The sequence below is a fragment of the Streptomyces sp. NPDC002734 genome (assembly GCF_040295685.1).
GTDB lineage: Bacteria > Actinomycetota > Actinomycetes > Streptomycetales > Streptomycetaceae > Streptomyces.
The window spans coordinates 1-56,303 of sequence record NZ_JBEOVU010000043.1; the positions used below are offsets into that span (position 1 = coordinate 1).

Here is a 56,303-nt window from a genome sequence, read left to right on the forward strand (position 1 = left end):
GGGACTCCTTCTGCGGGCTGCTGACGCGGATGAACGACGCGCTGTCGGAACGGATGGCGGGGCGGGCGGCCGGTGCGTGCGGGGAGCGGGAGGGACCTGCGGGACCTGGCGGCTCTCCCCACCGGGCGGGGGTGCACCGTAGGGCGGAAGGCGTCAGGTTTGGTGAAGGGACGCAGGGGCAACTGTGGCTTCCGGACCCGGGACCTCCTGTCCTCCCGGGTCCCCCGCGACGCCCTGCGCCGTGCGGCCGTCCCTGCATCACGGAGGTCCGTCGGTGAGCCCCGCCCCGATACCCCAGCCCCCTGCCGGAGCCGCTGACGTGGCCGACGACCCGGAGATCACGCGCCTGCGGCGTCGACTGGAACGACTGCTCGGCGTGGCGGCGACAGAGGGGAACGAACTGGTCGCCCTGCGCAACGGCGACGAGATCTTCCCCTCGATGCTCGAGGCCATCCGCACCGCCGAGCACACCATCGACATGATGACCTTCGTCTACTGGCGGGGGCAGATCGCCCGCGACTTCGCCGCCGCGCTCAGCGAGCGGGCCCGCGCGGGCCTGCGCGTGCGGCTGCTCCTGGACGGCTTCGGCGCCAACCGGATCGAGAAGGATCTGCTGGACACCATGGACGACGCGGGCGTCGAGGTGGCCTGGTTCCGCAAGCCGCTGTGGCTGTCGCCGTTCAAGCAGAACCACCGCTGTCACCGCAAGGTGCTGCTCGTCGACGAGACCGTCGCGTTCAGCGGCGGCGTCGGCATCGCCGAGGAGTGGGCCGGGAACGCGAGCGGTCCCGAGGAGTGGCGCGACACCCATGTCCGGCTCCGCGGGGCCGCGGTGGACGGACTGGCCGCCGCGTTCGCCCAGAACTGGGCCGAGGCGCACGACGAGCTCTTCGACGACCGGGACCGCTTCCCCGCCCACGCCCAGCACGGCACCGCGGTGGTGCAGGTGGTCCGGGGGTCGGCGTCCATCGGCTGGCAGGACATGCAGACCCTGCTGCGGGTGATGCTCACCTCCTCCCAGCGCCGCTTCCGGCTGGCCACCGCGTACTTCGCCCCGGACGCGTACTTCGTGGAGCTGCTCTGCGCGACCGCCCGGCGCGGCGTGCAGGTGGAGATACTGCTGCCCGGCCCATACACCGACCAGCGGGCCTGCCAGCTCGCCGGCCAGGGCTTCTACACGCGGCTGCTGGACTGTGGCGTCTCGATCCACCAGTACCAGCCGACCATGCTGCACACCAAGATCGTGACCGTGGACGGGGTGGCGTCCCTGGTGGGCTCCACCAACTTCAACCGCCGTTCGCTGGAGCACGACGAGGAGGTCATGCTCGCGGTCCTCGACCGGGACTTCACGGCGACCCTCGACGCGGACTACGACGCCGACCTCGAACGCAGCGTCGCCATCGACCGCAAGCGGTGGCGCCGCCGGGCCGCGGTGCAGCGGCTGAAGGAGGCCTCGGTCACCCCGATCCGCCGCTTCCTCTGACAGGTTCGCCTCTCGCAGGGCCTCCCGTCCGCGCGACGGCTTCCGCCGCGCGCCTCGCCCGCGCCCCGACGCCTGACTCGCCCCGCCGCCCGCCCGCCCGGCCTCGACGCCCGCGTCCGCTCCCGGACCACGCGGGCGCCGAGGGCCGGGCCCGCTCCGGACCCGGCGCCTCCCCGCGCGCGAGTGACCAGGGCCGGGGGGCCCGAAACCCGGTCGGGCATGGGACCGCGTTCTCGGGGGACCCGGATGCTCCGGCGCAGCGGAGAAGACGGCGAGGCCATGAACACTGTCGAACAGTCGATCGATGTCGAGGTCCCGGTCCACGTGGCGTACAACCAGTGGACCCAGTTCAAGACCTTTCCGCGCTTCATGGACGGAGTGAAGCGCGTCGAGCAGACGCAGGCGGCGCTGACCCACTGGGTGATGCGCTTCGGCGGGCGGACCGTCGAGTTCGACGCGGAGATCGTCGAGCAGGTGCCCGACCGGCTGTTGCGCTGGGAGGCCCTGGACCCGCCGCGGCACACCGGCACGGTGTCCTTCGAGTCGCTGGGCGACGACCGGTGCCGGGTGACGCTGCGGCTGGAGGCCGAGGGCACGCCCCGGCTGAGGGACCGGCTGGGCTCGGCGCTCGGCCTGGTGACCCGCTGGGCGGAGGGCTCGCTGCGCTGCTTCAAGGAGTTCGTCGAGGGGCAGGGCCGCGAGACCGGCCACTGGCGCGGCGAGATCAGCGGAAGCCATGTGCGCCCGGGCACCCACCACCACAAGCCCCAGGTGCCGACCTGGCCGATCGGCTGACACCACCCAACCGAGGAGAGAACACGTGCAGAAGCCGTCGAGCGAGGAGAACAGCGGCGACCGCCTCGAGGTGACGCCCCCCAAGACCTGGGCGGCGGGCGTCCCGGCGGTGGTCCACGCGATGGAGTACTCCCTCTCCCAGACGTCGCCCCGCCGGACCGGCCTCACCCTGCTCAATCTGAACCAGGAGCCGGGCTTCGACTGCCCCGGCTGCGCGTGGCCCGACCCCGCTCCGGGGAAGCGCCCGATGAACGAGTACTGCGAGAACGGCGCCAAGCACACCAACGACGAGGCCACCTCGGCGCGGGTGACGCCCGAGTTCTTCGCCCGGTACTCCGTCGACGAGCTGGCCGCGAAGTCGGACCGGTGGCTCAACCAGCAGGGCCGGCTGACCCAGCCGATGGTGAAGCGGCCCGGCGCGAGCCACTACGAGCCGATCAGCTGGAGTTCCGCCCTGGAACTGCTCGCCGACGAGCTGAAGGCCCTGGACTCCCCCGACGAGGCCGTCTTCTACACCTCGGGCCGGGCGAGCAACGAGGCCGCCTTCGTGCTTCAGCTCTTCGCCCGCGCCTTCGGCACCAACAACCTGCCCGACTGCTCCAACATGTGCCACGAGTCGAGCGGTTCGGCGCTGAGCGAGACCCTGGGCACCGGCAAGGGCACCGTCAGCCTGTCCGACATCCACCACGCGGACCTCATCCTCACCGTCGGCCAGAACCCGGGCACCAACCATCCCCGGATGCTCACGGCGCTGGAGGAGACCAAGCGGCGGGGCGGTCGCATCGTCGCCGTCAACCCGCTGCCGGAGGCCGGGCTGGCCCGCTTCAAGAACCCGCAGAAGCCGCGCGGCGTGGTGGGGCGCGGCACGCAGATCGCCGACCGCTTCCTGCACATCAAGGTCGGCGGCGACCTGGCGCTGTTCCAAGCGCTCAACGTGCTGCTGCTGGAGGCGGAGGAGGCCGCCCCCGGCACCGTGCTGGCGCACGAGTTCATCGAGTCCCACACCACCGGATTCGACGAGTTCGCCGAGCACCTGCGCTCCTCCTTCTCCTGGCCTCGTGTCGAGGAGGCCACCGGGCTGACCCGTGCGGAGATCGAGGAGGTCCGCGACATGGTGCTGGAGAGCCGGCGGGTCATCGTCTGCTGGGCGATGGGCATCACCCAGCAGAAGCACGGCGTTCCCACCATCCGCGAGCTGGTCAACTTCCTCCTCCTGCGCGGGAACGTCGGCCGTCCCGGCGCGGGCGCCTGCCCGGTGCGCGGCCACTCCAACGTGCAGGGCGACCGCACGATGGGCATCTGGGAGCGCATGCCGGACGCCTTCCTCGACGCACTGCGCGAGGAGTTCGGCTTCGAGCCGCCGCGCGAGCACGGCCTGGACTCGGTGAACTCCATCCGCGCGATGCGGGACGGGAAGGTCAAGGTGTTCCTCGGCCTGGCGGGCAACTTCGTGCGCGCCACCCCGGACAGCGAGGTCACCGAGGCCGCGATGCGGCGCTGCCGTCTGACGGCGCACATCTCCACGAAGCTGAACCGCTCGCACGCCGTCTGCGGGGAGACCGCGCTGATCCTTCCGACGCTGGGCCGTACCGAAAGCGACACGCAGGCCGGCGGGGAGCAGTTCGTCACCGTCGAGGACTCGATGAGCCAGGTCCACGCCTCGCGGGGCGTGCTGGAGCCGGCGTCGAAGCACCTGCTGAGCGAGGTCGCCATCCTGAGCCGGCTGGCCCGCAACACGCTGGGCGACAAGGTGCCGGGCGCGCGCTGGGAGCGGTTCGAGGCGGACTACGGCTGCGTCCGCGACCACATCTCGCGGGTGGTCCCCGGCTTCGCGGACTTCAACACCCGCGTCTCGCGCCCCGGCGGCTTCGGACTGCCCAACCCCGTCAACCACGGCCACTTCCCGACGACGAGCGGCAAGGCCGTGTTCAGCCGCAACGAGTTCGAGGCGCTGAGCGCCCCGGAGGGTCACCTGATCCTTCAGACGCTGCGCTCCCACGACCAGTGGAACACCATCCCGTACACGAACAACGACCGGTACCGCGGCATCCACGGCTCGCGGCGGGTGGTCTTCGTCAACCCCTCGGACGTGCGCGACCTGGGGCTGGAGGAGGGCGCTGCCGTCGACCTGGTCGGCGTCTGGCGCGACGGCGTCGAGCGGCGCGCCGAGAACTTCCGCGTCGTCCCCTACCCCACCTCGCGGGGGTGCGCCGCGGCCTACTACCCGGAGACCAACGTCCTGGTCCCGCTGGACAGCGTGGCCGACGTCAGCAACACCCCGACCTCCAAGGGCATCGTGGTGCGCCTGGAGGCACGCGAACGCGCCGGCGCCGAGGTCCTGACGGGCGCCGCGGCCGAGGGCGACGGCGCCGCCTGAGAAACCGGTTGCTCCCTGGCGACGCCCGCTGAAGCATGGCGCCATGGAGAGCCGACCGAGCAGCACCGCCACCGCACCTCCGCCCGCCGCGGGGGTGCGGTGCTCGTGGTGGGACGTTCCGCGGGCCGTGCGCGACCGGGTGGAGGCCGGGCTCGGCTCCCCGGTGGAGGGCGCGGAGACCCAGACGGGCGGCTTCTCCCCCGGCGTGGCCGCCCGGGTCCGCCTCGCGGACGGCAGGCGGTTCTTCGTCAAGGCCGTGGGCCCCGAGCCGAACCCCGACGCCCCCGGGCTGCACCGGGCGGAGGCCCGGATCACCGCCGCCCTCCCGGCCGGGGCTCCCGTGCCGCAGCTTTTCCTGAGCCTGGACGTCGCCGGATGGGCCGTCCTGGTCCTGGAGGACGTCGACGGCAGGACCCCCGCCCAGCCGTGGCGGCCGGACGAACTCGCCCGGGTCCTCTCGGCGGCGGATGCCCTGTCGGCGCTCCTCGACCCGTCTCCCCTGCCGGTGCCGACCCTGGAGCAGGCCTGCGACGGGCAGTTCCGGGGGTTCCGCGCACTCGCCGGGGCCGCCGGGGACGAGGGCGAGGCCCTGCGGGCGCGGCTCGATCCGTGGGTGCGCCTGCGCCTGGAGCGCCTCGCCGACCGTGAGGCCGGGTGGGCGGCGGCCGCGGCCGGCACCGCCCTGGTCCACGGTGACCTGCGGGCGGACAACATCCTGCTGACCGCCCGACGCGTGATCTTCGTCGACTGGCCCTGGGCCGCGATCGGCGCGCCGTGGTTCGACGTGGTGGCCACGGGGCCGAGCGTCGTCATGCAGTCGGAGGATCCGGACGCCGCCGTGGTCCGCCTCGACCGGCATCTGGCCCCCCGGGGCGCCGATCCTGAGGACGTCACCACGGTGCTGGTCGCGGTCGCCGGCTACTTCCTGCACGCCTGCCTGCAGGCACCGCCGCCCGGGCTGCCGACCCTGCGGGCCTTCCAGCGGGCGCAGGGCGAGGCGGCGCTGCGGTGGCTGCGACGGCGTCCGGGCGGCTGGTAGACCACGGTCCCGTCGGGCGGGCGGGCGTCAGAAGGGGCCGGAGCGCAGCGGGGGCAGGACCAGCTGCCGCCGCACCGGGGCGGCCCGGGCGTCGTCGCGGGACTCGGTCTCCAGGACCAGTTCGTTGGTGGGCAGGATGAACGCCCGGACGGTGAGCCGCTGGTCGCGGGCCAGCCGGGCCTCGCGGATGGTCCCTCGGACCAGGGCGTCCAGCGCCTGGCTCGCGGTTTCGACGTCGCCGAACCAGGACGCGGCGGTCAGCCGCGTCCGCAGGCGCAGCCGGGCGCCCGGTCCGGCGCACGCGTTGGCGTGGAACTCCTCGGCCCACCGCCACGGCACGTGCTCGGGTTCGGGCAGCGGCAGGGCCGCGGGGCGGTGGACGCGGGTCTCCCGCTCCCCCGCCGGGGCGGCGGGGCCGGGCGCCTCGTCCGGGCTGTCCATGGTGCCTCCTTGGTCGCGGCCCGCGCACCGGGCCTTCCCCCATGCTCGGCGCGCGCCGCCCCGACTGCCTGAGTACACCTACTCAAACCGGGCGACCTGGGACCACCCGCCCGTAACACCCCCACCGGCCGTACCTCCTTCCCCCGCACGGCGGCACGGCGCGTCGGTGACCGGACGGCTCACGCGCGGGGTGACGGGACGACACCGGGCAGCGGCAGCCGGGGGAGAATCGGCCCATGGCTCCACGCATCGCGCCCGTCCCCGTCTCCTGGGACCGCATCGACAGGTGGCTGGCGGTCCACTCTCCGGACGGCCTGGCCGTCCTCGCGCCGCCGGTGAAGGAGGAGGAACTGCGGGAGGCCGCCCGGGTCCTCGGGCGTGAACTCCCCGCCGAGCTGGCCGAGTCGTTGCGCTGTCACGACGGGGCGACCCGCTGGACGACCGTGCTCCCCGAGCAGTCGCCGCTGTCGGCCGCCGAGGTGGCGCGCCATTGGCACATGTACGGCGGCATCGCGGCCGAGAACGACGGGCTCAGGCCCCTGCACGGGGACGACGAGCCCTGGTGGCATCCGCGGTGGATTCCCTGGGCGGAGGGGGCCGGCGGCGACGCGCAGGTGATCGACACCCGGCCCGGCCCGGACGCGGGGAGGCTCGGGTGGGCCGGGCACGGCGGCGGCGGGGACTTCGTCGACTCCTGGCCCGGCCTGGGCGCGCTGCTGCACGCGGTGGCGGAGGCACTCCATCACGGCGGCGGTGTACGGGACCTGCACCCGTTCCTGGGCGCGGACGGCGTCCTGCTGTGGGAGGAGGCGGGGAGCCGGGACGTGCACGGTTCCCCGCTCGTCCCGGCTCCCGTCGGGCTGCCCTGAGGCGTCGGGCCGGTGCGGTACAGCCGGTCCGTCAGGAGGTGACCGCGCGCAGGCGGATGCGGGTCACCAGGTCCTCGCCGCGCGGGCCCGCCGCGGACTTGTCGAGGACGTAGGCGGTGCCGCCTTCGATGCGGACGTGGTTGGGCAGCGGTCCGGTCGGCACCGTGGCGACGACCTCGGTGGTGCACGGGTCGACGACCGAGACGTCGCCGGCCAGCCGGTTCACCACCACGACCTGGCCCGAACGCGGGGAGACGTCCACGGACTTGGCGCCCGCGCCGGTGGGAACCGTCGCGGTGACGGCGCCGGAGCGCAGCGAGACGACGGTGAGCGTGCCGGTGGTCTGGTCGGCGGTGTAGGCGGTCCGCCCGTCCGGGGACAGCGCGATGCCCAGCGGGCCCGCGCCGGCCGGGAGCAGGCGGGGGTTCGCCTTCCCGGGGCGGACCTCGATGATCCGGCTGCCCAGGTGGTCGGCCGCGTAGACCGCTCCGGTGCGCTCGTTCACCGCCAGCCCGGTGGGCCCGCTGCCCTCGACGGCGACGCGGCGGACCTCCCGGTAGGTGCGGCTGTCGTAGGCGACGAGTTCGCCCGAGCCGTAGGCGCTGACCCACGCCAGGTCGCGCCGCTCGTCGACCACGACCTCCCGCGAGTGCTTCGCGCCGGCGAGGGTGGCGAGGTGACGGCCGTCGCGCTGGCTGTAGACGGCCACCGAGTCGTTGCGGGTGTTGGTCACCCAGAGGGTGTTGTGCTCGTCGTCGACGTCGATGCCGTAGACGGCCTCGGGGGTTCCCGCCTCCGACACGGGCACCGGGTAGGTCGCCTCGACCTCGAGGGTGTCCGGGTCGACCTTGACCAGCTGCGAGCCGGTGACGGGGGCCGGGGGCATGCCGACGGCGGCGGTGGCCCACAGCGCGTCGTTCCGCTCGGAGTAGGCGGACTGGTACAGGCCCGCGGCGAGGGGGGCGGCCGCGACGCCGGCCGGGGCGCCGGCCCGGACGCTCGCCGCCGGGGCGCTCGGGGCGGCGACGGCCGCGGAGACGGGCAGCGCGCCGGTCACGGCGAGGGCCACGGCCACGGCGGTGAGGGTGCGTGCGCGGAGGGACAGGGTCCCGGAGGAAGGCCGTGCGGACATGGGCGTCGGATCTCCATGAGGGCTCGGGAAAGGCCGACGCGGCGTCTCTCGGCCCGTCGGCCTGTCGTCCGCCGCAGCCTAACCCGGGCCTCCGGCGGCCCCGGTCACCGGGGCCGCCCCGCCCGGGACGCCCGCGCGCCCCAGGTCAGCGCCGTGCCGGACGCGGGATTCCCTCCAGCAGCCAGTGGGGACCCACCGTCCAGCCGAGGAACCGGCGTCCCCCGTGCGCCTCGACCGCCTCCCCGACCGCCGCGTTCAGCAGGCCGCGGACCGCCGGAGCGAGCCGGGCGGTGACCCGGGCGGGTCGGCGGCCGGGGCCGTCCGCCTCACCGGCGAGCCAGGCGAGGACGCCCTCCCGCTGCGGCGGGGAGCACAGCGAGAGGAAGAACACCGCCTGCCGCCAGGCGTAGGCCGCGTCCTTGACGGTGCCGAGCGGCCGCGGGTTGTTCTCGAGCCGCTCGACCAGCCGCCACACCGTCAGGAACGCGTCGCGGGCAGGGCCTTCCCAGCCGTCGCGGGGCGCGACCCGCGCCCTGGCCACCAGGGTGGCGAGGTTGTGGGTGGTGAGGATCTGGGCCTGTTCGATCACCATCCCGTCGGCCGCCACCGACCCGGACCCGCGGACCGCCCCACCCGCGGCGTCCCGTGCCCGCCGGGAACACAGGGCGGCGAAGTCCGCCGCGTCCAGGGCGCCTTCGTCGAGGCCGTAGTACCGCTCGTACGGCGTGCCGGCCAGGAGTTCGCCCGCGATCCGGGCGACCGCGGCGAACTTGGGGCTGAAGGAGCCCATGAAGATGTCCGCCGCCAGCTCCTCCACCATCGGCGCGTCCAGCCCCGACTGCCGTGCCAGTGTGCCGAGTTCGCGGACCAGCGGGTTGGGCAGGAGGGTGCCCGGGAAGGCCGTGAGGGCCAGTTCCCCCAGTTCGCGCAGCACCGCGGCGGGCCCCTCGCCGCCGTCCTCGGGACGGCGCAGCGGGACGACGGCACGGATCCAGGGCAGCTCCTCCACCCTGACCTGGGAGGCCAGGTTCAGCAGGAGCAGCGAGCGCCGGCCGCGGAACGCCCGGTAGACGGCTGCCGTGAGGGTGCGCAGCGAGGCGTCCTGCCAGCCTCGCGCCCAGACGGCGCCCACCAGTTGGGGCGTGAGCTGGGCCAGCACCTCCGCCGAGGGGACGACGCCGCGCTCGACCAGGGTGGCGACCGGCGCGCTGAGCGCCGCCTCGACCGGCCTGCGCACCGCGGGCGGAACGATCGTGCCCGCGGGCGGCCCGCCGGCGGCGGCCTCCCGCGCGGTGACCGGTCCGGTCGGGCCGGCGACGTCGGTGAGGCCGGTGTCCTGGGGCAGCTCGGCGAGACGGTCCGCCACCAGCCGGGCCATCCGGTGGTGCGAGGGGAGCGCCGCCTGAACGGCCTGGACGCGGCGCAGTTCGGCGTGGCGCGGTGAGCCGGGCACGCCCCGCTTGCGCACCATGCCGGTGACGGCGGCCCGCAGCAGCCCGAGCAGGCGGGCGTCCGGGGTGCGGCCGGCCACCGCCTCCTCCAGGGCGGCGCGCAGGACGCCGAGGTTCTGCCGCGGGTCGCGGTGCCTGGTGCAGTAGGTGTGGCGGGCGGCGAGGTCCTGGTAGCGGCGCAGCAGCGCCGCGCCGCGCTCACGCCAGGCGTCGTCGGGGACGCGGGCGAGCACCACGCCGTCCTCGGCGGTCTCCAGCCAGTGGGTCAGCAGGGCGTCGCCGAACGGGTGCCAGACGGCGAGGGCCTCCCGCTGGGCCTCGACGCCACGGTGGGGACCGCGGGCGTTCAGGGCGGCGCGGGCGTGGCCGACGGTGACGCGGTGCACGGTGTCGGGCCCGGGTGCGGGCCGCTCGGCGGGGCGCGGGAGGAAGCGCAGCCGGTCGGCGAACGGCTCGAGTTCGCCGACCAGGTCGACGGCCGCGTCCGTCTCGCCCGCCCGGCCCAGCCAGGCCACGGTGAGCAGGGCGGCCTCCTCGGGCACGGCCACCTCGTAGGCGCCGCTGTCGAGCAGTTCGCCGAGCCGGGACAGCCCTTCCTCGGTGAGGAAGTGGTCGAAGAGCGCGCGGCGGTCCGCGGGCAGGCCGGCCCGTCGGGCCGTTTCTCTCTCGTAGGGCTGCAGCGGGCCGCCCGCGCTCGGGGCGCCGGTGGCGAAGCCGCCGTGGGCGACCTCGAGGGTCACCCATGCGGGCAGGCCGGCGACCGGCGTGCGGGAGCCGACGGTCAGCCGTCCGTCCGTCATGGCGCTCAGCACGGCGCGCCACCGCTCCCCCGTGCGGCCCGCTCGTGCGCGGACCTCGGGGTCGTGATGGGTGCGGGCCGTGGTGAGCGCCTTGGCAAGCTGCCCGAGCGGGTAGCCGGTGCCGACGGTCGTCGCGGATCCGGTCGTGGTGCGCTGCTGCTCAGCGTTCTCGTTCATGGCCGACGTGGCGGGTTCCGCCCCCGCGCCCTCCAGGTCTCAAGCCTGGCGCTCCGACTGACTGAGCTACACGTCGTGGTGCCGCCGATTCTGTCGGCGTGACCGCCCGGCGTTCAACCGACTTTCGGTCACGGGGCCGCCCGCGCCGACTCCGTACGGGTGAATGGGGAATGCATGCAGTGCCTCGGTCGCTGGACCTTGGCGACGATGGCGTGCAGCTGACCGGAAAGGATGTACCCCATGGTGGACGTCGGACGCTTCGGCATCTGGAGCGGCAAGCTCCGGGAGGGCGGGGACGAGGCGGTGGAGGCCGTCGCCGAGCTGGACCGGCTGGGTTTCGGAGCCGTGTGGTTCGGCATGGCCTCGGTGCCGGCGGCGGGCGAGTTGCTGGCGGCGTCCTCGCGTATCGCGGTGGCGACCGGCATCCTGAGCATCTGGCAGTACGACGCGGCGATGGTCGCCGAGCAGGCGGCGGCGGTGGAGGACCGGCACCCGGGGCGTCTGCTGCTGGGGCTCGGCGTCAGCCACGCGCCGCTGGCCAAGGACTACCGCAAGCCGTACTCGGCGATGGTCGACTACCTCGACGCGCTGGACTCGGCCTCCGCGCCGTTGCCGAAGGAGTCGCGGGCCCTGGCGGCGCTGGGTCCCCGGATGCTGCGGCTGGCCGCCGAGCGCACCGCGGGCGCCCACCCCTACCTGGTGGACGCGCAGTTCGTGGCGCGGGCCAGGGAGACGCTCGGCGCGGGTCCGCTGCTGGCGCCGGAGGTGAAGGTGGTGCTGAGCGCGGACGCGGCCGAGGCGCGCCGGATCGGGCGGGAGACGGTCGACATGTACACCCGGCTCCCCAACTACACCGACAACTGGCTCCGGATGGGCTTCGAGGAGAAGGACTTCGCGGACGGCGGCAGCGACCGGCTGATCGACTCGGTGGTGGTCTGGGGCGACGACGACACGATCCGCTCGCGTCTCGCGGAGTTCCACGACGCGGGCGCCGACCACGTCGCGGTCCAGGTCCTCGACGGCTCCCCCGACCGGCACCCCCGCGAGGGCTGGCGTCGCCTGGCCGACCTGCTCGAGCTGCGCTGACCGCGCGGGTGGCCCCGGGGGCGGTTCCCCGGGGCCACCCGTGGTGCGGTGCCGACGGGCCGGGTGCTCGCGCCCCGGCCCGCCCGCGGCTCAGGCCGTGACGAGGGTGAGTCCGTACCGGCCGAGGATCTCGTTCACCGGCTGGAACCAGGTCTGGCCGCCGCTCGAGCAGTTGCCCCAGCCGCCGGAGGTGACGCCCTGCGCCTGGTCGCCGCTGATGAACGAGCCGCCGGAGTCGCCGCCTTCGGCGCACACGCTGGTCCTGGTCATCTGACGCACCGCGCCCTGGCTGTAGTTGACCGTCTCGTTCTTGGCCTGCACGGTGCCGCAGTGCCAGTGGGTGGTGGAGCCGGAGCGGCAGATCGACGCCCCGACCGGCGCCTCGTTGGAGCCGCGCACCAGTTGGTCGGAGACGGTGCCCCAGCCGAGCACCACCGGCACGGTCCACCAGCCGCTGCCGACGTTCACCCAGGCGTAGTCGTTCTCGGGGAACGACGAGCCCTGGATGTTGCCGATGTAGGTGCGGTCCCAGCCGCTGACCGACTGGCCGGCCCCGCCGCAGTGCCCGGCGGTGACGAAGCCTCCGACCACGGAGAAGCCTATGGAGCAGCGGACGTTGCCCGTGTAGAAGGGGTCACCGCCGACGGTGCCGGCCGCCAGGGTGCGCGGCGCGCCCGGAACGCTCTCGACGGTCACCGGACCGGCCGCGCGGGCCCGGTCCAGGAACCGCTCGACGGCGTCGTCGGAGCGGCTGCCGTCGGCGACGTTCACGACGACGGTGTTGGCCTGCGGGTCGACGTGCCAGCCGGTGACGCCTTCCGGGGCGTCGAGCCGGTCGACGCGTCGCTGCACGGCGGCCAGTTCCCGCGCGTCGTGCCGGACCGTGCGGACCTCCGCGCCGGTGGCCTTCACCGCGCGGCGGGTGCGGTCGGGGGCGTCCGCGGTGACGGCGACGGTGAGGCGGCCGGTCTTCGCGTCGAACCAGGAGCCGCCGTAGGAGTCGCCCGCGGCGCGGCGCGCCGTGGGCTCGAGCGCGGTCGCGCTCTTCTCGGCGGCGAGGCGTTCCTCGGCCTGTGCGGCGGTGAGGCCGAGGTCCTGCCGCATGGCCCGCAGCAGCCCGTCGGAGGCGGGCGCCTGCGAGGCGGCGGAGGACCGGCCGTCGTCGGCCGAGGCGGTGGGGGCGGCCGCGGTGGCCCATGTTCCGACGACGAACAGGGCGGCGAGTGCGCCGCGGGTGAGGGCGTTGCGTCTCATGGGGGGGTGCCTTTCGGTTCGTTCCGGCAGGGGGTCGGTGGAACCAGGGATCTCTGAGAGCGCTCTCCCGGCCGGCCGACGGGCGCGCGGCAGACAGGGAGACGGGAGGGGCGGAAAGGGAGGGAGAGGGGGTGGGGCGGAAAGGCGCGGCGGGGTCAGGCGCCCGCGCCGACCTCGATCGTCCAGGACGTCGGAGCACCGTCCTGGAGGTGACCGTCGACCGCGGGCGCACCCGTGGGGCCGACGTCGTCGTAGGGGAAGGCGTAGCCGATGGTGGCGTGCTCGTGGACCAGCCGGGCGTAGTGGTTGGTGATCGCGTGCCGGTAGTAGCGGTCGGCCGGCACGCCGTCGGGCTGGTTGTCGCCGCCGGACACCAGCAGCGAGCTGCGGTTGAGCGCCGCCGCCAGCCGGGCGGCCACCGCGCCGCGGGCGTCGCCGCCGGAGTTGTGGAGCGGGCCGCTGGCGCAGCCGAAGATGTCCACGGCGCTGGGCCTGGTGAACGGCACGCCGTTGTCGTTCAGCCCGGCGAAGGTCAGCACCCCGCCGGACACCCGTCCGGTGTACTTCCCGACGGAGCCCTGCCCGTTCACGGTCAGGTCGGTGGTCTCGTAGCGGCGCCAGACCTCGTCCAGGTAGGGCTGCCAGTAGTCGCCGAACCCGGTCGGTGAGTGGGCCGGCGCCATCACCCGGACGACCTTGCCCGCGTCGTCCGTGGCGACCAGCCGGCCCCAGGGGGCGCCGTCGGCGGCGTGCTGGGCCCGCAGGCCCTCCGCGATCCTGCCGAGCGCTCCGGCGGGCAGGGGCGGGACCGACTGCGAACCGGCCGCACCGGTGCTGGACATCGCGACGGGGAGCGCCACCATGTCCACGTAGCTGATGTTGGCGTACAGGTTGGCGCTGTTGTAGGTGAACTCGCAGAAGGTCCAGTTGGTGCGCCAGTTGGGGTCGCTCGCGGTGAGCGCGGGCTGGACCATGCCCGGTGCTCCCCCGCCGTTCGCGGGGTTCACGAAGAACTGGAGCTTCGCGCCCACCGAGAACCAGACCCGGCCGCTGATGACGTACTGGTTCAGCGGCACCCGCACCCCGGACGAGCCCGAGGGTCCCAGGGGTATGGAGTGGTCGGCCACGGGCGTGAGCACCGAGGACGGGCTCGGCAGCCGCCGGAAGACGCCGTCGGCGCCGACGAAGCCGGGCCATCCGGACTCGTCTGCGCCGCTGATGTAGGCGTACACGGTGTCGCTGCCGGAGGTGTTGCGCAGGGTGATCGGCAGCGACGCCGCCGCGGTCGAGGACTCGCCGGCCTTGGCGCGCTCCGGCCTGGCGAGCAGCCAGGCGGGCGCTCCGAGCGTGGCGGCCGCGCCCGCGACCATGAAGGATCGTCGGGAAACCACGTGTTCCTCCTGAGATCGTCCCGGCACGACGCGCCATGACGGCACGCGTCCGGGAAGGTGGGGGGTGTTCAGGCAGGTGGGCGGGGCCCGCACGACCTCGTGACCGTGTGCGGACCCGCCCCGGAGTGGCGTGTGCGGTTCCGATGAAATCCTGTTGCTTTTGGAACGTCAAGTAGTCTGAGAGCGCTCTCAGTTGAAAGTTTCGTTGTCCCTGGTGGCTGCCAGACTGTCCGCATGACGACGACCCCCGCCGACCCCAAGGCCGACCTCCACCGCTACCTCCAGGACGCGCGCGACGCCCTGCTGTGGAAGCTGGAGGGCCTCTCCGAGTACGACGTCCGCCGGCCCCTCACCCCGACCGGGACCAATCTGCTGGGACTGGTGAAGCACCTGGCGACCGTCGAACTCGGCTACCTGGGCGAGGTGTTCGGCCGCCCGTCGGACATCCCCCTGCCCTGGGTGGCGGAGGGCGCCGAGACGAACGCGGACATGTGGGCGACCGAGGAGGAGTCGCGCGAGTTCGTGGTCGGCATGTACCGGAAGGCCTGGGCGCACGCGGACGCGACCCTCGACGCGCTGCCCCTGGAGGCGGTGGGCACGGTGCCCTGGTGGCCGGCGGAGCGCGCGGCGATCACGCTGCACCATGCCGTGGTGCGGGTGATCGCCGACGCCCAGCGTCACGCGGGACACGCGGACATCGTCCGCGAGCTGATCGACGGGGCGGTGGGCATGCGCGAGGACAACACGGCGATGGCGCAGGCGGACGCGGCCTGGTGGCAGGCGCACCGCGACCGCCTGGAGCGGGTCGCCCGGGAGGCCTGACCCCCTGGGCGCGCTCCCACATAGGCGCGCCCCGCACCTATGTGCTGCCACTCCACTGGCAGGTGTCGGGCCCGTTCGTACGGTCGGGAGCGCGTGACCCCCACACGCGCCCCCGCACCGATCCCTTCCGGGAGGACCCCATGCCGGTTCCCGACCGCTCCCGACCCGGGGCACGCCCCCGCGCGTTCGGCCTGACCGCCGTACTCGCGTTGCTGCTGGCCCTGTTCGCCGCCCCGACGCCCGCCTCCGCCGCCTCGCTGACCCAGGTCACCGGGTTCGGCACCAATCCGGGCAACCTCCAGATGTACGCCTACGTGCCCGACGGCCTTCCGGCCGGCGCCCCGCTGGTCGTCGCCCTGCACGGCTGCACGCAGAGCGCCCCGGACTACCACTCCCACGCGGGGTGGGCCAAGTACGCGGACCTGTACCGGTTCGCCGTGGTGTACCCGCACACCTCGAGCGCCAACAACGCCAACTCCTGCTTCAACTGGTTCCAGTCCTCCGACACGGCCCGGGGCCAGGGCGAGGCGCTCTCGGTCAAGCAGATGGTCGACTCCGCGATCAGCCGGTACGGCAGTGACGTCGACCGGGTGTTCGTCACCGGGCTGTCGGCCGGCGGGGCGATGACCGCCGCGATGCTCGCCGCCTACCCGGACGTCTTCGCGGGCGGTTCCATCGCCTCCGGCATCCCCGCCGGCTGCGCCACCGGCGTCGCCAACGCCTACACCTGTATGTACAACGCGACGTCCAAGACCCCCAAGCAGTGGGGCGACGCGGTGCGTTCGGCGTCCGGCGGGTGGACCGGCCCCTGGCCGCGGGTCGCGATCTGGCACGGCACGTCCGACACCACCGTGGTGCCCGCCAACGCCACCCAGTCACGCGACCAGTGGACGAACGTCTGGGGCCTGAGCCAGACCCCCGCCTCCACCGCCTCGCTCCCCGGCAACACCACCCAGGCCGTCTACACCGACGCGCGGGGCGTTCCCGCGGTCACCACCTTCACCGTCTCCGGCATGGGCCACGGCACGGCCGTCGACCCGGGCACGGGCGCCTCGCAGTGCGGCACCGCCGGCGCCTACTACCTGGACACCATCTGCTCCAGCTACTACACCGCCCTCTTCTGGGGCCTGGACGGCGGAACCGTCGACCCGGGCGGCCCCGGCGCCCTGCCCGCACCCACCGGCCTCACGGCGGGCGCCGTCACCGACACCGGCGTGTCGCTGTCGTGGAACGCGGTGAGCGGGGCGGCGTCGTACGAGATCTACCGCGGCGGCTCCCGGGTCGGCACGACCACCGGCGCCTCGTACACCGACACCGGCCTGTCCCCGGGCACGGCCTACACCTACGCGGTGGCCGCCGTGGACTCCTCCGGCACGGCCGGCGCCCGCTCCGCGTCCGTCACCGCCACGACGAGCGGCGGCGACGGGGGCTTCGAGCACCGCTGCTTCACGGCCTCCAACTACGCGCACGTGCAGGCCGGCCGGGCCCGCCAGAGCGGCGGCTACGCCTACGCCCTGGGGTCGGGCCAGAACATGGGCCTCTACAACACCTTCTACAGCCACACGCTCGAGGAGACCTCGGCCGGTCACTTCGTGATCTCCGACTCCGGATGCCCGTCCTGACCCGGACCGCGCCTGAGGGGCCGTCACGCCACCGCGCGTGACGGCCCCATAATTATCTTGACGTCAAGAATTACGCGGCGAAGACTGCGCCTGGTCGAACCACAGGAGCCGTCGCATGCCCTCTCTGCTGTCCCGCCTTCTCCCCGAAGACCGCCTGACCCGGGCGATGTCGTACCAGTCGGCCCTCTCGGCGTTCGCCGAGGGCGCCTTCATCACCGGCGAGGCGGTGTACTTCACCCAGGTCGTCGGACTGAGCCCGGCCCAGGTGGGCCTGATGCTGACCCTGTCCCTCGCGGCCGCGTTCGTGTTCTCGGTGCCGTTGGGCCGCCTGGCCGACCGGGTGGGAACCCGGCGCAGCTGGATCGTGGGCTCCGCCCTGGAAGCGGTGTTCTTCGCCTCCTGGTTCCTCGCCGGCTCCTTCGTCACGGCGCTGGCCGTCCTGATCCCGCTCAGCCTGGCGAACACCTGGGTGCGCACCGGGCGCAGCGCCTACCAGATGCAGGTCTTCCCCCGGGAGAAGCGGGTGCACGCGCGGGCCTACCTGCGCGCCGCCCGTAACGCGGGGTACTCCGTGGGCGCCCTGGCCGGCGGTACGGCCCTCGCCCTGGACAGCCTCACCCTGGTCCACGCCGTGCCCCTGTTCACCTCGGTGGTGCTGCTGGCCAACTCCTACTGGGTCTCCCGGCTTCCGGAGCCTCCCCGGCCCGAACCGGTGGTGCCCGCCGTGGCCGTGGCGGAGGGCGCGGCCCGTCCGGGCCGCCGCCGCGATCCGCGCGCCGCGCTCCGCAACCGCCCCTTCGTGCTGACGACCTTCCTGAACGGTGTGCTGGGCACCCACCAGGTGCTGCTGATGACGGTGATCCCGCTGTGGCTGGTGGCCGAGACCGACGCGCCGAAGGTGGTGCTGGCCTGGCTGTACGGCACCAACACCGTGATGGCGGTGGCCCTCCAGGTGGCCGCCGCCCGGGGTGTCGCCACGGTGAGCGACTCGCTCCGCGCCCAGCGGCGCGGCGCGCTCTGTTTCCTGGTCTCCTGCGGCATCATCGCCGTCACCCACGACACCGTGGGCTGGGTGACGATCGTGCTGATGTGGGTCGGCCACGTCACGGTGACCGGCGCCGAGCTATACCAGTCGGCCGGACAGTGGGGGCTGGTCGCCGAGCTGGCCGACCCCGAGCGGCGTGGCGAGTACGAGGGCGTGGTGGGTCTCGGCTACAACCTGGGGTCGGTCTGGGCGCCGGCCGCGTACACCTACCTGGCCATGTCCTGGGGCGCCGTGGGCTGGGCGGTGATCGCCGCGGTCATCCTGGCGGCGGCCGTCGCGATCCACCCGGCGGCCCGCGCCGGCGAGCGGCACCTGCGGCGTCTGGGGATCGCGCCGGAGACGGAGCGCGGGACGGCCGACGACCCGGCCGACGACCCGGCCGGTGCACGGGACGGGTCGCAGGACGCGGCAGAGGACCCGGCCGAGGGGAAGCCGGTACTGCCGGAACCCCGTACGGAAGCCCGCGCGGAACCCCGCCAGGAACCCTCTTTGCATGACCATACGGGATGATGCATAATCTTCCTATGTCCAAGGTCCTCACCTCCCTCCCCGTCGGCGAACGCGTCGGCATCGCCTTCTCGGGCGGCCTCGACACCTCCGTCGCGGTCGCGTGGATGCGCGACAAGGGCGCCGTCCCGTGCACCTACACCGCCGACATCGGTCAGTACGACGAACCCGACATCGCCTCGGTGCCCGGCCGCGCCACGGCCTACGGCGCCGAGATCGCGCGCCTGGTCGACTGCCGTGCCGCGCTCGTCGAGGAGGGCCTGGCGGCGCTCACCTGCGGCGCGTTCCACATCCGCTCCGGCGGGCGGGCGTACTTCAACACCACGCCGCTGGGCCGTGCGGTCACCGGCACCCTTCTGGTGCGCGCCATGCTCGAGGACGACGTCCAGATCTGGGGCGACGGCTCGACGTACAAGGGCAACGACATCGAGCGGTTCTACCGCTACGGCCTGCTCGCCAACCCGAACCTGCGGATCTACAAGCCCTGGCTGGACGCGGACTTCGTGACCGAGCTCGGCGGCCGCAAGGAGATGTCGGAGTGGCTGGTCGCGCACGGCCTGCCGTACCGGGACAGCACGGAGAAGGCGTACTCCACCGACGCCAACATCTGGGGCGCCACGCACGAGGCGAAGACCCTCGAGCACCTCGACAACGGCATCGAGACGGTCGAGCCGATCATGGGCGTCAAGTTCTGGGACCCCACGATCGAGATCGCCGCCGAGGACGTCACCATCGGCTTCGAGCAGGGCCGCCCGGTGACGATCAACGGCAAGGACTTCGCGTCCGCCGTCGACCTGGTGATGGAGGCCAACGCCATCGGCGGCCGCCACGGCCTGGGCATGTCCGACCAGATCGAGAACCGGATCATCGAGGCCAAGAGCCGGGGCATCTACGAGGCCCCGGGCATGGCCCTGCTGCACGCGGCCTACGAGCGCCTGGTCAACGCGATCCACAACGAGGACACCCTCGCCCAGTACCACAGCGAGGGCCGCCGTCTGGGCCGCCTGATGTACGAGGGCCGCTGGCTGGACCCGCAGGCGCTGATGATCCGCGAGTCGCTCCAGCGCTGGGTCGGCGCGGCGGTCACCGGCGAGGTCACCCTGCGCCTGCGCCGGGGCGAGGACTACTCGGTCCTCGACACCACCGGCCCGGCGTTCAGCTACCACCCGGACAAGCTCTCCATGGAGCGCACCGAGGACTCGGCGTTCGGCCCGGTGGACCGCATCGGCCAGCTGACCATGCGCAACCTGGACATCGCCGACTCCCGCTCCAAGCTGGAGCAGTACGCCGGCCTCGGTCTGCTCGGCACCGGCGCGAGCCCGGTGCTCGGCGCGGCCCAGGTCACCGGCCTGATCGGCACCATGCCCGAGGGCGGCGCGGAGGCCATCGCCTCGCGCGGCGAGGTCAGCGAGGACGACGAGCTGCTCGACCGCGCGGCGATGGAGGCCGGCACCGACTGACCCGTCGCGGACGCGCGCACGGCGCGAGAGGCCGGCCCGGAGTGCTCCGGGCCGGCCTCTCGCGTCGGCGCACTTCCGGGGGCGCGCATCGGCTCACTTCCGGGGGTCGCGCCTCGGCCCCACTTCCGGGCGTCTCGCACCGGCTCATTTCCGGTTGTAGAGCCGCATCGTCACCGGACCGAAGACCAGCAGGAGCAGCCCCGCCCAGCCGAGGGTCCAGACGATCTCCATGCCGGGCCACCGCCCCGCCATCAGCCCGCGGACCGCGAAGACGCGTGCCTGGCCCGCGTCGGGGCGCAGGAGGGGGTGGCGAGCATCTTGACCACGGTGGTCTTCCCGGAGACCGGCGGGTCGGAGGGCGGGACCGGGCGGAAGAACGCACAGTGAGGCGCGCGGGGTGATCCGCGCGGGCCGGTCCGCGCCGGGTGCCGCACTCCGCCGCCCCAGGAGAAAGGACCCTTGATGGCGTTGCGGGAATCACGCCGGTCCGATGCCGCTGTCGCTTCGGACGCCGGGGCGGTCAGGCGCCACCGTGCCCTGTTCCGGGCCGCGGACCGGCGCCGGAACCCTCCGCTGCGGCGCACCGACATCACCGTGACGGACGAGGCGATGGTCCGCCGCGCGGTGAAGGCGGCCTCGCTGGGCAACGCGATGGAGTGGTTCGACTTCGGCATCTACAGCTATCTCGCGGTCACCATCGGCCACGTCTTCTTCCCGCCCGGGAACGAGACGGTGCAGCTGCTGTCGTCGTTCGCGACCTTCGCGGCGTCGTTCCTGGTGCGGCCGCTGGGCGGCCTGGTCTTCGGACCGATGGGCGACCGGATCGGCCGCAAGAAGGTCCTCGCGCTGACCATGATCCTGATGGCGGTGGGCACCTTCTGCATCGGTCTGATCCCGTCGTACGCCACGATCGGCTTCTGGGCTCCGGTGCTGCTGCTCCTGTTCCGGCTGGTGCAGGGCTTCTCGACGGGCGGCGAGTACGGCGGTGCGTCGACCTTCATCGCGGAGTACGCCCCGGACCGGCGCCGCGGCTTCTGGGGCAGCTTCCTGGAGCTGGGCACCCTGGCCGGTTACGTCGCCGCGGCGGGGCTGGTCACGGTGCTGACGGCGCTGCTGGGCGACCAGGGCATGGAGGACTGGGGCTGGCGGGTGCCGTTCCTGGTGGCCGGACCCATCGGCTTCGTCGGGCTGTACCTGCGGCTCAGGCTGGACGAGACGCCCGCGTTCAAGCGGCTGGAGGAGGAGTCCTCGCACCGCGCCACCGCGTCGCCGGCCCGTGTCGAGCCCGGCGCCACGGCCGACCTGAAGGACATCTTCCGCACGCAGTGGCCCACCCTGATCCTGTGCGTCTGTCTGGTCGGCGCGTACAACGTCACCGACTACATGCTGCTGTCGTACATGCCGACCTACCTCTCCGACGAGATGGGCTACTCCGAGACGCACGGCCTGCTGTTCCTGATCGGCACGATGGTGGTCCTGATGCTGGTCATCAACCAGGTCGGCCGGCTCAACGACCGCCGCGGCCGCAAGCCGCTGCTGATGGCCGGCATGCTCGGCTTCCTTGTGCTCTCCGCCCCGTCCTTCCTGCTGGTCAAGCAGGGCAGCTTCGTCGCCGTCGCGGCCGGGATGCTGATGCTGGGGCTGTCGCTGGTGTGCCTGCTGGGAACCATGTCGGCGGCGCTGCCGGCGCTGTTCCCGACGCCGGTGCGGTACGGGTCGCTGGCGGTGGGCTACAACCTGTCCGCCTCCCTCTTCGGCGGGACGACACCGCTGGTGATCACCGCGCTGATCTCGGTGACCGGCAGCGACATGATGCCCGCCTACTACTCCATGGCGGCCGCGCTGGTCGGGGTGGTCTCGGTGGCCTGCATGAAGGAGACGGCCCGCCGCCCGCTGGACGGCTCCCCGCCGTCCGTCGCCACCCCGCAGGAGGCCGCCCGCCTGGTCGAGAGCCGGGCCTCGAGCCCGCGCTTCTGACGCCGCCCGGCTGCCCGATGACACGGGCTCAGCCCTCGCGGAGCCAGGGGCGCAGTTTCTCCGGGTTGCGGACCACCCACACCCGGGTGACACGGCCGCCGGAGACGTCGAACGAGGCGACGGTCTCGACGACGCCGGCCCGCCGGGCCACCAGACCGGGCAGACCGCCGACGGACCGCTCGACGAGCTCGAGCCCCGGGGCCCGGCCGGCGATCGCCGCCATGTACCGGGCGATGCGCGCCCCGCCCTCCACCGGATGCGGCACGGTGCCGGCCAGGCCGCCACCGTCCGCGGTCATCACGGCGGCCGGGTCGAGCAGGGCGATCAGCGTCCCGATGTCCTTGCTCTCCCACGCCTCCTTGACGCGCCGCACCACGTCCGCCCTGCCGCCCGCCTCCGGAACGCCCGCGCCGTCCAGCCGCCGCCGGGCGGACGAGGCCAGCTGCTTGCAGGCGGCCGGGGTCCGGCCGAGCACCCCGGCGACCTCGGCGAACGGGTAGCGGAAGACGTCGTGCAGGACGAACGCCACCCGCTCGGCCGGCGTCATCGCCTCCAGCACCACGAGGAAGGCCATGGACACCGACTCGTCCAGGACGATCTGGTCGGCGGGGTCCGCGGGGAGGGAGGAACCGGCTCCGCCCGCGCGCTCCCACTCGGCCCGGTCGGGCAGCGGCTCGGGCAGCCACGCGCCGACGTAGCGCTCGCGGCGTGCCCGCGCGGAGCCGAGCAGGTCCAGGCAGATCCGGCCGGTCACCGTCGTCAGCCACGCGCCGGGGACACGGATCTCCTCCCGCCTGCCCGGCGGCAGCGCGAACCAGCGCGCGTACGCCTCCTGCACCGCGTCCTCGGCCTCGCCCACCGAACCGAGCAGCCGGTAGGCGACGTTGATCAGTCCGCGCCGCTCGCCGGTCACCCCGTCCGTCCCGGCGTCCCCTGTCCCCATGCCGCGTCCGCCCCCCGCCTTACCTTTCGCAGGCCCGTGTCGTCGAGCTGTCGAGACCATATCGACGCGCTGCCCGAGGGCGGAAAAGGGGACTGTGACATGGCCACTGAGGTGACGGCGACCGCGGGGCGCGGGTCCTCGTTCCTGCGGATCGCGATAGCGCTGCAGACGGCGACGATCTTCCTCCAGGCGGTGTCCGCCGGGCTGCTGCTGACCGAGCCGTACGGGGAGACGCTGCACGGCGTGGGGGCACGGGTGATGTACGGGGCGTCGATGCTGTACCTGCTCACGGCGGTGCTGGCGTGGAAGCCGGGGGGCGGTCCGCTGCGCCCGGTGGTGCACGCGACGGGTTTCCTGGTCCTCGCCTCGGTCCAGGTGGTGCTCGGCGTCGCCCACGTGCCGTCCGTCCATCTGCCCCTGGGCGTGGCCATGTTCGGCCTGAGCGTGTTGGCACTCGTCCGGCGCTGAACCGGCGTCTTCGGCATACTCGGCCAGGACCGGGCCGTCGGCGCCGGTGCCGGCGCCGTACCCGAACGAGCACGAGCACAGGGAGATCCGGATGTCGCTGATCCTGCCCGACTTCTCCTCGTCCGTGGTGGTCCGCGCCGCGGACGCCGAGGTCGTCGGCCGCCTGCCCACGGCGATCCGGCTGCTGGCCGACAGCAGCGCGACCGGCGGCGCGCTGTCCGTCGTGCGCGCCACCCTGACCGGCGGGGCCGACGGCGCCCGGCCGCACCGCCACGACAACTCGGCGGAGATGTTCTTCATGGTGTCGGGGACGGCCCGGCTGCTGTCCGGCGACGAGGTGGTCACCGCGGGGCCCGGCGACCTCGTGGTCGTCCCGCCCGGCATGCCGCACGCCTTCGCCGCGCCGCCCGGGCACGACGCCGACATCCTCGTCGTCATCACGCCCGGGGTGGAACGCTTCGACTACTTCCGCCATCTGCGGCGCATCGCCCTCGGCGAGGCCTCCCCCGAGAGCCTGCTGGACGCCCAGGAGCGGTACGACACCCATTTCCTGCGCAGCGAGGCCTGGGAGGCGGAGCGGTCCGACGCGCGGGAGCGGGAACGCTGAGGCGGCGGGAGGACCACCGGGCGGTGGAGCCGAAACCCCGAGCCGAAACCCCGTGGCGCCCCGGCGTCGCGGCCGTCCAACTGCGGCCCATGACGTTCCTGCACACCAATCCCCTCTTCGGCAGGCTCGACGGCGCGCAGCGGATCCTCGTCGCGGGCGCTGGCGGCGGTTTCGACGTCTACGCGGGGCTTCCCGTCGCGCTGTCCCTCCAGCACCAGGGCAAGGAGGTGCATCTCGCGAACCTCTCGTTCACCGAACTCACCGCGCTGCCCCTTGACGACTGGGTGGCGGAGAACCTCGCCGCGGTCACCCCGGGCTCCGTCCTGCCGGGCGACTACTTCCCCGAGCGGACCCTGGCCCGGTGGCTGGACCTGCACGGCCGTCCGTCCACGGTGTACGCCTTCCCCCGGACGGGGGTGCTGCCGCTGCGGGACGCCTACCGGGCGCTGATCGACCGGCACGACATCGACGCGGTGGTGCTGGTCGACGGCGGCACCGACATCCTGATGCGCGGCGACGAGGCCGGACTGGGCACCCCGGAGGAGGACATGACCTCCGTGGCGGCGCTCGCCGCGCTGGAGGAGGTGCGGGTGCGGCTGGTGGTCTCGGTCGGCTTCGGCGTGGACGCGTACCACGGCGTCAACCATGTGCAGGTGCTGGAGAACATCGCGGCGCTGGAGCGCGACGGCGGGTACCTGGGCGCGTTCTCGATCTCACGCGCGTCCCGGGAGGGCGCCCTCTACCTCGACGCGGTGGAGCACGCCCGGCGTCACACCCCGGACCACCCGAGCATCGTCAACGGGTCGATCGCCGCCGCGGTGCGCGGCGAGTTCGGCGACGTCCGGTTCACCGAGCGGACCAAGGGCAGCGAGCTCTTCGTCAACCCGCTGATGTCCCTCTGCTTCGTCGTCGAGCTCCCCGCCCTGGCGGCCCGCTGCCTGTACCTGGACCGCATCGAGGAGACCCATCTGATGCGGCAGGTCCACTCCCGCATCGCGGAGTTCCGGGACACGGTGATCACGCGGCCGCCCCGCCGCTTCCCGCACTGAGGCGTCGCCCGGTCCTCCGAAAAAGGCGCCGCCGGCCGGGTCCGTTCGGCCACGCGCTGGAAAGCCTCCCTGTGTTCCTTCCCGCCACCCGCCCTCCGAAAGGGACCGCATGCAGCCCGACGACCCGTTACTCGTCCTGGATCCCACCGGTTCGGACGCGCACGCCGAACACCGGGCGCTGCACGCCCGCGGCCCGGCCACACCCGTCGACCTCCTCGGCGTGCGGGCCTGGTCCGTCTCCGACCCCCGTCTGCTGAAGAGGCTTCTGGTGGGCGGGGACGTCTCGAAGGACGCCCGCGCCCACTGGCCCGACTTCGCCGCCGTCGCGCCGACCTGGCCGCTGGCCCTGTGGGTGTCGGTGCGGAACATGTTCACGGCCTACGGCGGCGATCACCGGCGCCTGCGCCGCCTGGTCTCGTCCGCCTTCGGCGCCCGCCCTGTCGGCGCGCTCGCCCCCACCGTCGAGACCCTCGTCACGCGTCTCCTGGACGACATCGCGGACAGCGGTGACGACGTCGTCGACCTGCGGGAGAGGCTGGCCTTCCCGCTGCCGATCGCGGTGATCGCCCAGCTCATGGGCGTCCCCGAGGATCAGCGCGCCGGGTTCCGCAGCCTCGTCGACGGCGTGTTCACCACCACGCTCAGCCGCGAGGAGGCGACCGCGAACACCGTCGCGCTCTACCGGTCGCTCGACGAACTGATCGCCAGGAAGCGCGTCGCCCCGGCCGACGACATGACCTCCTTCCTGATCGCCGCCCGCGACGAGGAGGGCGACGACCGGGGCCTCAGCGACGTGGAACTGCGCGACACGCTCCTGCTGATGATCAGCGCCGGGTACGAGACCACCGGCAACGCCGTCGACCAGGCGGTCACCCTGCTGCTCACCCACCCCGACCAGCTCGCCCACGTCCGCGAGGGCCGCGTCGGCTGGACGGACGTGGTCGAGGAGTCCCTGCGCCTCGAACCGGCGGTGAAGCATCTGCCGCTCCGTTACGCCGTCGTCGACGTCCCCCTCCCCGACGGGCGGGTGATCCCCAAGGGGGCTCCGGTCCTCGCCTCCTACGCCGCTGCCAACCGCCACCCGTCCTGGCATCCCGACCCGGACGCGTTCGACGTCACCCGGGCCGCCAAGGAGCACCTTGCCTTCGGTCACGGCGTGCACTTCTGCCTGGGCGCTCCCCTGGCCCGGCTGGAGGTCGCGACCGCGCTGAGGCTGTTGTTCGCACGGTTCCCGGACATGGCCCTGGCCGTCCCTGCCGAGGAGTTGCGTCCGGTGCCCTCCCTCATCAGCAACGGCCACGAGCGCCTGCCCGTACGTCTGCACGGCCCGGGGTAAGGGCCCCGGGCGGCCGGCCGGGGACGCCTCACGCGGCCCCGGTCGACGCCCGCACCGCGTGCGGCTCCGGCGCCTCTACGCCAGGGACTCCTCCGGCGACGGCGGCGGAGTCGCGTCCGCGGCGGGGACGCCGTCGGCGGCCCGGATGACGTCCTCCCAGGCGGACAGGCCGTCGAGCCGACGCCTCCCGGCCTCCGCGGCCGCGCGGAGGGCGAAGCTCCCCAGCGGGAGCCGTCGGGGCGGGTCCGCACTGTCCACCAGGGCGAGGACGGCGGGCACGGTCGCCTCGGGAGGCGGCAGGGCCTCCGGGGTCAGGGTCGGATCGAGCAGGTCGTGCAGGGGACCGTACGCGGGGTGCGGGGCGGAGCGCGGCGCGGCGGAGAACCAGTCGGTCGCGTATCCGCCCGGTTCGAGCACGGTGACCTTGACGCCGAACGGCGCGACCTCGTCGGCGAGCGCCTCCGCCATGCCCTCCACGGCCCACTTCGTGGCGCAGTACACGCCCATGCCCGGGTACGCCTCGATCCCGCCGCTGCTCGAAACCTGGATCAGGTGGCCGCCTCCCTGACCGCGCAGCAGCGGGAGCGCGGCCTGGGTGACGGCCAGGGTGCCGAGGATGTTGACCTCGACGACGGCTCGGACCTCGTCCTCCGTGACCTCCTCCACGCAGCCGATGAGGCCGACACCCGCGTTGTTCACGACGACGTCGAGACGCCCGAAGTGGGCGTGGGCGTGTCGCACGGCGGCGAACACGGCGGCCCGGTCGGTGATGTCCAGCGGGAGGGGCAGCACGGCGTCGCCGCTCCCGTCCGCGAACGCCCGCAGGTCCGCCTCGCTCCGGGCGGCCACGGCGACCCGGTCGCCGCGGGCCACCGCGGCCTGTGCCCAGCATCGTCCGAACCCGCGTGACGCCCCGGTGATGAACCAGACCTTGCCCACGTGTCCTCCGCGCAGTGATCGTCCGGTCGGCCCGTTCGTCAGCGTGGCAGACCCGTCGACCGGTCGTCCAGACCGCCTGGGCCGGTGGCCGGCGCGGTTCGTCGCGGCTCCCGACCCCTCCCACCTCGCACGTCCCACTCACTACCTAAAGCTTTTAGTTTTTTGCATAATGGATGTCGCCAGCCGCAGCCGACGCACAGGAGGAGCCGGGAATGGCACGTGCCGGAGTGACCCCGCAGCGCCTGACCGAGGCCGGGGCCGAGCTCGCCGACGAGGTGGGGTTCGACCAGGTCACCGTCTCGGAGCTCGCCCGTCGTTTCGGCGTGAAGGTCGCCAGCCTTTATTCGCACGTCAGGAGCTCGCACGACCTGAAGACCCGTATCGCCCTGCTCGCCCTGGAGGAGATGGCCGACGGGGCGGCCGACGCGCTCGCCGGCCGTTCCGGCAGGGAGGCCCTGGCCGCCTTCGCGGACGCCTACCGCGCCTACGCCCGCGCCCACCCCGGCCGCTACGCCGCCGCCCGGTACCGGCTGGACGCGGAGACCGCGGCGGCGAGCGCCGGCGTGCGCCACGCGCGGATGATGCGGGCCGTCCTGCGCGGCTACGACCTGGCGGAGCCGGAACAGACCCACGCCGTGCGGATGCTCGGCGGGATCTTCCACGGCTACGTCGAGCTGGAGCTGAGCGGCGGCTTCGCCCACACCCCCGTCGACCCGGAGGAGTCGTGGAGCTGGATCGTCGACTCCCTCGACGCCCTCCTGCGCACCCGCCCCGCGTCCGCGGCTCCCACGGAATGACCCCGCCCCCGGACCCGCCCACCCCCTACCGCAACAGGATCAGGTCGCACCCCATGAGCAGCCTCACCCCCGACGACGCCCCGACCACCGCCTCCCCCGCCGTGCCGGCCGCCACCACGGTCACCACTCCCGTCACCGCCGGGCTGCTGCGCGGCGCCCTGGAGGTGGAGCGCACCGCGCACGGCCTGCTGCCGCACCGGCTGCCGGCCCGCGCGCGGCGGCAGATACCCGACGACACCCTGGCGCAGGTCGAGGCCCAGACCTCGGGCGTGCGGCTGGCCTTCCGCACCCGGGCGACCCGGGTCGAACTGGACACCCTGCCCACCCGGCGGGCCTACCGTGGCGCCCCGGCTCCGGCGGACGGTTCCTACGACCTGCTGGTCGACGGCGTCCTCGCGGGCCGGACCGGCGTGCCGGGCGGCCGGGTGCGCACCGTGGACATGACCGACGGCTCCGTCGAGGTGCGCGAAGGCACCCCGGGCACCGCGGTCTTCGACGGCCTGCCCGCGCGGGACAAGGACGTCGAGATCTGGCTGCCGCACAACGAGGTCACCGAGCTGATCGCCCTGCGCACCGACGCCCCGGTGGAGCCGGCCCCCGACAGCGGCCGCCGCGTGTGGCTGCACCACGGCAGCTCCATCAGCCACGGCTCCAACGCGACCCACCCGACGGAGATCTGGCCGGCGCTGGCCGCCGCGGCGGGCGGCGTGGAGCTGGTCAACCTCGGCTTCGGCGGCAGCGCCATGCTCGACCCGTTCACCGCGCGCGCGATGCGGGACACCCCGGCGGACCTGATCAGCGTCAAGGTCGGCATCAACATCGTCAACGCGGACGCCATGCGTCTGCGGGCCTTCGGCCCCGCGGTGCACGGCTTCCTGGACACCGTCCGCGAGGGGCACCCCGACACCCCGCTGCTGGTCGTGTCGCCGATCCTGTGCCCCACGCACGAGGACACCCCCGGCCCGCTGATGCCGGACTTCGCCGACGGGTCGGTGCGTTTCCGGGCCACCGGTGACCCGGCCGAGGTGCCCGCCGGCCGGCTGACGCTGACCGTGATCCGTGAGGTCCTGGCACGGATCGTGAAGGAGCGCGCGGCGGAGGACGCGAACCTGCACCTGCTCGACGGCCTCGCGCTGTTCGGCGAGGAGGACCAGGCCGAGCTCCCCCTGCCGGACGACATCCACCCCTCCCCCGAGGGCCACCGCCGCATCGCCGACAACTTCGCCCGCCTGGCCTTCGTCCCCGACGGCCCGTTCGGACGCTGACACGGCCGCCGAGGGAGTGGTGACGGCGGCGGTCGCCACGGTCACCACTCCCCCGGGAGCAGGGCCGGCCGTCAGCGGCCGAGCCCCTCGGTTCCCGGTCAGCCCGTCGTTCCGGTCAGCCCGTCGTCGCGCGTCAGCCCGTCGTCGCGGTCAGGACGCCGGCTGGACGTCCGGGATGCCGTTCGCCGGCGGGGCGTCCTTCGCCGCCGAGTCGTCCTCCTTGATCGGCGCGTCGCCGATGTCGGTGACCAGGACGGGGGTCAGCGACTCGCCCTTGCCGTCCTTGAGGCGGACCACCTCCATGCCGGAGATGCCGAGGTGACTGTCCTTCGAGTAGCGGAACGGCGCCAGTCCGGGTCCTTCCAGGCTGCCGCCGACCTTCTCCAGCGCCTTGACCACGCCCTCGCGGCTGGGGTCGTCCCCGGCGGCCTGAAGCGCCTGGACGAAGGTGTACGCCTGGGACATGCCGTAGATCTTGTAGTTGGTGAGCTCGCCCTCACCGCCGTGCTCGTCCCACACCTTCTGCCACAGCTTCAGCCACTCGCTGTCGGCGGCGTCCGTGCCGGGGATGTACTCGGTGGTCATCACCCCGTCCAGCAGGCCCGCGCTGCCCTTGACCTTGCCCTCGGAGAAGCGGGCGAGCAGCGAGCCGACCAGGGACGGGTCGGAGCCAACGTTGCTGTAGAACCACTTCGGCTTGAAATTGATCTTCATGGCGGTGAGCTGGCTCAGCGCCGTGTACGAGGGCACGTTGAAGCCGAGGACCAGGTCGACCTTCGCCGCCTGGAGCTTGGCCAGCTGCGGGGCGACGTCGGTGTTGCCGGGGGTGTACTTGACCGTCTCGACGATCTGCTCGTCGAGGTACTTGCGGACGCCCGCCTCGCCGTCGCGGCCGAAGTCGTCGTCCTGGAGGAACAGGCCGACCTTCGCGTCGGGCATGTTCTCCTTGACCCACTGACCGATGATCTTGCCCTCGATCATGTAGTCCGGCTGCCAGCCGAACGTCCACGGCCGCTTCGTGGGGTCGTCGCCCCACATCAGGGAGCCGCTGGAGACCATCAGGTCGGGCACCTTCTCCGCGTTCAGGAAGTCGACCACGGCGGTGTGGGTGGGCGTGCCGAGGCCGGCCACCATGCCGAAGATCTCCTCCTTCAGCACGAGTTCGTTGGTGACGCTGCTGGTGTTGGTCGGGTTGTAGGCGTCGTCCTTGACCACGTACTCGATCTTGCGGCCGTCGATCCCGCCGTTGGCGTTGACGTAGTCGTAGTAGGCCTTGTGGCCGCTGGGGATCTCGCTGTAGCCGGGGGCGGCGACACCGGTCAGCGGGAAGTGCGCGCCGATCTTGATGGTGTCCTCGGTGATCCCGACGTCGGGCGTGGTCTTCCCCTCGCCGTCGTCGGGCCGTCCGCCGGCGCCGCAGGCGGCGAGCAGGGCGGCCGCGGTGAGCAGGCCGACGAGTTCCGTCGCCCGACGGTACCTTCGCGTTCGTTGCACGGTGGTGCCTCCTTCGGTGGGATGCGGCCCGGGGTGCCGCCGCGTGGGTGCGCCGGCGGGCCTCACGCGGCGCCCCGGCGCCGGCGCAGGAGGCCGCGGACGGTGCCGGTGATGCCGGCGGGGGCGACGAGGATCACCGCGATCATCGTCAGTCCGTAGACCGCGGGGGCGAGTTCGGCCGCCCGGACGTCGGTGAGGCCGGCGTCCACGCCGAGGTCGGTGACGAGGTGCGGCAGGAAGGTCAGCAGGGCCGAGCCGATCAGCGCCCCGGTCAGGCTGCCCAGTCCGCCCAGCACCACGGCGCTGAGCAGGGTCAGGGAGAGGGTGAGCGAGAAGCCGCTGGGGGCGGTGATCCGCACGGCCATCGCCATCACGCCGCCCGCCAGTCCGGCGCAGGCGGTGCTGACCACGAACGCGAGCACCCGGGCCCGGCCCAGGTGGACGCCGGCGATCTCGGCGGCCACCTCGTCGTCGCGCACGGCCCGCCAGGTGCGGCCGACCCGGCTGCGCATCAGGTTGGCGAGCAGGACGTAGGTGACGACCAGCGCCGTCCAGCCGATGTAGGCCACGTACTTGGTGGGGTGGAGTTCGCTGCCGGTCACGAAGTAGGCGGCGTCGAGCACCCAGGCGGGGATCTCGGGTATCCGCACGCCGAGCCCCTGCTCGCCGCCGAGGCTCGCGAAGTGCAGGACCACGCCGGGGACCGCGACCGCGAGCGCCAGGGTGGCGCCGGCGATGTAGGGGCCGTGCAGCCGGGCCGCCGCGACGCCGACCGCGGCGCCGACGGCCAGGGTCACCAGGGTGGCCGCCGCCAGGACGACCGGGAGCGGGAGCGCGGGCGTCTCCCCGTCCAGGAACAGCGCCGTGGTGTAGGCGCCGACGGCCATGAACGCGCCGTGGCCGAGCGAGAGTTGCCCGTTGAGACCGGTGAGGACGGTCAGGCCGCCGGCCGCGATGCCGAGGTAGGCCATCGACGCCAGCTGGGAGTTGGCGAAGGAGCCGGTCGTCTCCATCAGCAGGGTGACGACGAGCAGGCCGAGCAGGCCGAGGGCGAGGTGGCGCAGGAGCGCCGAGTGCTCCCAGCGGCGCCTGAGCGCACCCGCGTCCCTGGCGGCGGGGGCCTTCGCCGCGGTGTCGGTGGTGGTGGGCATGGTCGTCAGACCCTCCGTTCCGCGTGGTGCGAGAAGAGGCCGCCGGGCCGCAGCAGCAGCACGGCCATCAGGATCAGGAGGGCGGCGAGCGGCACGAGTTCGGAGCCGAGGTAGCCGCTGACGGCGCTGAGCGACAGGCCGAGCAGCATGCCTCCGATCACCGAGCCGACGGGGCTGTCGAGGCCGCCCAGCACGGCGGCGACGAAGCCGTAGACCACCACCGAGTCCATGTAGCCGGGGTGGACCAGGCTGCCGCCGGCGATGAGCAGCCCGGAGAGCGAGCCGACGAGCGCGGCGAGCGCCCAGCCCAGGGTGAGCATCCGGCCGACCTTGACGCCCAGGATCCGGGCGACCTCCTGGTTGAAGGCGGCGGCCCGCATGCGCAGGCCCACCTCGGTGTACCGGAAGAGCAGCACCAGCAGCGCCATCACCACCATGACGGCGACGACGGTGAAGACGCCGAACCCGGTGAGCGCGACGGAGGTGTCCCCGACGGTGAGACCGCGGACCCCGAACGGCGCGGGGAAGGAGCGGTAGCGGGAGCCGAAGAGGATTCCGGCGAGCGCGTGGAGCAGGATGAACAGGCCGAGGGTGAGGATCACGGCGTTGATCTCGGCCTTGCCCTCGACGGGCCGCACCACCACCCGTTCGACGACCGCGCCGAGCAGCAGGCCGGCGAGCAGGGCCGCGGCGAAGCCGATCCAGTAGGAGTGGCCCGCGTCGATGATCACCAGGGCGACGTAGGTGGTGATCATGGCCATCGGGGCCTGGGCGAAGTTGACGATCCGGGTGGACCGCCAGATCAGGCAGAGCGCCAGCGCGAACGCCGCGTAGACCGCTCCGAGGGTGAGTCCGCCGAGCGCGGTGGTCAGGAGCTGCTGCACGAGGTCTCCCGTGGGTCAGAAACCGAGGTAGGCATGGCGGAGCTTCTCGTCGGCGGCCAGGACCGCGGCCTCGGCCTCGACGACGACCTTGCCGAGGTTGAGCACCACTCCGGCGTCCGCGATGGACAGGGCGCTGCGGGCGTTCTGTTCGACCAGCACCACGGTCAGGCCCTCGCTCGCCACCAGGGAGCGCAGCAGGTCGAAGATCTGCGCCACGATGCGCGGCGCGAGGCCCAGCGAGGGCTCGTCGAGGAGCAGGACCTTGGGCGCGGCCATCAGCGCGCGGCCGATGACCAGCATCTGCCGCTCGCCCCCGGACAGGACGTGGGCGGTGGCGTCGTAGCGTTCGCCGAGCACCGGGAAGAGGCGGCAGATCCGCTCGACGTCGGCGGCGCGGGAGCGGGACGGGCGGTGCAGGCCGCCCAGCCGGAGGTTCTCCTCCACGGTGAGCTCGGTGATCACGCCCCGGCCCTCGGGGACGTGGGCCAGGCCGAGCCGGGCCATGTCCTCGGCGGGCGTGCGGGTGATGTCGCGGCCGGCCAGCAGGACCTGTCCGCGCTCGGCCCGCACCAGGCCGGAGACGGTGCGCAGCAGGGTGGTCTTGCCGGCCCCGTTGGCTCCGAGCACGGCGGTGACCTTGCCCTCGCGGGCGGTGAAGGACACCCCGTCCAGGGCGCGGACCGGTCCGTAGCCGGCCGTCAGGTCGCGTACTTCGAACATGTCACTCCCCCGTCCGGGGCTGCCGGTCGCCGGCCTCGCCGTCGGCCTCGCCGGCCCCGACGCCGACCTCTTCGCCGAGGTAGGCGGCGACGACGGCGGGGTCGCGGCGCACCTCCTCGGGTCCGCCGCGGGCGATGACGCGGCCGAAGTCCAGGACGGTGATGTCGTCGCACACACTCATCACCAGGTCCATGTGGTGCTCGACCAGCATCACGGCCATCCGGTCGGTCAGGCCGCGGATGAGCTCCCCGAGTTCGGCCATCTCGTCGCCGCCGAGTCCGGCGGCCGGTTCGTCCAGCAGCAGGAGCTCCGGTTCGCCGACCAGGGCGCGGGCGAGGGCGACCCGTTTGCGGACCGGGTACGGCAGGCTGCCGGGGAGGCGGTCGGCGTGGCGCTCCACGCCGAGCCGGGCCAGCGTCTCGCGGGCCCGTGCGGCGAGGGCGGCCTCGTCCCGGGCGCCGCGGCCGAGGCCGAACAGGGCGGAGGCGAAGCCGGACCGGGCGTGCCGGTCGGCGCCGACCATGACGTTCTCCAGCACGGTCATCCGGTCGAAGAGGCCGAGGCCCTGCAGGGTCCGGCCGATGCCGAGGGAGGCGAGCCGGTGCGGGCGCAGCCCGGTGAGTTCCTCGCCCTTCCAGAGCAGCCGGCCGCCGTCGGGGCGCACGAAGCCGCAGGCCACGTTGAACAGGGTCGTCTTGCCCGCGCCGTTGGGCCCGATGACGCCGAGCACCTGACGGGGCGCCACGTCGAGCGACACCTCCGACAGCGCCCGGACACCACCGAAGCGGACCGACACGTCGGTGACGGAGAAGAGGGCGCGGGGCCCGCCGGGGCGGTCCGTGGCGGTGGTGGACGCGGTCGTGGGTGGGCTCAAAGCGCACTCCCTGTCTGCCCCTGCCGGGCCGGCCGCCCGGGGCGGCGCACCCGGCTGTTCGGCTGCGGCGATCCCCTACCGTGGGCGCTGTGCACAGATTCCGACATGGGCGGAGCGCACAAAGCTGCTGGTGCGCAGCGCCCTGGGGAGGACGCCCCTCTGGCGTGGCTGTGCGCCGCGTGCCATCCTCCGGGGGCATGGGCGATGGCATGGGCCTGACGACCGGCCGGTCGACGGAGACGTCGGGGTTCCCCGAGGGCGAGGGACTCGACGAGGACCTGCGTCACGCCGTCGAGAGCGCCTGGGCGTCCCTGCTGCCCTCCGCGGACGCGATCGCCGACGACATCACCCTCACGCTGCTGGCCAAGGACTGGCACGGGGATCCGGGCGCCGAGCTGCGGGCGGACATCCGCTCGAGCGTCCGCGCGCACATCCACCGCGGCATCCGCACCATGGCGGGTCTGGCCCGCACCGGGGAGAGCACTGTGTACCTGTGGCGGGAGACCGGCCGTCGCCGGGCCCGCCAGGGGGTGCGCATGGAACATGTGCTGAACGCCTACAGTCTGGGCTCACGGGTGCTCTGGGAGGCGTTGCTGGAGCGGCACGGCCGGCCGGGCGAGCAGGTCGACGACCGGGTCCTGGTGCTGGCCGGCCGGCAGATCTGGGCGGCGCTCGACGTGCAGAACGCGACGCTGGTGGAGTCCTACCGCCGCGAGGAGGCCCGGCTCCACAACCGGGACCTCCAGCGCCGCCAGCGCCTGCTGGACGGGCTGGTGGAGGGGCGCGGCGCGGACCCGGTCTTCGCCACGGAGGCCCGTGAGGTGCTGGGCCTGGGCGCGGGCGAGCCGGTGGCCTGTGTGGTGGCCCCCTTCGACGGGCTGCCCGACGGTCCGGTGCGCGGCGCGGAGGACCGCCTGGAACGCCTCGGGGTGACCTCCTGCTGGCACGTCCGCGGCGACATCTGCTTCGCTCTGGTCGCCACCGGCGGTACCGGCGGTACCGACCTGACCCCTCTGGTGCGCGCGCTGGAGCCGGTGGTCGTCGGCCGCGCCGGGGTGGCCGCCTCGCCCGACGGCCTGGCCGGCTTCGCCACGGCCTACCGGCTCGCCGCGCAGGCGGCCGACTCCGTCCCGCGGGGCACGACCGGGGTGGTTCCGGTGACCGACCGCCTGCCGGAGGTGCTGCTGCGCGCCTGCCCCGAGGCGACCGCCGTCCTGGTGGAGCAGACGGTGAGCCCGCTACTCGCCCAGCCGCCCCACCAGGCGGCCGTCCTGCTCGACACGCTGCGCGCGCTGCTGGCGCACGACGGGTCGCCGACCCATGCCGCCAAGCAGCTGTTCTGCCACCGCAACACCGTCATCTACCGGATGCGGCAGATCGAGCAGCTCACCGGCCGGAGCCTGCGCGACCCCCGGGACCGCCTCCTGCTCGCCCTCGGCGAGATGGCCGCGCCTCCTTCAGCGGCCTAGACCTCTGCCGGTTCGCAGCGCCCGGCCGTGCCCTTCTCCGCCGCCGCGGCGGGGTGTTGACAGGCCCTCACCCGGCCGTCAGTCTCTCCCTGCCCGGCCGTTCAACGCGCATAGCGCGCCGCTCCGTCTTGTCATGCGCCCGCCATACTGACGGGCCATCCCCACCCCCACCCGACAAGGAGTGCCCGATGTCCCCCCAGCCCTCCCCCCACCCTCGTTCCCCCCGCCGAAGACTCCGCTCGGCCACCGCGCTGCTGGCGGTGCTCGGCGGTCTCGGCGCCTCCTTCCTGAGCGCCCCGGCGCAGGCCTCCGAGGTCCGGGACGCCGCGGCCGGCTCCCGCACCGTCGCCTACCACGGTTACCGGCTGGACGTGCCCGCCGACTGGCAGGTCGTCGACCTGACCGAGAACCCGCGCGCCTGCGTCCGCTTCGACCGTCCGGCCGTGTACCTGGGCGCCCCCGGCGAGCAGAACGACTGCCCGGCCCATCTGGTCGGCCGCACCGCCGGCATCGTGGTGGAGCCGATCACCGCCCGCTCGGCCGGGCAGGTGACCGCCGCGACGGCCCGCGCCCAGCGCGGCAGGGCCACCGTGCCGTCGGCGGTCTCCAGCGACGACACCGTCAGGGTCGCCGTGGAGGACGCGGGCGTCCTGGTGACCGCGGCCCACACCCCGGCCACCGAGGACCTGGTGCGCGAGGTCCTCGCCACGGCGGAGCTCACCTCCGCCGCCCGGCGCACCGAACTCCCGCGCTCCGCCGGGCAGCCGGCCACGGTGGCGCCCCTGGCGGCGGCCGGCCCGCAGCCGGGCTCCTACCTCGGCAAGGGCTTCGACGCCTGCGCCGCGCCCTCGACGGCCGCCATGAACGCCTGGCAGACGAGCTCCCCGTACAGCGCCGTCGGCGTGTACATCAGCGGCTCCTTCCGCGGCTGTTCGCAGCCCAACCTGACCGCGAGCTGGGTGACCTCCCAGACCTCCAACGGCTGGCGCCTCTTCCCCATCGACGTCGGCCGCCAGGCCCCTTGCACCAGTTTCTCGCTGAAGATGTCCGCCGACCCGGCCACCGCCAAGTCGCAGGGCGTCAGCGCGGCGGCCACCGCGATCACCGCGGCCTCCAACCTGGGCATCCCGGCGGGCAGCACCATCTACAGCGACATCGAGGCGTACACCTCGACCGCCTCCTGCAAGGCGGCGGTGCTGTCCTACCTCTCCGGCTGGACCGAGCGCCTGCACAGCGGCGGCTACCTCTCGGGCTTCTACTCGAGCGCCGCCTCCGGCATCAAGGACGCCGCCGCGGAGTACGACAACTCCGCCTACACCCGCGTCGACCACCTCTTCTACGCCTGGTGGAACAGCGCGGCCGACACCAACACCGGCTCCTACGTGCCCTCCACGTACTGGGCGAACCACCAGCGGATCCACCAGTACGTCGGCGAGGTCACCGAGTCCTACGGCGGCTACTCGATCAACATCGACCGCGACTACCTGGACGTCGGCGCCGGCGGCACCTCGCCGACGCCCACCTGCTCCGGTGCCAACCTGAACTTCTCCGCCTACGCCACGGTGCAGAGCGGCTCGAGCGGTGAGCTGGTCAAGGCCGCCCAGTGCCTGCTGACCGCCGCGGGGTACAGCGCGGGCACCCCCGACGGCGTCTTCGGCACGGCCACGGCGACCGCGGCCCGCAACTTCCAGAGCGCCAAGGGCCTCACCGCCGACGGCGTGGTCGGCCCGAAGACGTGGACGGCGCTACTCTCCCGCGGAGCCGCCACCGTCGTGCAGAGCGGTTCGTCCGGCGAGCCGGTGACCCGGCTGCAGCGGGCGCTGACCGCGGCGCTGGGACGGACGGTGGGCATCGACGGCAGCTTCGGCCCCGCCACCGACCAGGCCGTGCGCGACTACCAGTCCTCGCGCGGGCTGACCGTCGACGGCATCGTCGGCGCCGGCACCTGGGGCGCGCTCCAGGCGGGGCGGTGACGTGAACCCATGAGACCCGAAGGACCCATGAGACGTGGGAAAGGGGAATCCATGCGGCGACTGCGTCACCTCGCCGTCCTGTCCGTCGCCCTCACCGGACTGCTGCTCGGCACGGCCGTCCCCGCCCAGGCGTTCGCCCAGGCCGCCTTCCCGTCGGCCGCGAGCGGCAGCCGGGGCACCGACGTCCTCGCGCTCCAGCACCTGCTGACCGCGCACGGGCGTTCGGTGGCCACCGACGGCGTCTTCGGCTCGGGCACCCAGAGCGCCGTCGTCGCCTTCCAGCAGTCCAAGGGCCTCACCGCGGACGGCATGGTCGGCGCCGCCACCTGGGGCGCGCTGGTCCTCACCGTCCGCGAGGGCGACAACGGGCCCGCGGTGAAGGCCCTCCAGGCCGCGCTGAACGCCAAGCGGGGCGCCGGGCTCACGGTGGACGGGGACTTCGGCCCGGCCACCGCCTCCGCGGTGCGCACCTTCCAGTCGCACGCCGGGCTGGGCGTGGACGGCATCGTCGGCCCGGCCACCTGGAAGAACCTGCTCTGGCACTACGAGAAGATCGACTTCGGCCCCGGCACGATGTGCGCCCAGAGCCCGGACGGCAACGCCAACGCGCACTGGGCGACCTCCGGCGCCGTCGCCCAGCTGGAGGCGGCCGCCGCCGCCTTCGCCGCAACCGGCAACGGCAAGCTGCCGGTCGGTGACGCGGGCTTCGAGCACGGCGGCGACATCCCGGGCCACGCCAGCCACGAGGTGGGCATGGACATCGACGTGTGGCCGGCCCGCACCGACTCCGCCCAGTGCACCGCCGGCCGCATCACCTGGCAGTCCTCCACCTACGACCGGGCGGCCACCCGCCGCCTGGTCCAGGAGATCCGCGCCAAGGCGCCCGGCCGGGTGGAGCTCATCTTCTTCAACGACCCCCAGCTCATCGCCGAGGGCCTGACGACGAGCTACGCCAACCACGACAACCACCTGCACATCCGGTACCGGTAGTTCCGGCCACGGACCGGGACCGGGGCCTCGGCGCCTCGGTCCCGGGTCCGGTTCCGGTTCCGGTTCCGGGCCTGCGTCCGCGCGTGTCGTACGCGTCACGGAAATTTCCTTTGCGTCCACGGCAGGTCGCCGCTTATCGTCGCTGAGACGAAAAGAGGCTTCATGGACCTGCTGAACGCGCTACGCGAACCACTCTTCACCTGGCTGGGCACCCCCGTCAGCTGGACGGAGCTGCTCGGCTTCGGCAGCGGCGCCCTGTGCGTCTGGCTCGTCGCCCGGCAGCACATCGCCAACTGGCCCATCGGCATCGCCAACAACCTGCTGTTCATCCTCCTGTTCACCGACTCCGGCCTGTACGCCGACGCCGCGCTCCAGGTGGTCTTCATCGCCCTGGCCTGTTACGGCTGGTGGGCCTGGATCAACGGCGGCGGCGGCGAACGGCTGCGGGTGCAGCGCACCGGCAGCCGTGAGTGGGCCTGGCTGCTGTCCGCCGGCGCGGTCGGTTTCGTCGGGCTCTGGCTGCTGCTGGACCACGGCACCGACTCGACGGTGCCGCAGTGGGACGCGCTGACCACCGCCCTGTCGTTGATGGCGACCTACGGGCAGTGCCGCAAGCGGGTGGAGTCGTGGTGGATCTGGATCACCGCGGACCTCGTCTACATCCCGCTGTACGCGCACAAGGACCTCTATCTGACGTCCCTGCTGTACGCCGGTTTCCTGGTGCTGTGCGTGCAGGGTCTGCGCTCCTGGCGTCGCGCGCTGCGCCACGAGGTGGTGGCGGCGGCATGAGGTACGGACACGGGCTGGTGCTCGGCAAGTTCTATCCCCCGCACGCCGGGCACCACCATCTGGTGCGGACCGCCGCCGAGCGGTGCGACCGGCTGACGGTGCTGGTGTGCGCCTCCACGGTGGAGTCGGTGTCCCTCGCGGACCGCGTGGCGTGGATGCGCCAGGAGCATCCGGAGTGCGAGGTCGTGGGCACGATGGACGAGGTCCCGGTCGACCTCACGGATCCGGACGTCTGGGCGGCGCACGTGGAGATCTTCCGCGCCGCCGTCCCCGGGCGGATCGACGCGGTCTTCACCTCCGAGTCGTACGGCGAGGAGCTGGGCCGCCGGATGGGCGCCGCCTCCGTCCTGGTGGACCCGGACCGCACCGCCTACCCCGTCTCCGGCACCGCCGTCCGCGAGGACCCGGTCGGGTGCTGGCAGTTCCTCGCGCCGGCGGTGCGGGGTGCGCTCGCCCGGCGCGTCGTCGTCCTCGGCGCGGAGTCGACGGGCACCACCACGCTGGCACGGGCGCTCGCCGCGCACTACCGCGAACGCGGCGGGGTGTGGGCGGACACCCGCTGGGTTCCGGAGTACGGGAGGGAGTTCAGCGAGCGCAAGCTGGACGAGCTGGGCCCCGGCGGGAGTTGGGCCGACGTCTCGTTCACCTCGGAGGAGTTCCCGCTGATCGCCGCCGAGCAGCTGGCCCGTGAGGACCGGGCGGCGGGGGAGGGCTCGCCCGTGCTGTTCTGCGACACGGACGCGTTCGCGACGACGATCTGGCACGAGCGGTACATGGGGTCCGCGAACCCGGCGGTGGCCCGCGTCGCGCAGGAGGGCCGCCGCCAGCACCTGTGGCTGCTCACGGACCACACCGACGTCCCCTTCGAGGACGACGGCCTGCGTGACGGCGAGCACCTGCGCCCGTGGATGACCTCCCGCTTCGAGGCCGAACTGACGCGCACGGGGCGCCCCTTCCGCGTCCTGCGCGGCTCCCCCGCCGACCGCCTGTCGGCGGCGGTGGCAGCGGTGGAGGAACTGCTCGCGGAGGGCTGGGGGTTCACGGACCCGCTGCCGGAGCGGCGGGGCGGACCGGAGGGCGCGGCAGGGCCCGTGTTCCCGGCTCCGTCGGCGCCCCGGGACGCGGCTCAAGAGGTCTCGTCGAGGGCTACGGAAGGCCGGTCGGCGGTTCCGGCCGAAGGGTGAGAGCGGGGGTGAGCCCCGGGGGCGAGAGCCGTCCGTCCGGATAAGTCGTGGCCCACGCCCCGCAGCGGTGCCAGGATCAGGATGTTCGGAGCCCGAGGACAGGAGAATCGATGCCCGCGTACGCCATCGCCCACCTGCAGGACGCTGCTCCCCACCCGGAGATCGCCGAGTACATCGAGCGCGTCTCGGCCACTTTCGAGCCCTTCGGCGGCCGCTTCCTGGTGCACGCCACCCCGCACGAGGTGAAGGAGGGGAGCTGGCCCGGGGGCGTGGTGGTGGTCGGCTTCCCGGGGATCGAGGAGGCGCGGGCCTGGTGGGACTCCCCCGCCTACCGGGAGATCGCCCCGCTGCGCTCGCGCCACATCGACGGCGACATCATCCTCGTCGAGGGCGTGCCCGAGGGGTACGACCCGGCCGTGACCGCCAAGGCGCTCCGGGACACTCTGACCGGGGCCTGACCCGCGCACCCGTACGGCCCGCCGTCCCCCGCGGGGCACGGCGGGCCGCCGCACGGAATAGCGGGCTGCGCCCATAGGGTTGTGTCTCCCTGACAGACGTATGCATGCGCATTCGACGAAGGGTCGGACATGAAGATCGGCATCATCGGCGCGGGCAACATCGGCGGCAACCTCACCCGGCGGCTCACCGCCCTCGGGCACGACGTCGCGGTCTCCAACTCGCGCGGTCCCGGGACCCTGACCGCGCTGGCCGAGGAGACCGGCGCGACGCCGGTCCGGGTCGAGGAGGCGGCGCGGGGCGCGGAGATCGTCGTCGTCGCCGTCCCGCTCAAGGCGGTCCCGGAGCTGCCCACCGGGCTGCTGGAGGGGGCCGCCGAGGGGGTCGCGGTGATCGACACCGGCAACTACTACCCCCGCGAGCGCGACGGCCGGATCGCGGAGATCGAGGACGGGGGCGTCACCGAGAGCCGCTGGACCGAGCGCCGCATCGGCCACCCCGTGATCAAGGCCTTCAACGGCACCTACGCCCAGGACATCCTCGACCGTCCCCGCCCGGCCGGCGACCCGGACCGTATCGCCCTGCCGGTCGCCGGCGACGACGAGGCCGCCAAGGCCAAGGTGCGGGCGCTCATCGACGAACTGGGCTTCGACACGGTCGACGCGGGCGGCATCGACGACAGCTGGCGCCAGCAGCCGGCCACGCCGGTGTACGGGCTTCGCGAGGGCGTGGACAGCGTGACCAAGGCGCTGGCGGAGGCGTCCCGGGAGCGCACGCCGGAGTTCCGCGGCTGACCGGCCGCGGTCCCACCGGATCCGCCGGGCACGCGGAGGCCGGCCCGCCGACAGGGGGCGGGCCGGCCTCGGCTGGGCGTCACTTCTTCGCGGTGAGCCCTTTCGGGTTCAGGTGCCCGATGTTGCCGCTCTCCGAGCCGTCCGCCGGGTCGATCACGCAGTCGATCAGCGCGGGCCCGCCCGCCGCCAACGCCTCCCGCAGCATGGCGGCCACCTCCTCCGGCGTGGTGGCCCGGTAGCCCTTGCCGCCGAACGCCTCGATCATCAGGTCGTGGCGTGCCTTCAGGAAGGTCGGCGCCGGGTCGCCGTTGGGGGATGCCTCGTCCCCGCGGTACACACCGCTGTTGTTGAGGACCACGGTGACGATCGGCAGGCCGTAACGGCAGACGGCCTCGATCTCCATGCCGCTGAAGCCGAAGGCGCTGTCGCCCTCGAGGGCGACGACCGGCTCGCCCGTTTCGACGGCGGCGGCGATCGCGTAGCCCATGCCGATGCCCATGACGCCCCAGGTGCCGCTGTCCAGACGGTGGCGCGGGACCCGCATGCCGATGGTGTTCCGGGCGAGGTCGAGCGCGTTGGCGCCCTCGTTGACCAGGTAGACGCGCGGGTTCTCGGCCAGCACGTCCCGGACCGCCTGCAGCGCCCCGAGGAACCGCATCGGGCGCGCCGCCTTCGCGGCCTCGAGGCGCTGGGACATCTTCGCCACGTTCTGCGCCGACCGGTCGGCGAGTTCGTCCCGCCACGCGGTGGGGGCGCAGATCCGGCCGGGCTTGCTCCGCTCGGCCAGTGCCTCCATCACGGAGCCGATGTCACCGACCAGCGGGGCGGCGATGGGCTGGTTGCTGTCCATCTCGCCCGCGGCGATGTCGACCTGCACGAACCGGGCGTCGGGGTTCCACTGGGGCGCGTCGCCGTGTCCCAGCAGCCAGTTGAGCCGCGCGCCGACCAGCATGACGACGTCGGCCCGCTTCAGGGCCAGCGACCGCGCGGTGGCCGCGGACTGCGGGTGGTCGTCGGGCAGCAGGCCCTTCGCCATCGACATGGGGACGTAGGGGATGCCGGTGGACTCCACGAAGGCGCGGATCGACTCGTCGGCGCGCGCGTAGGCGGCGCCCTTGCCGAGGACGATCAAGGGCCGTTCGGCCCGCGCCAGCAGGTCGATCGCCCGGTCCACGGCGGCCGGCTGGGGCAGTTGCCGCGGCGCGGGGTCGACCAGCCGCCACAACGAGGCCGCGCCCTTGTCCGCGTCGACGATCTCCCCGAGCACGGCGGCGGGGATGTCCAGGTAGACGCCGCCGGGGCGGCCGGAGACCGCCGTGCGCAGGGCCCGGGCGATGCCGCGGCCGATGTCCTCGGCACGGGAGACGCGGAAGGCCGCCTTGGCGAACTGCTTGGCGGCGGAGAGTTGGTCCATCTCCTCGTAGTCGCCGCGCTGGAGGTCCACCAGGTGGCGTTCGCTGGAGCCGGAGATCTGGACCATGGGGAAGCAGTTGGTGGTCGCGTTGGTCAGCGCCACCAGCCCGTTGAGGAAGCCGGGCGCGGACACCGTCAGGCAGATGCCGGGCCGCTGGGTGAGGAAACCGGCCGCGGCCGCCGCGTGTCCGGCGTCGCTCTCGTGCCGGAAGCCGATGTAGCGGATGCCCGACTTCTGGGCGAGTCGCGCCAGGTCGGTGACGGGGATGCCGACGACCCCGTAGATCGTCTCGACCCCGTTGAGCTTCAGCGCGTCGACGACCAGATGGATCCCGTCGGTGAGGGCGGCGGGGGCTTCGGCGCCTCCCGTCCCGGTGTCCTGCGCGACCGTGTGCGTCATCGTCCGGTTCCTCCGTCTCTCGCGGTGCTCCGCCTCGACGGCTGCTCGCCCGGGGCGAATTCGACATTGTATGCAGTATCCACGTGCACTGTATGCAGTATTCCCGGGGTGGACGGAGGACGCCATACCGCGTGCGCCACCAATCCGCGTCGATGCGGCAGCACGAAGGCCCCGGCCGTGAACGGCCGGGGCCTTGCGGTGGTGGGGGCGAGAGTCAGGTGCTCGCGAGCGAGAGCTTCGCGGCGAAGCCGAGGAAGAGCGCGCCCGCCGCGGAGGAGGCTCCGGCGGACAGCCGCCTGCGGCGCCGGAAGGCCGCGGCGAGCCGGGTGCCGCCGAAGATCAGCGCGCTCAGGTACAGGACGCTGCCGATCTGCGCGAAGGCGCCCAGGACCAGGAAGGAGAGCGCCGGGTAGGCGTAGTTCGGGTCGACGAACTGCACGAAGAAGGAGATGAAGAAGAGGATCGCCTTGGGGTTGAGGAGGCTGACCACGAAGGCGCGCCGGAAGGGGCGTTCGACCTTGCCGCCCGACTCCCCCGCCGCCGCGGCCGCGACCGTCTCGGCCGTGCCGCCCGCCTCGTGCCGGGTGCGCCACATCTCCCAGCCCGACCGCAGCATGCCGATCGCCACCCACGCCAGGTAGGCCGCGCCCACGTACTTCACGATGCCGAAGAGCATGGCGTTGGTCTGGAACAGCGAGGCCACGCCCGCCGCCGACAGCGTCATCAGCACCGTGTCGCCGCAGAACACGCCGGCCGCCCCGGCATAGCCGGCGCGTACGCCGCGCCTGGCGGCGACGGAGAGCACGTAGAGGGAGTTGGGACCCGGCAGCAGGACGATCAGCAGGACGCCCGCCAGGTAGGTCGGGAGATTGACGACACCGAACGACGAGAACATGACCGGAGTGTCACACGAAAGGGCGGTTATGGCGATCATCCGCCCGCTATCCGGACGGAGCCGTTCCGCAAGGCGCGACCGCCTCGCGGAACGGCTCCGGACCTCGTCGCTCTCAGTCGGTGAGCAGCGGCACGTCGAGGCGCTGGGCGAGCTCCTCGACGGTGGTGCCGAAGGTCGCGGTTGCCCTCACGCCCTCGGGGGTGATGTCGAAGACCGCGAGGTCGGTGTAGACGCGGTCGACGCAGCCCAGCCCGGTGAGCGGGTAGGTGCACTCGGGCACCAGCTTCGCCGAGCCGTCCTTGGCGAAGAGCGTCATCATCACGAACACCTTCTTGGCGCCGATGGCGAGGTCCATCGCCCCGCCGACGGCGGGGATGGCGTCGGGCGCGCCGGTGTGCCAGTTGGCCAGGTCGCCCCGGCCGGAGACCTGGAAGGCGCCGAGGACGCAGATGTCCAGGTGCCCGCCGCGCATCATGGCGAAGGAGTCCGCGTGGTGGAAGTAGGCGGCGCCGGGCAGCTCGGTGACCGCCACCTTGCCGGCGTTGGTCAGATCGGGGTCGATCTCGCCCTCCTGGGCGGCCGGCCCCATGTTGAGCATGCCGTTCTCGGTGTGGAGGACCACCCCGGAGCCGGCGGGCAGGTGGTCGGCGACCAGGGTCGGCTGACCGATGCCCAGGTTGACGAAGGCGCCCTGCGGGATGTCGCGGGCCACCAGGGCCGCCATCTCGTGCTTGCCGAGCGGGGCGCCGTCGCCGGTCCCCGTGCCCCTGCCGTTCCTGTCGTTCGTGACGTCGGCGTTCATGCGCGCTGAGCCTCCTGCACCACGCGGTCGACGTAGATGCTCGGGGTGACGACGGCCTCGGGGTCGAGGCTGCCGGTCTCGACGATCTCGCGGACCTGCGCGATCACCGTGGTGGCGGCCGTGGCCATCACCGGCCCGAAGTTGCGGGCGGTCTTCCGGTAGACCAGGTTGCCCATGCGGTCGGCGCGGTACGCGCCGATCAACGCGACGTCGCCCCTGATCGGGTACTCCAGGACGTAGGTGCGGCCGTCGATCTCCCGGGTCTCCTTGCCCTCGGCGAGGAGGGTCCCGGCACCGGTGGGGCAGTAGAACGCGCCGATGCCCGCTCCGGCGGCCCGCATCCGCTCGGCGAGGTTGCCCTGCGGGACGACCTCGAGCTCGATCCGGCCGGACCGGTAGAGGTCGTCGAAGACCCAGGAGTCGGCCTGGCGCGGGAAGGAGCAGATCACCTTGCGGACGCGGCCCTTGGCGAGCAGCGCCGCGAGTCCGGTGTCGCCGTTGCCGGCGTTGTTGGAGACCACGGTGAGGTCCTTGGCGCCCTGGCGTATCAGGGCGTCGATCAGCTCGACCGGCATGCCGGCCATGCCGAAGCCTCCGACGAGCACGGTCGAGCCGTCCTCGACCCCGGCCACCGCCTCGTCGGCGTGTTCACACAGCTGGACGGTCATCGGGTGCCTCCGGTGACGTTCTCGAGGACGACGGCGAGCGCCTGGCCGACGCCGATGCAGATGGCCGCGACCCCCCAGCGCTCGCCCGACTCCTCGAGCCGGCGGGCCAGGGTGCCGAGGATGCGGCCGCCGGACGCGCCCAGCGGGTGGCCGAGGGCGATCGCGCCGCCCTTGGTGTTGACGATCTCCGGGTCGATCCCCCAGGCGTCCACGCAGGCCAGCGACTGCACGGCGAAGGCCTCGTTGAGCTCGACGGCGGCGACGTCCGACCAGGAGATGCCCGCGCGCCGGAGCGCACGGTTCGCGGCCTCGACGGGGGCGAAGCCGAACTCCTGCGGGTCGAGGGCGAAGACGCCGCGTCCGGCGACGCGGGCGAGAGGGTCCGAGCCGATGCGACCGGCGGCCTCGCCGGAGCCGAGCAGCACCGCCGAGGCCCCGTCGCTGAGCGGCGAGGCGTTGCCGGCGGTGATGGCGCCGTCGGGGCGGAAGGAGGGCTTGAGGCCGGCGAGCTTCTCGGCCGAGGAGCCGGGGCGGATGCCCTCGTCCCGGGTGAGCTCGCCGCCCTTGCGGTCGACGACGACGGGGATCACCTGGTCGTCGTAGAAGCCCTCGTTCCATGCCGCGTCGGCGAGGAGATGGGAGCGGGCGGCGAACTCGTCCTGCCGCTCGCGGGAGATCGAGAAGCGGTCGGCCAGCTGCTCGTTGGCCTCGCCGAGGGAGACGGTCCATTCCTTGGGCATGCGCTCGTTGACCAGCCGCCAGCCGAGGGTGGTGGACACCGCGGTGACGTTGCCGGCGGGGAAGGCGCGCCCGGGCTTGGGCATGACCCAGGGGGCACGGGTCATGGACTCCACGCCGCCGGTGAGCACGATGTCCGCGTCGCCCGTCTCGATGGCGCGGGAGCCCATGATCGCGGCGTCCAGCGAGGAGCCGCAGAGCCGGTTGACCGTGGTGGCGGGCACCGACGTGGGCAGGCCGGCCAGCAGGACGGCCATCCTGCCGACGTTGCGGTTGTCCTCCCCCGCGCCGTTGGCGTTGCCCCACACGACGTCGCCGATCTGGGCCGGGTCGAGGTCGGGGGCCTTGGCCAGGACGCCCTTGACTACCGCCGCGGCGAGGTCGTCGGGCCGGACGTCGGCGAGGGCCCCGGAGAACTTCCCGAAGGGCGTGCGGGCTGCTGCGTACAGATAGCTCTCGGTCACCTACTCACCGTACGAGCCGCCACTTGTTCGCGTCCAAGACACAGTGTGCATGGATTGATAACCCGTTCTTATCAGTGGCTCTACAGTGGAGGCATGGAACTCCGCCAGCTCCGCCACTTCCTCGCCCTGGCCGAGGAGTGCCATTTCGGCCGGGCGGCGGCCCGCCTGCACGTGGCGCAGCCCGCCCTGTCCCAGCTGGTCAAGCAGCTGGAGCGGGAGCTGGGGGTGTCCCTCTTCCACCGCTCCACGCGGCATGTGGAGCTGACGGAGGCGGGCCACCACCTGGTCGGTCACGCCCGCGCGCTGGTGGCCGAGGAGGAGCGCGCGCTGGCCCACATGCGGGAGCTGGCCACCGGCCACGCCGGGCGGGTGTCGGTCGGCTTCATCGGCACCGCCACCTACGACGTGCTGCCCCGGGTCGCCCGGACGGTCCGGGCGCGGCTGCCCCGGGTCACCCTGGAGCTGCGGGGCGAGACCCTCACCCCGCAGCTGGTCGAGGGTCTGCGCTCGGGCGCCTTCGACCTGGCCGTCCTGCGGGGCGCCGTCGACGCGGAGGACATCAGCACCCTCCCGCTGCGCTCGGAGCCGCTGGTGGCGGTGCTGCCCGCCCACCACCGGCTGGCCGGCCGGCGCAGTGTGCCGCTGGCGGACCTGGCCGAGGAGCCGTTCGTCATCCACCCCTCGCAGCACCGGTCGTCGATGTACGACCTGGTGCTCGCGGCCTGCCGGCGGGCGGGTTTCGAGCCGTCGCAGGTCCTCGAGGTCGGCGAGACGGCGACCCTGGTGGTGCTGGTCGCCGCCGGGCACGGCGTGGCCCTGGTGCCCGCCTCGGTCCAGAGCCTGCACGTCGAGGGGGTGACCTATGTGCCGCTCACCGGCGGCGAGTCGGTCGACCTGCTCCTGGCGCGCCGGGCCCGGCGCGACCCGGCGGCCGTCGACCAGGTCGCCGCGGTCGTCGTGGACTGCGCGGGCGGCTGACCTCGGCGGATATCGGGTGGAGGACGTGCAGCGGGCTCTGTTAGCGTCCCCGTGTCGGCCGCGGGACTCCGGTGCGACTTCCGGAACCTGCCTTTGAAGCAATGATTCGCAGCTCGTGCCCCCATTCCCCGGCCGGCCTTCGCACATCCGGTCGCACATCGGGGGGGACGGATCATGGAGACCTTCGGCGACCTCGTCGCCGCCGACGACGTGCTGCTCTTCGTCAACGCGGCGATCACCGCGACCGGGCAGCGGGAGTTCCACGCCTCGGCGGGCGAGCAAAGCCTGTCGCTGGACTTCCTGCACGCCTACATGGCGGGCAACTACCGCGACCTGTACGCGGGTGTCCTGGCGCTCGACATCAACGACCACAACGTGGTGCTGATCGTGCGCCGCCTGCTGGAGACCTCCGGCGAGGCCACCGCCGAGCAGCGCCGCCGTGAGGGCCGCCTGATCGCGGCACGGCTGGCGTCGCTGCCCCCGCAGCGGGTGTACAGGCTGTTCGGCGCGCTGCGCCGGGCCCGGGTGAACAACCGCCGTACCCGGGCGATCATGCGCGACTGGCTGGCCGCCCGTCCGGATCCGACGCTCGACGCGGTCAAGTACCGGGGCGCCTTCAAGGCGGCGCTACGCCACGCCCATCTGCCGCCCGCCGGGGCCGAGTTGTCCGACTTCCTCTTCGTCCCCCACGCGCGTGCCCACTACGCCGCGCCACTGCTGGAGACCTGGCGCCGCGCCCACCACGAGAAGGCGGCCCTGTACGACCTCCCGTACACGGTGGCCGAGGGGTTCGCCGCCCGGCAGGGGGTCCCCCGGGCCGTTTTCCTGGAGCGCATCGCGCCGCGGATGACCCGCACGGAGACGCTGCGGCTTCAGGAGTCCGCCCTGCGGCACGGCGCCGCCGACGTGCGGGCCGACCTGACGCGGATGCCGCTGACCCGGCTCGCCTCGTACGTGCTGTCGCTGCCCGTCGAGGACCGCGTCCGCCGTCGCGCGGAGCTCACCGGCGCCCTGGAGTCAGCGGCCCGCCGGGCAGCCGGGCCGCTGAGGGGGCGCTGGGGCAAGGTCACCGCCGTCCTCGACGACAGTTTCTCCGCCTACGGTTCGGGGGTGAAGCGGCGCCGTCCGCTGGCCGTCGCCCTGGCCTGCCACCACCTGCTGGGGGCGCTGGCCGAGGACTACACCGCCCTGTGGACGTCCGGCCGTGACGACGCCCTGCTCGCCTTCCCGCACGGGCCGACCCCGCTCGGCCGGCGGATCATCGACGCCCTGGACACCGCCCCGTCGCGGCTGGTGATCGTCTCGGACGGCTGGGACAACGCGCCGCCCGGACTGGCCGCCGAGGTGCTGCGCGTGTGGCGGACCCGGCTGGACCCGGCCCGGCGCACCAGCGTCGTGCACCTCAACCCGGTGTACGACTCCGGCGGCTTCGACGTACGCCGCCTCTCCCCCACGGTGCCCACCGCGGGCATCCGCGACGCGGAGGACCTGGCCGCCCTGGTGGAACTCGCCCAGTTCGCGGAGGGCCGCACCGGTCTGGCCGAGCTGACCGCGTACCTGGAGGAGCGCGCGGCCCGGCTGCTGGCCCGCACCGCCGACGACCGCAGCACCGACGACCCCACCGCCCACAGCGGGAGGACCCGATGAGCGCTCCCGCGCCGTCCGCACTCGACCTGACGGGTCTGCGCACCCTGCCCGCCCAGGTGTGGGGCGCCGTACGCCTGGTCCCGCTCGTCCGCGACGCGCCCGTCGAGGACCTGCGGCTCGGCGCACGGGCCTACGACGCGACGGCCGGCCTGGTGCGGACCGGTCCGCGCGACGCCTACTTCTCGTACGTGCCGCACGGCTTCGTCGCCACCTGGACGAAGGACGGCTCCCCGGCCGCCGCGTACGGCACCCGGCTGTCCGCCGACAGCGACCTCACGCCCACGGAGGCGATGCCGCTGCGCATCCACCGCCGGCTGGCCCGCCGCGAGGCCAAGGACCGGCTCCGCTTCCTGCCGCTGCACCTGGCGCTGGAGGGCTATCTGGCGCTGCACTTCAACGGCCCGTCGATCGCCTGGGAGGAGTGGTCGCAGCGGGCGATCCGCAACGGCCTGTCCCCTCGTGCGGAGCAGGCCTACGCGGGGGCCGCCGTGGACGGACTGGCCGAGGCCCTGCGGGTGTTCGAGATCCACCCCGGCCAGTGCGGGGTCCTGCTGTACGCCGCCGACGCCTTGGCCGCCGCCTTCGTGGTCCCTCACCCCGACGACTACCGCGCCCTGCACGCGACGCTGCTGCAGGACCTGTACGGCGACCTGGTGTACCACTACGCCATGCTGATGCCGCCGGTGCCGGAGTTCCGGGCCGACCTCCGCGGGGCGCGGATCCGTTCCCTGGCCGACCTGCGCGCCGCCGCGTCGCGGCAGGAGGCCGAGTGGGCGGAGTTCCACGACGGGACGATGGCCGCGGGGCTGCTCCAGGAGGCGTACGCCTGGCAGTCGGTGTACCGCCTCGGGCGCTTCACCCTCTCGCGCTTCCTGCCCGCCTTCCGCCCCCATGCGGAGAACCACATCGGCGAGGCGATCACCGACGAGCGGGGCCGGATCGCCTATCTCAAGACGTTCCGCCTCTCCGAGAGCCAGATCCGCCGCGGCCACCTGCTCGCCCGGCTCGCCGCCCACGACTGGCATCCGGCGGACACGGCCGCGGACTTCGGCATCACCGAGGCGGCCCTGGCGCTGCGCCTGGAGAACGCCGGCTTCGGCAACCTGCTGCGCCAGGACGTCCTCGACCGCTACCGGCGGCAGCGGCGCGTGGGCCAGGGCTGACCGTCCGCCGCCGGGGGACGTCTACCGCCCGGCGGAGAGGGCGGGCGAGGTCTCCTGGGCGAAGAAGGTCTTGGCGCGCCTCAGTGCCCGCGCGTCGTCCAGGACCTGCCCGGGGCCGGAGCCGTTGCCCAGCAGCAGGCCCCCGTCACGCATCCGCAGGTAGGCGGCGGTGTTGCCCAGCATGAGCCGCAGCGGCTCGGCGACCGTCTCCTCCCGGTCCCCCATGGCCGCGACGCCCCAGAGGGTGCCCCCGGCCATCCGGGCCCGGAAGTCCAGGTCGGGGACGCTCAGCCACTTGGACCAGTGGTCCAGGTACGCCTTGGTCCACGACGAGACCGAGTACCAGTACAGCGGCGAGGCGATCACGATGTCGGTGGCCGCGAGGGTGGCTTCCCGCAGCAGCGCCTCGTTCTCCGCCTCCGGCCCGCTCGCCTCCGGCCAGGGCTCGCCGGAGTGGCGTGCGTCGGCGTAGCCGGCCAGGGGAAGCCGCTTCAGGTCCAGCCACCGCCGCTCGACGCCGTCGGGAAGGTGCTCGGCCGCGGCGCGCGCCAGCGTCTCGGTGTTGCCGCCCTGCCGGGCGCTGCCGAGGAGGAAGAGGAACGAACGGTTCACAGGTGCTCCCGGTGCCGGGGTCGATGCGTCGATGCGTCGATGCGTCGATGCGTCGATGCCGTGAACGACCCCAACTCCCTTGCGCGCGCAATTATTTCCGGCGCGCGGTATCAGGGTGCGGTGTCGGTCTCCCGCCGGGACGCGGGCGGTGCGGTCGTGAGGACGGTCCGCACCGCCGTGCGGATCTGCCGGTCGGTGAGGTCGGCGCGGGCAGTCAGCCGCAGCCGTGAGACGCCGTCGGGGACGGAGGGGGGCCGGAAGCACCCGACCAGCAGGCCGGCCGCCCGGCAGTCGGCGGCCCAGCGCAGGGCCGCCTCCGGCGAAGGCGCCCGCACGGAGACCACCGCCGCGTCCGGCCGTGCCGCGGTGAGGCCCGCCGCCGTGAGCCCCTCGTGCAGCGCGGACGCCACCTCCCGGGCGCGTGCCGCGCGCTCCGGTTCCTGCTCCAGGAGGCCCAGCGCGGCCAGGGCCGCTCCGGCGGCGGCCGGGGCGAGGCCGGTGTCGAAGATGAACGTCCGCGCGGTGTTGACCAGGTGCTCGACCACCCTGGCCGGGCCGAGCACGGCGCCGCCCTGGCTGCCGAGGGACTTGGAGAGGGTCACCGTCGCCACCGTGTCGGGCGCGCCCGCGAGCCCGGCGGCGTGCACCGCCCCGCGGCCGCCGTCCCCGAGCACGCCCAGGCCGTGGGCGTCGTCGACCAGCAGCGCGGCGCCCGCCGCGCGGCAGACGTCCGCCAGGGGGCCGAGCGGCGCGGCGTCGCCGTCGACGGAGAAGACGGAGTCGGTGACGACCAGGGACCGGCGGCCCGGGTGGGCGGCCAGGGTCTTGCGCACGGCCTCGGGATCGGCGTGCGGCACCACCGCGGTCTCGGCCCGCCCGAGGCGGCAACCGTCCACGATCGAGGCGTGGTTGCCCGCGTCGGAGACGACCAGACCGTCCTGGTGGCCGCCGAGCGCGGTGAGCGCGGCGAGGTTGGCGGCGTACCCGGAGGAGAACACCAGGGCCGCCTCGAATCCGCAGAACCGGGCCAGCGCGGCCTCGAGTTCGGTGTGCAGCGCGGTCGTTCCCGTGACCAGCCGGGAGCCGGTCGCCCCCGCGCCCCAACGGAGGGCCGCGGCGCCCGCGGCGGCCGTGACCTCGGGGTGGCGGGTGAGGCCGAGGTAGTCGTTTCCGGCCAGATCCAACGGCGCGTCCTCACCGGCCGTCTCCTCCGCCCCGCGGGGGCGCAGGGCCCGCACCAGGCCCGCCCGTTCGCGACGGCGGGCCTCCTCGTCGATCCAGTCGAAGGCGTCCTGGCAGGCCAGCGGCATGGCGGTCCGGTCCTCGTCTCGGTGGTGCGGGCGCAACGGACCGACCCTAGCCGCAGTCGGCCGGTCACGACGTGTGGTCATCCACACACGCCATCCCGCGCCTTGTTGTCCGTTTCCTCCTTTGCCTGGTCCGCCGCGTGAGCAAGGATCAAGGCCATGGATCTGCTTGCCGCTCTGGTGGAGAAGGGGCTCCGACGTGAGTCGCCCTCCCGTGAAGAAGCCCTCGCCGTGCTGGCGACCTCCGACGACGACCTGCTCGATGTGGTGGCCGCGGCGGGCCGGGTGCGCCGCCACTGGTTCGGCCGCCGGGTGAAGCTCAACTACCTCGTCAACCTCAAGTCGGGCCTGTGCCCCGAGGACTGCTCGTACTGCTCGCAGCGGCTCGGCTCGAAGGCCGAGATCCTCAAGTACACGTGGCTGAAGCCGGAGGAGGCGGCCGAGGCGGCCGCGGCCGGTGTGGCCGGCGGTGCGAAGCGGGTCTGCCTGGTGGCCAGCGGCCGCGGTCCCACGGACCGGGATCTCGACCGGGTGTCGCGCACCATCGAGGCCGTCAAGGAGCAGAACGAGGGCGTGGAGGTGTGCGCCTGTCTGGGTCTGCTGTCCGACGGGCAGGCCGAGCGACTGCGGGACGCGGGCGCCGACGCCTACAACCACAACCTGAACACCTCGGAGAGCACCTACGGCGAGATCACCACGACGCACACCTACGCCGACCGCGTCGACACCGTCGGCAAGGCGCACGCCGCGGGGTTGTCCGCCTGCTCCGGCCTGATCGCCGGCATGGGCGAGAGCGACGAGGACCTGGTGGACGTCGTGTTCGCCCTGCGCGCCCTGGATCCCGACTCGGTGCCGGTCAACTTCCTGATCCCCTTCGAGGGCACGCCGCTGGCCGAGGAATGGAACCTCACGCCGCAGCGCGCGCTGCGGATCCTGGCGATGGTGCGGTTCGTCTGCCCGGACGTCGAGGTGCGCCTGGCGGGCGGCCGTGAGGTCCACCTGCGGACGCTCCAGCCGCTGGCGCTGCACCTGGCCAACTCGATCTTCCTGGGCGACTACCTGACCAGCGAGGGCCAGGCCGGCCGGGCCGACCTGGAGATGATCGCCGATGCCGGCTTCGAGGTGGAGGGGGCGGGGACGCCCACGCTGCCGCGGCACCGGGTGGCCGGGGGCGGCTGCGGGTCGGTGTGCGGCGGGGACGCGGCGGCCGACGGGGGCGGCGAGGGCGTGCGGGCCGGCTGCGGCGAGGCCGCGTCGGCCGGCGGCGAGGCCACGACGGCCGGCTGTGGCGGGGCGTGCGGTCACACGGAGCCGGGGGCCGAGGCTGCGGCAGCCTCCGAGAGCGGTCGTGGGACGGGCGGTTCGGCGGGTGACGCGGCACGCCCCGACCTGGTCGCCGTGCGCCGTCGCGGTGCCGGAACCGACCTCGCGCCCAATGCCTGAGCTCGGCCCGGACGCCCTGCTCGCCCTGGACCGGGCGCACGTCTGGCACCCGTACGGCCCGATGCCGGGCCGTACCGACCCGCTGCTCGTCGAGTCCGCCTCCGGGGTGCGCCTGCGCCTCGCCCAGGAGGTGCACGGGCAGCGGGAGTTGATCGACGGGATGGCGTCCTGGTGGTCGGCGGTGCACGGCTACAACCACCCCGTGCTCAACGAGGCGGCGACCGCGCAACTGGGCCGGATGAGCCACGTGATGTTCGGCGGCCTCACCCACGAACCCGCGGTGCGGCTGGCGGCGCGCCTGGTGGAGATCACGCCGGAACCGCTGCGGCACGTCTTCCTCGCCGACTCCGGCTCGGTCTCGGTCGAGGTGGCGTTCAAGATGTGCCTTCAGTACTGGCGTTCGCTGGGCCGGCCCGGCAAGCGGCGCCTGCTGACCTGGCGCGGCGGCTACCACGGCGACACCTGGCAGCCGATGTCGGTGTGCGACCCGGAGGGCGGGATGCACGAGCTGTGGCAGGGCGTGCTCCCCCGTCAGATCTTCGCGGACGCGCCACCCGCGGAATTCGACGAGGCGTACGCGCGCGGTCTGGCCGACCTGATCGCCGCGCACGCCGACGAGACCGCCGCGGTGGTCGTGGAGCCCGTCGTGCAGGGTGCCGGCGGCATGACCTTCCACTCCCCCGCCTACCTGCGGGTGCTGCGCGAGGCGTGCGACGCGCATGACGTGCTCCTCGTGTTCGACGAGATCGCGACCGGCTTCGGGCGGACCGGCGAGCTCTTCGCGGCCGACCACGCCCGGGTCGCCCCGGACGTGATGTGCCTGGGCAAGGCCCTGACCGGCGGGTACCTCACGATGGCGGCCACCCTGTGCACCTCGCGGGTCGCGGACGGCATCTCGCGCGGCGAGGTCCCTGTCCTGGCCCACGGCCCGACGTTCATGGGCAACCCGCTGGCGGCCGCGGTCGCCGGCGCCTCCGTCGACCTGCTGCTCGGACAGGACTGGCGGCAGGAGGTCAAGCGGCTGGAGGCCGGCCTGCGCGAGGGTCTGGCGGAGGCCCGGGAGCTTCCGGGTGTGGCCGACGTCCGGGTGCTGGGCGCCATCGGCGTCGTCCAACTGGACCATCCGGTCGACATGGCCGCGGCAACGGCGGCGGCGGTCCGCGAGGGGGTCTGGCTGCGCCCCTTCCGTGACCTGGTGTACGTGATGCCGCCGTACGTCACCGAGGACGAGGACCTGGCCCGGATCTGCCGCGCGGTGTGCGCCGCGGCCTCGGCCGGCTGAACGAAGTGGGCAGGAGCGCGAGGAGCGACATGTCAGTGATCGTCGTATCGGGTACGGGCACCGAGATCGGCAAGACCATGGTCACAGCGGCGATGGCCGCGCTGGCGGTGGCGGCGGGCCGTTCGGTGGCCGTGCTGAAGCCGGCCCAGACGGGGCTCGTCGCGGGCGAGCACGGGGACGCGGCCGAGGCGGCGCGTCTGGCCGGGGAGGCGGGGGTCGTCACCGCGGTCGAACTGGCCCGCTATCCGGACCCGTTGGCGCCGGCGACCGCCGCCCAGCGGGCGGGGCTGCCGCCCGTGCGGGCGCACCGGGTGGCGGAGGCCGCCGAGGACCTGGCCCAGGAGCACGACCTCGTGCTCGTCGAGGGCGCGGGCGGTCTGCTGGTCCGCCTCGACGACCGCGACGCCACGCTGGCGGACGCCGCGAAGCTGCTCCGGGCGCCGGTGCTGGTGGTGGCTCCGGCGACCCTGGGCACGCTCAACAGCACGGCGCTGACCGCGGAGGCGCTGCACGCCCGCGGGCTCGAGCAGCTGGGCGTGGTGATCGGCAGCTGGCCCCGGCGCCCGGACCTCGCCGCCCGC

Annotated in this window: 49 protein-coding genes, 1 tRNA gene and 1 pseudogene (1 of these 51 running past the window's edge); 30 read left to right on the top strand and 21 right to left on the bottom strand. The window is 73.6% G+C overall.

Annotated features, from left to right (window positions below; all coding sequences use genetic code 11):
* The first annotated feature begins 319 nt into the window (after positions 1-319).
* From ABT026_RS28630 to ABT026_RS28645, 4 genes are all read left to right on the top strand, one after another.
* Positions 320-1,483, top strand: coding sequence for a phospholipase D-like domain-containing protein (locus ABT026_RS28630; protein WP_351118075.1), 1,164 nt, complete (start codon positions 320-322; stop codon positions 1,481-1,483).
* 279 nt (positions 1,484-1,762) lie between these two features.
* The gene (locus ABT026_RS28635) at positions 1,763-2,278 is read left to right on the top strand and encodes an SRPBCC family protein (protein ID WP_351118076.1); all 516 of its coding nucleotides are present in this window, start codon (positions 1,763-1,765) and stop codon (positions 2,276-2,278) included.
* A 25-nt stretch (positions 2,279-2,303) separates the two neighbouring features.
* Positions 2,304-4,655 (top strand): FdhF/YdeP family oxidoreductase, encoded by a 2,352-nt coding sequence (locus ABT026_RS28640; protein ID WP_351118077.1) that lies wholly within the window; start codon positions 2,304-2,306, stop codon positions 4,653-4,655.
* Positions 4,656-4,698: 43 nt separating this feature from the next.
* A complete protein-coding gene (locus ABT026_RS28645) occupies positions 4,699-5,694 on the top strand; it encodes a phosphotransferase family protein (protein WP_351118078.1) in 996 nt (331 codons plus the stop codon).
* A gap of 27 nt (positions 5,695-5,721) precedes the next feature.
* Here the strand turns inward: ABT026_RS28645 and ABT026_RS28650 are convergent, their stop codons facing one another.
* The gene (locus ABT026_RS28650) at positions 5,722-6,135 is read right to left on the bottom strand and encodes a hypothetical protein (RefSeq protein ID WP_351118079.1); all 414 of its coding nucleotides are present in this window, start codon (positions 6,133-6,135) and stop codon (positions 5,722-5,724) included.
* Positions 6,136-6,371: 236 nt separating this feature from the next.
* Here ABT026_RS28650 and ABT026_RS28655 point away from each other — a divergent pair, with 236 nt between their 5' ends.
* The gene (locus ABT026_RS28655; protein ID WP_351118080.1) at positions 6,372-7,004 is read left to right on the top strand and encodes an SMI1/KNR4 family protein; all 633 of its coding nucleotides are present in this window, start codon (positions 6,372-6,374) and stop codon (positions 7,002-7,004) included.
* A 31-nt stretch (positions 7,005-7,035) separates the two neighbouring features.
* On the opposite strand, the gene ABT026_RS28660 is transcribed toward ABT026_RS28655, so the two are convergent.
* The 3 genes from ABT026_RS28660 to ABT026_RS28670 all read right to left on the bottom strand — a co-directional run bounded on the left by ABT026_RS28660 (position 7,036) and on the right by ABT026_RS28670 (position 10,640).
* Positions 7,036-8,136, bottom strand: coding sequence for a YncE family protein (locus ABT026_RS28660; protein ID WP_351118081.1), 1,101 nt, complete (start codon positions 8,134-8,136; stop codon positions 7,036-7,038).
* 145 nt (positions 8,137-8,281) lie between these two features.
* Positions 8,282-10,564 (bottom strand): hypothetical protein, encoded by a 2,283-nt coding sequence (locus ABT026_RS28665; protein ID WP_351118082.1) that lies wholly within the window; start codon positions 10,562-10,564, stop codon positions 8,282-8,284.
* Positions 10,564-10,640 (bottom strand) — tRNA-Ser (locus ABT026_RS28670). Before ABT026_RS28670 ends, ABT026_RS28665 begins: the two co-directional genes overlap by 1 nt.
* A gap of 164 nt (positions 10,641-10,804) precedes the next feature.
* Between ABT026_RS28670 and ABT026_RS28675 the strand changes: the two genes are divergently transcribed.
* Positions 10,805-11,650, top strand: coding sequence for an LLM class F420-dependent oxidoreductase (locus ABT026_RS28675; protein WP_351118083.1), 846 nt, complete (start codon positions 10,805-10,807; stop codon positions 11,648-11,650).
* Positions 11,651-11,740: 90 nt separating this feature from the next.
* Here the strand turns inward: ABT026_RS28675 and ABT026_RS28680 are convergent, their stop codons facing one another.
* Both ABT026_RS28680 and ABT026_RS28685 read right to left on the bottom strand, forming a co-directional pair.
* Positions 11,741-12,904: a S1 family peptidase gene (locus ABT026_RS28680; RefSeq protein WP_351118084.1), complete on the bottom strand. Its 1,164-nt coding sequence runs from the start codon at positions 12,902-12,904 to the stop codon at positions 11,741-11,743.
* A gap of 155 nt (positions 12,905-13,059) precedes the next feature.
* Positions 13,060-14,295, bottom strand: a complete 1,236-nt coding sequence (locus tag ABT026_RS28685) for a beta-1,3-glucanase family protein (protein ID WP_351118085.1) — start codon at positions 14,293-14,295, stop codon at positions 13,060-13,062.
* 234 nt (positions 14,296-14,529) lie between these two features.
* On the opposite strand from ABT026_RS28685, the gene ABT026_RS28690 reads away from it, so the two are divergent.
* From ABT026_RS28690 to argG, 4 genes are all read left to right on the top strand, one after another.
* Entirely contained in the window at positions 14,530-15,117 is a 588-nt protein-coding gene (locus ABT026_RS28690) for a DinB family protein (protein ID WP_351118086.1), read from the top strand.
* 140 nt (positions 15,118-15,257) lie between these two features.
* Positions 15,258-16,739, top strand: coding sequence for an extracellular catalytic domain type 1 short-chain-length polyhydroxyalkanoate depolymerase (locus ABT026_RS28695; protein ID WP_351118087.1), 1,482 nt, complete (start codon positions 15,258-15,260; stop codon positions 16,737-16,739).
* A gap of 115 nt (positions 16,740-16,854) precedes the next feature.
* Positions 16,855-18,294 carry an MFS transporter gene (locus tag ABT026_RS28700; protein WP_351118088.1) on the top strand — a complete coding sequence of 480 codons (1,440 nt, stop codon included), beginning with the start codon at positions 16,855-16,857 and terminating at the stop codon, positions 18,292-18,294.
* Positions 18,295-18,308: 14 nt separating this feature from the next.
* On the top strand, positions 18,309-19,751 hold the full coding sequence (gene argG / locus ABT026_RS28705; protein ID WP_351118089.1) for an argininosuccinate synthase: 1,443 nt from the start codon (positions 18,309-18,311) through the stop codon (positions 19,749-19,751).
* A 144-nt stretch (positions 19,752-19,895) separates the two neighbouring features.
* Here the strand turns inward: argG and ABT026_RS28710 are convergent.
* A pseudogene (locus tag ABT026_RS28710) lies at positions 19,896-20,018 on the bottom strand (ABC transporter permease); the annotation flags it as partial.
* A gap of 195 nt (positions 20,019-20,213) precedes the next feature.
* Between ABT026_RS28710 and proP the strand changes: the two are divergent.
* Positions 20,214-21,728, top strand: coding sequence for a glycine betaine/L-proline transporter ProP (proP, locus tag ABT026_RS28715; protein WP_351118090.1), 1,515 nt, complete (start codon positions 20,214-20,216; stop codon positions 21,726-21,728).
* 28 nt (positions 21,729-21,756) lie between these two features.
* Here proP and sigJ read toward each other — a convergent pair whose 3' ends face one another.
* On the bottom strand, positions 21,757-22,671 hold the full coding sequence (gene sigJ / locus ABT026_RS28720) for an RNA polymerase sigma factor SigJ (protein ID WP_351118091.1): 915 nt from the start codon (positions 22,669-22,671) through the stop codon (positions 21,757-21,759).
* Between the two features lie 99 nt (positions 22,672-22,770).
* On the opposite strand from sigJ, the gene ABT026_RS28725 reads away from it, so the two are divergent.
* From ABT026_RS28725 to ABT026_RS28740, 4 genes are all read left to right on the top strand, one after another.
* A complete protein-coding gene (locus tag ABT026_RS28725) occupies positions 22,771-23,139 on the top strand; it encodes a hypothetical protein (protein ID WP_351118092.1) in 369 nt (122 codons plus the stop codon).
* A 91-nt stretch (positions 23,140-23,230) separates the two neighbouring features.
* The gene (locus tag ABT026_RS28730) at positions 23,231-23,746 is read left to right on the top strand and encodes a cupin domain-containing protein (RefSeq protein WP_351118093.1); all 516 of its coding nucleotides are present in this window, start codon (positions 23,231-23,233) and stop codon (positions 23,744-23,746) included.
* A gap of 89 nt (positions 23,747-23,835) precedes the next feature.
* Complete coding sequence (locus ABT026_RS28735; protein WP_351118094.1) at positions 23,836-24,795, top strand: DUF1152 domain-containing protein; 960 nt, start codon at positions 23,836-23,838, stop codon at positions 24,793-24,795.
* 109 nt (positions 24,796-24,904) lie between these two features.
* Positions 24,905-26,131: a cytochrome P450 family protein gene (locus ABT026_RS28740; protein WP_351118095.1), complete on the top strand. Its 1,227-nt coding sequence runs from the start codon at positions 24,905-24,907 to the stop codon at positions 26,129-26,131.
* 75 nt (positions 26,132-26,206) lie between these two features.
* On the opposite strand, the gene ABT026_RS28745 is transcribed toward ABT026_RS28740, so the two are convergent.
* Positions 26,207-27,070, bottom strand: coding sequence for an SDR family NAD(P)-dependent oxidoreductase (locus ABT026_RS28745; protein ID WP_351118096.1), 864 nt, complete (start codon positions 27,068-27,070; stop codon positions 26,207-26,209).
* Between the two features lie 212 nt (positions 27,071-27,282).
* Between ABT026_RS28745 and ABT026_RS28750 the strand changes: the two genes are divergently transcribed.
* Positions 27,283-27,867, top strand: coding sequence for a TetR/AcrR family transcriptional regulator (locus ABT026_RS28750; protein ID WP_351118097.1), 585 nt, complete (start codon positions 27,283-27,285; stop codon positions 27,865-27,867).
* Positions 27,868-27,920: 53 nt separating this feature from the next.
* The gene (locus tag ABT026_RS28755; protein WP_351118098.1) at positions 27,921-29,132 is read left to right on the top strand and encodes a GDSL-type esterase/lipase family protein; all 1,212 of its coding nucleotides are present in this window, start codon (positions 27,921-27,923) and stop codon (positions 29,130-29,132) included.
* 150 nt (positions 29,133-29,282) lie between these two features.
* On the opposite strand, the gene ABT026_RS28760 is transcribed toward ABT026_RS28755, so the two are convergent.
* The 5 genes from ABT026_RS28760 to ABT026_RS28780 form a co-directional block, all read right to left on the bottom strand.
* Positions 29,283-30,626, bottom strand: coding sequence for an ABC transporter substrate-binding protein (locus ABT026_RS28760; protein WP_351118099.1), 1,344 nt, complete (start codon positions 30,624-30,626; stop codon positions 29,283-29,285).
* A 62-nt stretch (positions 30,627-30,688) separates the two neighbouring features.
* Positions 30,689-31,777, bottom strand: coding sequence for a branched-chain amino acid ABC transporter permease (locus ABT026_RS28765; RefSeq protein WP_351118100.1), 1,089 nt, complete (start codon positions 31,775-31,777; stop codon positions 30,689-30,691).
* Positions 31,778-31,782: 5 nt separating this feature from the next.
* Complete coding sequence (locus ABT026_RS28770; protein ID WP_351118101.1) at positions 31,783-32,661, bottom strand: branched-chain amino acid ABC transporter permease; 879 nt, start codon at positions 32,659-32,661, stop codon at positions 31,783-31,785.
* Positions 32,662-32,676: 15 nt separating this feature from the next.
* Positions 32,677-33,381, bottom strand: coding sequence for an ABC transporter ATP-binding protein (locus ABT026_RS28775; RefSeq protein ID WP_351118102.1), 705 nt, complete (start codon positions 33,379-33,381; stop codon positions 32,677-32,679).
* A gap of 1 nt (position 33,382) precedes the next feature.
* Positions 33,383-34,255, bottom strand: coding sequence for an ABC transporter ATP-binding protein (locus ABT026_RS28780; protein WP_351118103.1), 873 nt, complete (start codon positions 34,253-34,255; stop codon positions 33,383-33,385).
* A gap of 197 nt (positions 34,256-34,452) precedes the next feature.
* Between ABT026_RS28780 and ABT026_RS28785 the strand changes: the two genes are divergently transcribed.
* The 7 genes from ABT026_RS28785 to ABT026_RS28815 all read left to right on the top strand — a co-directional run bounded on the left by ABT026_RS28785 (position 34,453) and on the right by ABT026_RS28815 (position 41,910).
* Positions 34,453-35,724, top strand: a complete 1,272-nt coding sequence (locus ABT026_RS28785; RefSeq protein ID WP_351118104.1) for a PucR family transcriptional regulator — start codon at positions 34,453-34,455, stop codon at positions 35,722-35,724.
* A gap of 188 nt (positions 35,725-35,912) precedes the next feature.
* Entirely contained in the window at positions 35,913-37,697 is a 1,785-nt protein-coding gene (locus ABT026_RS28790; RefSeq protein ID WP_351118105.1) for a glycoside hydrolase domain-containing protein, read from the top strand.
* A 51-nt stretch (positions 37,698-37,748) separates the two neighbouring features.
* The gene (locus ABT026_RS28795; RefSeq protein ID WP_351118106.1) at positions 37,749-38,687 is read left to right on the top strand and encodes a penicillin-insensitive murein endopeptidase; all 939 of its coding nucleotides are present in this window, start codon (positions 37,749-37,751) and stop codon (positions 38,685-38,687) included.
* A gap of 162 nt (positions 38,688-38,849) precedes the next feature.
* Complete coding sequence (pnuC, locus tag ABT026_RS28800; protein ID WP_351118107.1) at positions 38,850-39,476, top strand: nicotinamide riboside transporter PnuC; 627 nt, start codon at positions 38,850-38,852, stop codon at positions 39,474-39,476.
* Positions 39,473-40,660 carry an AAA family ATPase gene (locus ABT026_RS28805; RefSeq protein ID WP_351118108.1) on the top strand — a complete coding sequence of 396 codons (1,188 nt, stop codon included), beginning with the start codon at positions 39,473-39,475 and terminating at the stop codon, positions 40,658-40,660. The genes pnuC and ABT026_RS28805 overlap by 4 nt, the downstream gene beginning before the upstream one ends.
* 110 nt (positions 40,661-40,770) lie before the next feature.
* Positions 40,771-41,118, top strand: a complete 348-nt coding sequence (locus ABT026_RS28810; protein ID WP_351118109.1) for a DUF1330 domain-containing protein — start codon at positions 40,771-40,773, stop codon at positions 41,116-41,118.
* A gap of 129 nt (positions 41,119-41,247) precedes the next feature.
* Positions 41,248-41,910, top strand: a complete 663-nt coding sequence (locus ABT026_RS28815) for an NADPH-dependent F420 reductase (RefSeq protein ID WP_351118110.1) — start codon at positions 41,248-41,250, stop codon at positions 41,908-41,910.
* Positions 41,911-41,989: 79 nt separating this feature from the next.
* Here ABT026_RS28815 and oxc read toward each other — a convergent pair whose 3' ends face one another.
* From oxc to ABT026_RS28840, 5 genes are all read right to left on the bottom strand, one after another.
* A complete protein-coding gene (gene oxc / locus ABT026_RS28820) occupies positions 41,990-43,723 on the bottom strand; it encodes an oxalyl-CoA decarboxylase (RefSeq protein WP_351118111.1) in 1,734 nt (577 codons plus the stop codon).
* A gap of 214 nt (positions 43,724-43,937) precedes the next feature.
* Positions 43,938-44,618 carry a leucine efflux protein LeuE gene (leuE, locus tag ABT026_RS28825; protein ID WP_351118112.1) on the bottom strand — a complete coding sequence of 227 codons (681 nt, stop codon included), beginning with the start codon at positions 44,616-44,618 and terminating at the stop codon, positions 43,938-43,940.
* 112 nt (positions 44,619-44,730) lie between these two features.
* Entirely contained in the window at positions 44,731-45,420 is a 690-nt protein-coding gene (locus tag ABT026_RS28830) for a 3-oxoacid CoA-transferase subunit B (RefSeq protein ID WP_502968074.1), read from the bottom strand.
* Entirely contained in the window at positions 45,417-46,088 is a 672-nt protein-coding gene (locus tag ABT026_RS28835) for a 3-oxoacid CoA-transferase subunit A (RefSeq protein ID WP_351118113.1), read from the bottom strand. The genes ABT026_RS28830 and ABT026_RS28835 overlap by 4 nt, the downstream gene beginning before the upstream one ends.
* Complete coding sequence (locus ABT026_RS28840) at positions 46,085-47,290, bottom strand: thiolase family protein (protein ID WP_351118114.1); 1,206 nt, start codon at positions 47,288-47,290, stop codon at positions 46,085-46,087. Before ABT026_RS28840 ends, ABT026_RS28835 begins: the two co-directional genes overlap by 4 nt.
* 93 nt (positions 47,291-47,383) lie before the next feature.
* On the opposite strand from ABT026_RS28840, the gene ABT026_RS28845 reads away from it, so the two are divergent.
* From ABT026_RS28845 to ABT026_RS28855, 3 genes are all read left to right on the top strand, one after another.
* A complete protein-coding gene (locus tag ABT026_RS28845) occupies positions 47,384-48,268 on the top strand; it encodes a LysR substrate-binding domain-containing protein (RefSeq protein ID WP_351118115.1) in 885 nt (294 codons plus the stop codon).
* 174 nt (positions 48,269-48,442) lie between these two features.
* The gene (locus tag ABT026_RS28850; RefSeq protein ID WP_351118116.1) at positions 48,443-49,915 is read left to right on the top strand and encodes a hypothetical protein; all 1,473 of its coding nucleotides are present in this window, start codon (positions 48,443-48,445) and stop codon (positions 49,913-49,915) included.
* Positions 49,912-51,078 (top strand): ARPP-2 domain-containing protein, encoded by a 1,167-nt coding sequence (locus ABT026_RS28855; protein WP_351118117.1) that lies wholly within the window; start codon positions 49,912-49,914, stop codon positions 51,076-51,078. The genes ABT026_RS28850 and ABT026_RS28855 overlap by 4 nt, the downstream gene beginning before the upstream one ends.
* 21 nt (positions 51,079-51,099) lie before the next feature.
* Here ABT026_RS28855 and ABT026_RS28860 read toward each other — a convergent pair whose 3' ends face one another.
* On the bottom strand, positions 51,100-51,690 hold the full coding sequence (locus ABT026_RS28860; RefSeq protein ID WP_351118118.1) for a flavodoxin family protein: 591 nt from the start codon (positions 51,688-51,690) through the stop codon (positions 51,100-51,102).
* Between the two features lie 110 nt (positions 51,691-51,800).
* A complete protein-coding gene (locus ABT026_RS28865) occupies positions 51,801-53,000 on the bottom strand; it encodes an 8-amino-7-oxononanoate synthase (RefSeq protein ID WP_351118124.1) in 1,200 nt (399 codons plus the stop codon).
* Positions 53,001-53,156: 156 nt separating this feature from the next.
* Here ABT026_RS28865 and bioB point away from each other — a divergent pair, with 156 nt between their 5' ends.
* The 3 genes in view from bioB to bioD are tightly spaced (at most 29 nt apart) and all read left to right on the top strand, a layout consistent with a single transcriptional unit that may run on beyond the window.
* Positions 53,157-54,440: a biotin synthase BioB gene (bioB, locus tag ABT026_RS28870; RefSeq protein WP_351118119.1), complete on the top strand. Its 1,284-nt coding sequence runs from the start codon at positions 53,157-53,159 to the stop codon at positions 54,438-54,440.
* On the top strand, positions 54,433-55,722 hold the full coding sequence (locus ABT026_RS28875; RefSeq protein ID WP_351118120.1) for an adenosylmethionine--8-amino-7-oxononanoate transaminase: 1,290 nt from the start codon (positions 54,433-54,435) through the stop codon (positions 55,720-55,722). Before bioB ends, ABT026_RS28875 begins: the two co-directional genes overlap by 8 nt.
* 29 nt (positions 55,723-55,751) lie before the next feature.
* Positions 55,752-56,303: the 5' portion of a dethiobiotin synthase gene (gene bioD / locus ABT026_RS28880; protein ID WP_351118121.1), read on the top strand. Its footprint extends 201 nt past the window's final position; only the first 552 of its 753 coding nucleotides appear in the window; its start codon is at positions 55,752-55,754; its stop codon lies beyond the right edge, outside the window.

What these genes read in the sequence shown, in the direction of transcription:
- ABT026_RS28750 (WP_351118097.1), top strand. Translation starts at nt 27,283, where the DNA reads ATGGCACGTGCCGGAGTGACCCCGCAGCGCCTGACCGAGGCCGGGGCC.
- ABT026_RS28740 (WP_351118095.1), top strand. Translation starts at nt 24,905, where the DNA reads ATGCAGCCCGACGACCCGTTACTCGTCCTGGATCCCACCGGTTCGGAC.
- ABT026_RS28700 (WP_351118088.1), top strand. Translation starts at nt 16,855, where the DNA reads ATGCCCTCTCTGCTGTCCCGCCTTCTCCCCGAAGACCGCCTGACCCGG.
- ABT026_RS28785 (WP_351118104.1), top strand. Translation starts at nt 34,453, where the DNA reads ATGGGCGATGGCATGGGCCTGACGACCGGCCGGTCGACGGAGACGTCG.
- ABT026_RS28765 (WP_351118100.1), bottom strand. Translation starts at nt 31,777, where the DNA reads ATGCCCACCACCACCGACACCGCGGCGAAGGCCCCCGCCGCCAGGGAC.
- ABT026_RS28695 (WP_351118087.1), top strand. Translation starts at nt 15,258, where the DNA reads ATGCCGGTTCCCGACCGCTCCCGACCCGGGGCACGCCCCCGCGCGTTC.
- ABT026_RS28835 (WP_351118113.1), bottom strand. Translation starts at nt 46,088, where the DNA reads ATGACCGTCCAGCTGTGTGAACACGCCGACGAGGCGGTGGCCGGGGTC.
- ABT026_RS28865 (WP_351118124.1), bottom strand. Translation starts at nt 53,000, where the DNA reads ATGCCGCTGGCCTGCCAGGACGCCTTCGACTGGATCGACGAGGAGGCC.
- ABT026_RS28730 (WP_351118093.1), top strand. Translation starts at nt 23,231, where the DNA reads ATGTCGCTGATCCTGCCCGACTTCTCCTCGTCCGTGGTGGTCCGCGCC.
- ABT026_RS28875 (WP_351118120.1), top strand. Translation starts at nt 54,433, where the DNA reads ATGCCTGAGCTCGGCCCGGACGCCCTGCTCGCCCTGGACCGGGCGCAC.
- oxc (WP_351118111.1), bottom strand. Translation starts at nt 43,723, where the DNA reads ATGACGCACACGGTCGCGCAGGACACCGGGACGGGAGGCGCCGAAGCC.
- leuE (WP_351118112.1), bottom strand. Translation starts at nt 44,618, where the DNA reads ATGTTCTCGTCGTTCGGTGTCGTCAATCTCCCGACCTACCTGGCGGGC.
- ABT026_RS28805 (WP_351118108.1), top strand. Translation starts at nt 39,473, where the DNA reads ATGAGGTACGGACACGGGCTGGTGCTCGGCAAGTTCTATCCCCCGCAC.
- ABT026_RS28660 (WP_351118081.1), bottom strand. Translation starts at nt 8,136, where the DNA reads ATGTCCGCACGGCCTTCCTCCGGGACCCTGTCCCTCCGCGCACGCACC.
- ABT026_RS28830 (WP_502968074.1), bottom strand. Translation starts at nt 45,420, where the DNA reads ATGAACGCCGACGTCACGAACGACAGGAACGGCAGGGGCACGGGGACC.
- proP (WP_351118090.1), top strand. Translation starts at nt 20,214, where the DNA reads ATGGCGTTGCGGGAATCACGCCGGTCCGATGCCGCTGTCGCTTCGGAC.
- ABT026_RS28735 (WP_351118094.1), top strand. Translation starts at nt 23,836, where the DNA reads ATGACGTTCCTGCACACCAATCCCCTCTTCGGCAGGCTCGACGGCGCG.
- ABT026_RS28635 (WP_351118076.1), top strand. Translation starts at nt 1,763, where the DNA reads ATGAACACTGTCGAACAGTCGATCGATGTCGAGGTCCCGGTCCACGTG.
- ABT026_RS28795 (WP_351118106.1), top strand. Translation starts at nt 37,749, where the DNA reads ATGCGGCGACTGCGTCACCTCGCCGTCCTGTCCGTCGCCCTCACCGGA.
- ABT026_RS28755 (WP_351118098.1), top strand. Translation starts at nt 27,921, where the DNA reads ATGAGCAGCCTCACCCCCGACGACGCCCCGACCACCGCCTCCCCCGCC.
- ABT026_RS28845 (WP_351118115.1), top strand. Translation starts at nt 47,384, where the DNA reads ATGGAACTCCGCCAGCTCCGCCACTTCCTCGCCCTGGCCGAGGAGTGC.
- ABT026_RS28650 (WP_351118079.1), bottom strand. Translation starts at nt 6,135, where the DNA reads ATGGACAGCCCGGACGAGGCGCCCGGCCCCGCCGCCCCGGCGGGGGAG.
- ABT026_RS28855 (WP_351118117.1), top strand. Translation starts at nt 49,912, where the DNA reads ATGAGCGCTCCCGCGCCGTCCGCACTCGACCTGACGGGTCTGCGCACC.
- ABT026_RS28850 (WP_351118116.1), top strand. Translation starts at nt 48,443, where the DNA reads ATGGAGACCTTCGGCGACCTCGTCGCCGCCGACGACGTGCTGCTCTTC.
- ABT026_RS28655 (WP_351118080.1), top strand. Translation starts at nt 6,372, where the DNA reads ATGGCTCCACGCATCGCGCCCGTCCCCGTCTCCTGGGACCGCATCGAC.
- ABT026_RS28690 (WP_351118086.1), top strand. Translation starts at nt 14,530, where the DNA reads ATGACGACGACCCCCGCCGACCCCAAGGCCGACCTCCACCGCTACCTC.
- ABT026_RS28810 (WP_351118109.1), top strand. Translation starts at nt 40,771, where the DNA reads ATGCCCGCGTACGCCATCGCCCACCTGCAGGACGCTGCTCCCCACCCG.
- bioB (WP_351118119.1), top strand. Translation starts at nt 53,157, where the DNA reads ATGGATCTGCTTGCCGCTCTGGTGGAGAAGGGGCTCCGACGTGAGTCG.
- ABT026_RS28790 (WP_351118105.1), top strand. Translation starts at nt 35,913, where the DNA reads ATGTCCCCCCAGCCCTCCCCCCACCCTCGTTCCCCCCGCCGAAGACTC.
- ABT026_RS28680 (WP_351118084.1), bottom strand. Translation starts at nt 12,904, where the DNA reads ATGAGACGCAACGCCCTCACCCGCGGCGCACTCGCCGCCCTGTTCGTC.
- ABT026_RS28675 (WP_351118083.1), top strand. Translation starts at nt 10,805, where the DNA reads ATGGTGGACGTCGGACGCTTCGGCATCTGGAGCGGCAAGCTCCGGGAG.
- pnuC (WP_351118107.1), top strand. Translation starts at nt 38,850, where the DNA reads ATGGACCTGCTGAACGCGCTACGCGAACCACTCTTCACCTGGCTGGGC.
- argG (WP_351118089.1), top strand. Translation starts at nt 18,309, where the DNA reads ATGTCCAAGGTCCTCACCTCCCTCCCCGTCGGCGAACGCGTCGGCATC.
- ABT026_RS28645 (WP_351118078.1), top strand. Translation starts at nt 4,699, where the DNA reads ATGGAGAGCCGACCGAGCAGCACCGCCACCGCACCTCCGCCCGCCGCG.
- ABT026_RS28815 (WP_351118110.1), top strand. Translation starts at nt 41,248, where the DNA reads ATGAAGATCGGCATCATCGGCGCGGGCAACATCGGCGGCAACCTCACC.
- ABT026_RS28725 (WP_351118092.1), top strand. Translation starts at nt 22,771, where the DNA reads ATGGCCACTGAGGTGACGGCGACCGCGGGGCGCGGGTCCTCGTTCCTG.
- ABT026_RS28775 (WP_351118102.1), bottom strand. Translation starts at nt 33,381, where the DNA reads ATGTTCGAAGTACGCGACCTGACGGCCGGCTACGGACCGGTCCGCGCC.
- sigJ (WP_351118091.1), bottom strand. Translation starts at nt 22,671, where the DNA reads ATGGGGACAGGGGACGCCGGGACGGACGGGGTGACCGGCGAGCGGCGC.
- ABT026_RS28665 (WP_351118082.1), bottom strand. Translation starts at nt 10,564, where the DNA reads ATGAACGAGAACGCTGAGCAGCAGCGCACCACGACCGGATCCGCGACG.